This window comes from Actinacidiphila sp. bgisy145, from assembly GCF_057708125.1.
On sequence record NZ_JBYIRL010000020.1, the window covers coordinates 1 to 56391 of the forward strand.

The 56391-nt window shown below is 74.6% G+C and carries 50 protein-coding genes and 1 tRNA gene; 17 read left to right on the forward strand and 34 right to left on the reverse strand.

What is annotated here, in order from left to right:
• Nucleotides 1–88: 88 nt before the first annotated feature.
• Entirely contained in the window at nt 89–577 is a 489-nt protein-coding gene (locus tag AC3ERT_RS19035; RefSeq protein ID WP_335978566.1) for an ATP-binding protein, read from the reverse strand.
• Nucleotides 578–911: 334 nt separating this feature from the next.
• On the opposite strand from AC3ERT_RS19035, the gene AC3ERT_RS19040 reads away from it, so the two are divergent.
• Nucleotides 912–1679, forward strand: a complete 768-nt coding sequence (locus AC3ERT_RS19040; protein ID WP_435137265.1) for an enoyl-CoA hydratase/isomerase family protein — start codon at nt 912–914, stop codon at nt 1677–1679.
• A 213-nt stretch (nt 1680–1892) separates the two neighbouring features.
• On the opposite strand, the gene AC3ERT_RS19045 is transcribed toward AC3ERT_RS19040, so the two are convergent.
• Nucleotides 1893–2780 (reverse strand): DMT family transporter, encoded by an 888-nt coding sequence (locus tag AC3ERT_RS19045; RefSeq protein WP_335978569.1) that lies wholly within the window; start codon nt 2778–2780, stop codon nt 1893–1895.
• Nucleotides 2781–2886: 106 nt separating this feature from the next.
• A complete protein-coding gene (locus AC3ERT_RS19050; RefSeq protein WP_435137261.1) occupies nt 2887–3702 on the reverse strand; it encodes a TrmB family transcriptional regulator in 816 nt (271 codons plus the stop codon).
• Nucleotides 3703–4094: 392 nt separating this feature from the next.
• Between AC3ERT_RS19050 and AC3ERT_RS19055 the strand changes: the two genes are divergently transcribed.
• Nucleotides 4095–6143 (forward strand): putative Ig domain-containing protein, encoded by a 2049-nt coding sequence (locus tag AC3ERT_RS19055; RefSeq protein WP_435175573.1) that lies wholly within the window; start codon nt 4095–4097, stop codon nt 6141–6143.
• Nucleotides 6144–6257: 114 nt separating this feature from the next.
• Here the strand turns inward: AC3ERT_RS19055 and AC3ERT_RS19060 are convergent, their stop codons facing one another.
• Nucleotides 6258–7205, reverse strand: coding sequence for an AraC family transcriptional regulator (locus AC3ERT_RS19060; protein ID WP_435175575.1), 948 nt, complete (start codon nt 7203–7205; stop codon nt 6258–6260).
• Between the two features lie 107 nt (nt 7206–7312).
• Here AC3ERT_RS19060 and AC3ERT_RS19065 point away from each other — a divergent pair, with 107 nt between their 5' ends.
• A complete protein-coding gene (locus AC3ERT_RS19065; protein ID WP_435175577.1) occupies nt 7313–8461 on the forward strand; it encodes an aldo/keto reductase in 1149 nt (382 codons plus the stop codon).
• A 49-nt stretch (nt 8462–8510) separates the two neighbouring features.
• Here AC3ERT_RS19065 and AC3ERT_RS19070 read toward each other — a convergent pair whose 3' ends face one another.
• Together AC3ERT_RS19070 and AC3ERT_RS19075 are read right to left on the reverse strand one after the other, a co-directional pair.
• Nucleotides 8511–10148, reverse strand: coding sequence for an ABC-F family ATP-binding cassette domain-containing protein (locus AC3ERT_RS19070; protein WP_335978576.1), 1638 nt, complete (start codon nt 10146–10148; stop codon nt 8511–8513).
• A 13-nt stretch (nt 10149–10161) separates the two neighbouring features.
• Entirely contained in the window at nt 10162–10920 is a 759-nt protein-coding gene (locus AC3ERT_RS19075; protein WP_435175579.1) for an HAD family hydrolase, read from the reverse strand.
• Nucleotides 10921–11356: 436 nt separating this feature from the next.
• Between AC3ERT_RS19075 and AC3ERT_RS19080 the strand changes: the two genes are divergently transcribed.
• The 6 genes from AC3ERT_RS19080 to AC3ERT_RS19105 all read left to right on the forward strand — a co-directional run bounded on the left by AC3ERT_RS19080 (nt 11357) and on the right by AC3ERT_RS19105 (nt 18721).
• The gene (locus AC3ERT_RS19080) at nt 11357–12166 is read left to right on the forward strand and encodes a TIGR03084 family metal-binding protein (protein ID WP_435175581.1); all 810 of its coding nucleotides are present in this window, start codon (nt 11357–11359) and stop codon (nt 12164–12166) included.
• On the forward strand, nt 12163–13758 hold the full coding sequence (locus AC3ERT_RS19085) for an acyl-CoA carboxylase subunit beta (RefSeq protein ID WP_435175583.1): 1596 nt from the start codon (nt 12163–12165) through the stop codon (nt 13756–13758). Before AC3ERT_RS19080 ends, AC3ERT_RS19085 begins: the two co-directional genes overlap by 4 nt.
• Before the next feature lie 180 nt (nt 13759–13938).
• The gene (locus AC3ERT_RS19090; protein WP_435175695.1) at nt 13939–15948 is read left to right on the forward strand and encodes an acetyl/propionyl/methylcrotonyl-CoA carboxylase subunit alpha; all 2010 of its coding nucleotides are present in this window, start codon (nt 13939–13941) and stop codon (nt 15946–15948) included.
• 71 nt (nt 15949–16019) lie between these two features.
• Nucleotides 16020–17213: an acyl-CoA dehydrogenase family protein gene (locus tag AC3ERT_RS19095; RefSeq protein WP_435175585.1), complete on the forward strand. Its 1194-nt coding sequence runs from the start codon at nt 16020–16022 to the stop codon at nt 17211–17213.
• A 147-nt stretch (nt 17214–17360) separates the two neighbouring features.
• Nucleotides 17361–18104 (forward strand): enoyl-CoA hydratase family protein, encoded by a 744-nt coding sequence (locus AC3ERT_RS19100; RefSeq protein ID WP_335978581.1) that lies wholly within the window; start codon nt 17361–17363, stop codon nt 18102–18104.
• Nucleotides 18092–18721, forward strand: coding sequence for a TetR/AcrR family transcriptional regulator (locus AC3ERT_RS19105; RefSeq protein WP_435175587.1), 630 nt, complete (start codon nt 18092–18094; stop codon nt 18719–18721). The genes AC3ERT_RS19100 and AC3ERT_RS19105 overlap by 13 nt, the downstream gene beginning before the upstream one ends.
• A gap of 53 nt (nt 18722–18774) precedes the next feature.
• Here the strand turns inward: AC3ERT_RS19105 and AC3ERT_RS19110 are convergent, their stop codons facing one another.
• Together AC3ERT_RS19110 and AC3ERT_RS19115 are read right to left on the reverse strand one after the other, a co-directional pair.
• Nucleotides 18775–19374, reverse strand: a complete 600-nt coding sequence (locus AC3ERT_RS19110) for a DUF1349 domain-containing protein (protein ID WP_435175589.1) — start codon at nt 19372–19374, stop codon at nt 18775–18777.
• A complete protein-coding gene (locus tag AC3ERT_RS19115) occupies nt 19346–20305 on the reverse strand; it encodes a GNAT family N-acetyltransferase (RefSeq protein WP_435175591.1) in 960 nt (319 codons plus the stop codon). Before AC3ERT_RS19115 ends, AC3ERT_RS19110 begins: the two co-directional genes overlap by 29 nt.
• Before the next feature lie 214 nt (nt 20306–20519).
• On the opposite strand from AC3ERT_RS19115, the gene AC3ERT_RS19120 reads away from it, so the two are divergent.
• The gene (locus tag AC3ERT_RS19120) at nt 20520–20828 is read left to right on the forward strand and encodes a DUF6343 family protein (protein WP_435175593.1); all 309 of its coding nucleotides are present in this window, start codon (nt 20520–20522) and stop codon (nt 20826–20828) included.
• Between the two features lie 72 nt (nt 20829–20900).
• Here AC3ERT_RS19120 and AC3ERT_RS19125 read toward each other — a convergent pair.
• Nucleotides 20901–20974: transfer RNA gene (locus AC3ERT_RS19125), tRNA-Met, on the reverse strand.
• Nucleotides 20975–21284: 310 nt separating this feature from the next.
• Between AC3ERT_RS19125 and AC3ERT_RS19130 the strand changes: the two genes are divergently transcribed.
• Both AC3ERT_RS19130 and AC3ERT_RS19135 read left to right on the forward strand, forming a co-directional pair.
• Nucleotides 21285–21587 (forward strand): hypothetical protein, encoded by a 303-nt coding sequence (locus tag AC3ERT_RS19130; protein WP_335978589.1) that lies wholly within the window; start codon nt 21285–21287, stop codon nt 21585–21587.
• Nucleotides 21588–21756: 169 nt separating this feature from the next.
• Nucleotides 21757–24207, forward strand: coding sequence for a hypothetical protein (locus AC3ERT_RS19135; protein WP_435175595.1), 2451 nt, complete (start codon nt 21757–21759; stop codon nt 24205–24207).
• A 63-nt stretch (nt 24208–24270) separates the two neighbouring features.
• Here AC3ERT_RS19135 and AC3ERT_RS19140 read toward each other — a convergent pair whose 3' ends face one another.
• The 6 genes from AC3ERT_RS19140 to AC3ERT_RS19165 form a co-directional block, all read right to left on the reverse strand.
• Entirely contained in the window at nt 24271–25956 is a 1686-nt protein-coding gene (locus AC3ERT_RS19140) for a hypothetical protein (RefSeq protein ID WP_435175597.1), read from the reverse strand.
• A gap of 187 nt (nt 25957–26143) precedes the next feature.
• Complete coding sequence (locus tag AC3ERT_RS19145) at nt 26144–27394, reverse strand: MFS transporter (protein ID WP_435175599.1); 1251 nt, start codon at nt 27392–27394, stop codon at nt 26144–26146.
• Nucleotides 27395–27399: 5 nt separating this feature from the next.
• The gene (locus AC3ERT_RS19150; RefSeq protein WP_435175601.1) at nt 27400–27996 is read right to left on the reverse strand and encodes a GNAT family N-acetyltransferase; all 597 of its coding nucleotides are present in this window, start codon (nt 27994–27996) and stop codon (nt 27400–27402) included.
• Nucleotides 27993–29264, reverse strand: coding sequence for a type III PLP-dependent enzyme (locus tag AC3ERT_RS19155; protein ID WP_435137280.1), 1272 nt, complete (start codon nt 29262–29264; stop codon nt 27993–27995). The genes AC3ERT_RS19150 and AC3ERT_RS19155 overlap by 4 nt, the downstream gene beginning before the upstream one ends.
• A gap of 8 nt (nt 29265–29272) precedes the next feature.
• Entirely contained in the window at nt 29273–30646 is a 1374-nt protein-coding gene (locus AC3ERT_RS19160) for a DUF6271 family protein (RefSeq protein ID WP_435175603.1), read from the reverse strand.
• A gap of 2 nt (nt 30647–30648) precedes the next feature.
• On the reverse strand, nt 30649–31782 hold the full coding sequence (locus tag AC3ERT_RS19165; RefSeq protein ID WP_435175605.1) for a phytanoyl-CoA dioxygenase family protein: 1134 nt from the start codon (nt 31780–31782) through the stop codon (nt 30649–30651).
• 444 nt (nt 31783–32226) lie between these two features.
• Between AC3ERT_RS19165 and AC3ERT_RS19170 the strand changes: the two genes are divergently transcribed.
• On the forward strand, nt 32227–33744 hold the full coding sequence (locus AC3ERT_RS19170; protein ID WP_435175697.1) for a glycoside hydrolase family 3 protein: 1518 nt from the start codon (nt 32227–32229) through the stop codon (nt 33742–33744).
• A 243-nt stretch (nt 33745–33987) separates the two neighbouring features.
• On the opposite strand, the gene AC3ERT_RS19175 is transcribed toward AC3ERT_RS19170, so the two are convergent.
• Entirely contained in the window at nt 33988–34305 is a 318-nt protein-coding gene (locus AC3ERT_RS19175; protein WP_335978601.1) for a hypothetical protein, read from the reverse strand.
• A gap of 70 nt (nt 34306–34375) precedes the next feature.
• Between AC3ERT_RS19175 and AC3ERT_RS19180 the strand changes: the two genes are divergently transcribed.
• Nucleotides 34376–35326 (forward strand): LysR family transcriptional regulator, encoded by a 951-nt coding sequence (locus tag AC3ERT_RS19180; protein WP_435175607.1) that lies wholly within the window; start codon nt 34376–34378, stop codon nt 35324–35326.
• 338 nt (nt 35327–35664) lie between these two features.
• On the forward strand, nt 35665–36573 hold the full coding sequence (locus AC3ERT_RS19185) for a calcium-binding protein (protein WP_435175609.1): 909 nt from the start codon (nt 35665–35667) through the stop codon (nt 36571–36573).
• 91 nt (nt 36574–36664) lie between these two features.
• Here the strand turns inward: AC3ERT_RS19185 and AC3ERT_RS19190 are convergent, their stop codons facing one another.
• The 10 genes from AC3ERT_RS19190 to AC3ERT_RS19235 all read right to left on the reverse strand — a co-directional run bounded on the left by AC3ERT_RS19190 (nt 36665) and on the right by AC3ERT_RS19235 (nt 48472).
• Complete coding sequence (locus AC3ERT_RS19190) at nt 36665–37774, reverse strand: LLM class flavin-dependent oxidoreductase (RefSeq protein WP_435175611.1); 1110 nt, start codon at nt 37772–37774, stop codon at nt 36665–36667.
• A gap of 135 nt (nt 37775–37909) precedes the next feature.
• Nucleotides 37910–39685, reverse strand: coding sequence for an FAD-dependent monooxygenase (locus AC3ERT_RS19195; RefSeq protein ID WP_435175613.1), 1776 nt, complete (start codon nt 39683–39685; stop codon nt 37910–37912).
• 9 nt (nt 39686–39694) lie between these two features.
• Nucleotides 39695–41035 carry an NtaA/DmoA family FMN-dependent monooxygenase gene (locus tag AC3ERT_RS19200; protein ID WP_335978611.1) on the reverse strand — a complete coding sequence of 447 codons (1341 nt, stop codon included), beginning with the start codon at nt 41033–41035 and terminating at the stop codon, nt 39695–39697.
• Between the two features lie 102 nt (nt 41036–41137).
• A complete protein-coding gene (locus tag AC3ERT_RS19205) occupies nt 41138–42028 on the reverse strand; it encodes an ABC transporter ATP-binding protein (RefSeq protein WP_435175615.1) in 891 nt (296 codons plus the stop codon).
• Complete coding sequence (locus AC3ERT_RS19210; protein ID WP_435175617.1) at nt 42025–43032, reverse strand: ABC transporter ATP-binding protein; 1008 nt, start codon at nt 43030–43032, stop codon at nt 42025–42027. Before AC3ERT_RS19210 ends, AC3ERT_RS19205 begins: the two co-directional genes overlap by 4 nt.
• Nucleotides 43029–43919, reverse strand: coding sequence for an ABC transporter permease (locus AC3ERT_RS19215; RefSeq protein WP_335978617.1), 891 nt, complete (start codon nt 43917–43919; stop codon nt 43029–43031). Before AC3ERT_RS19215 ends, AC3ERT_RS19210 begins: the two co-directional genes overlap by 4 nt.
• 3 nt (nt 43920–43922) lie before the next feature.
• The gene (locus AC3ERT_RS19220) at nt 43923–44957 is read right to left on the reverse strand and encodes an ABC transporter permease (RefSeq protein ID WP_335978619.1); all 1035 of its coding nucleotides are present in this window, start codon (nt 44955–44957) and stop codon (nt 43923–43925) included.
• 31 nt (nt 44958–44988) lie between these two features.
• Nucleotides 44989–46551, reverse strand: a complete 1563-nt coding sequence (locus AC3ERT_RS19225) for an ABC transporter substrate-binding protein (RefSeq protein ID WP_335978828.1) — start codon at nt 46549–46551, stop codon at nt 44989–44991.
• A gap of 461 nt (nt 46552–47012) precedes the next feature.
• Nucleotides 47013–47987, reverse strand: a complete 975-nt coding sequence (locus AC3ERT_RS19230) for a DsbA family oxidoreductase (RefSeq protein WP_435175699.1) — start codon at nt 47985–47987, stop codon at nt 47013–47015.
• 50 nt (nt 47988–48037) lie between these two features.
• Nucleotides 48038–48472: an RrF2 family transcriptional regulator gene (locus AC3ERT_RS19235; RefSeq protein ID WP_335978621.1), complete on the reverse strand. Its 435-nt coding sequence runs from the start codon at nt 48470–48472 to the stop codon at nt 48038–48040.
• Between the two features lie 135 nt (nt 48473–48607).
• Here AC3ERT_RS19235 and AC3ERT_RS19240 point away from each other — a divergent pair, with 135 nt between their 5' ends.
• Both AC3ERT_RS19240 and AC3ERT_RS19245 read left to right on the forward strand, forming a co-directional pair.
• Nucleotides 48608–49129: a cupin domain-containing protein gene (locus AC3ERT_RS19240; RefSeq protein ID WP_335978623.1), complete on the forward strand. Its 522-nt coding sequence runs from the start codon at nt 48608–48610 to the stop codon at nt 49127–49129.
• Complete coding sequence (locus tag AC3ERT_RS19245; protein WP_435175620.1) at nt 49126–49650, forward strand: flavin reductase family protein; 525 nt, start codon at nt 49126–49128, stop codon at nt 49648–49650. The genes AC3ERT_RS19240 and AC3ERT_RS19245 overlap by 4 nt, the downstream gene beginning before the upstream one ends.
• A 9-nt stretch (nt 49651–49659) precedes the next feature.
• Here AC3ERT_RS19245 and rpsR read toward each other — a convergent pair whose 3' ends face one another.
• From rpsR to AC3ERT_RS19285, 8 genes are all read right to left on the reverse strand, one after another.
• On the reverse strand, nt 49660–49905 hold the full coding sequence (gene rpsR, locus AC3ERT_RS19250; RefSeq protein ID WP_435135709.1) for a 30S ribosomal protein S18: 246 nt from the start codon (nt 49903–49905) through the stop codon (nt 49660–49662).
• Between the two features lie 101 nt (nt 49906–50006).
• Nucleotides 50007–51161 (reverse strand): CobW family GTP-binding protein, encoded by a 1155-nt coding sequence (locus AC3ERT_RS19255; RefSeq protein WP_435175622.1) that lies wholly within the window; start codon nt 51159–51161, stop codon nt 50007–50009.
• The gene (rpmF, locus tag AC3ERT_RS19260; RefSeq protein ID WP_335978631.1) at nt 51161–51361 is read right to left on the reverse strand and encodes a 50S ribosomal protein L32; all 201 of its coding nucleotides are present in this window, start codon (nt 51359–51361) and stop codon (nt 51161–51163) included. Before rpmF ends, AC3ERT_RS19255 begins: the two co-directional genes overlap by 1 nt.
• 66 nt (nt 51362–51427) lie before the next feature.
• Complete coding sequence (locus tag AC3ERT_RS19265; protein ID WP_335978633.1) at nt 51428–51898, reverse strand: Fur family transcriptional regulator; 471 nt, start codon at nt 51896–51898, stop codon at nt 51428–51430.
• Between the two features lie 52 nt (nt 51899–51950).
• The gene (locus AC3ERT_RS19270) at nt 51951–52838 is read right to left on the reverse strand and encodes a metal ABC transporter permease (protein ID WP_335978635.1); all 888 of its coding nucleotides are present in this window, start codon (nt 52836–52838) and stop codon (nt 51951–51953) included.
• Nucleotides 52835–53812 (reverse strand): metal ABC transporter permease, encoded by a 978-nt coding sequence (locus AC3ERT_RS19275; RefSeq protein WP_435175625.1) that lies wholly within the window; start codon nt 53810–53812, stop codon nt 52835–52837. Before AC3ERT_RS19275 ends, AC3ERT_RS19270 begins: the two co-directional genes overlap by 4 nt.
• On the reverse strand, nt 53799–54791 hold the full coding sequence (locus tag AC3ERT_RS19280) for a metal ABC transporter ATP-binding protein (protein ID WP_435175627.1): 993 nt from the start codon (nt 54789–54791) through the stop codon (nt 53799–53801). The genes AC3ERT_RS19275 and AC3ERT_RS19280 overlap by 14 nt, the downstream gene beginning before the upstream one ends.
• Nucleotides 54792–54793: 2 nt before the next feature.
• On the reverse strand, nt 54794–55786 hold the full coding sequence (locus AC3ERT_RS19285; RefSeq protein ID WP_435175629.1) for a metal ABC transporter solute-binding protein, Zn/Mn family: 993 nt from the start codon (nt 55784–55786) through the stop codon (nt 54794–54796).
• Nucleotides 55787–56391 lie beyond the last annotated feature (605 nt).

Consider the following 56391-nt stretch of genomic DNA (forward strand, 5'->3'; position numbering starts at 1 on the left):
GGAGGGGCGCGGCTGGGATTCCCCGGCCGCGCCCTTGCCGTACCGTTCCTGCACCGCCCGGCCTGCGGCCCTGCGGCTGCCGTGGCGGTCAGTACCGGGGCGCGCGCAGCGGGAGCGCGGCCCAGACCACCTTCCCGCCGGTCGGCGTCTTGGCGATGTCGCAGGAGCCGCCCGCCTCGTCGGTGATCGTCTTGACCAGCACCAGGCCGCGCCCGCCGGTGCGCCCGTGGTCGGCCTCCAGCGCCTTCGGCCGGTACGGGTGGTTGTCCTCCACCGCGATCCTGATCCACTCCGGCCCCACCGCGAGCTCCACCGCGAACTCCGCGGAGAGCACCGCGGCGTGCTTGACCGCGTTGGTGACCAGCTCGGAGACGATCAGCAGCAGGCCGAAGAGCATGTCGTCGTCGATGGGGACGCCCTGTTCCCGCACCAGCGCGCGTACGCCGTGCCGCACCTCCGGCACCGAGGCGTCGACCGTGGGGGCGGTGAACCGCCAGACCCCCTCGTACGGCCGGGGCACCGGCACCGGAGCAGGGATCGGGGCCTGACCGAGCGGGACACTCCCGCGGACCTCCATGACCGCACCCACCATCGCTTTCGCGTGACCTCGTCCGACAGGGCCTGCCGACATGCCCGCCGCGCGCGCCGGGGAAAACGGGCGCACCGGGGGGACCGGGAGAATCGACCTCACCCGTCGAGTGTCCGCGCCCTTGCGACCCGCACATGCGGGAGACCGCAAATCCGCGACTTTGCGCGTTTCCCGACCGGGTCGGACCGGCGGGGATCGCCGGGGGCGCCCCTTCCGACCGCCGGGTGCGTGGTTGGGGCGGTCGAGGCCGGGGCGACACGCGTGGTTAGGATCGACCGGCTGCACCTGGTCGGTGCATGTGCACCGATCGAAGGAGCGAATGATGTCCCGGTTCGGCCCCGGCCTGCTGGTGAGCACCGAGGACGGCGTCGCCACCGTCGCGATCAGCAACCCCGCCCGGCGCAACGCCATGACGCTCGGCATGTGGCTGGCGCTGCCCCGGGTGCTGGCCGGGCTCGCCGCCGACCCCGGCGTACGGGTGCTGGTGCTCACCGGCGAGGGCGAGGCGTTCAGCGCGGGCGCCGACATCGGCGAGCTGACCGACGCCGAGGGGCGGCAGGCGGTGCAGGAGGCCGCGCTCACCGCCGAGGAGGCCCTCGCCGCCTTCCCGAAGCCCACGGTGGCCGCGGTCCGCGGCTTCTGCGTCGGCGGCGGCTGCCAGCTGGCGGTCGCCTGCGACCTGCGGTTCGCCGCGCGGGGGGCGCGCTTCGGGGTGACGCCGGCCCGGCTCGGCATCGTCTACGCCGCCTCCTCCACCCGGCGCCTGGTCGCCGTCGCCGGTCCCGCCACCGCGAAGTACCTGCTGTTCTCCGCCGAGCTGATCGACGACGAGCGGGCGCTGCGCACCGGCCTGGTCGACGAGGTGCTGCCCGACGCCGACCACCTCGACGCCCGCGTCCGCGCCTTCGCCGCCACCCTGACCACCCGCTCCCGGCTCACCCAGACCGCGGCCAAGGAGTTCGCCGCCGGCCCGCCCACCCCCGAACGCGCCGCCTACTGGGCCCACCAGGCCGCCACCACCCCCGACACCGACGAGGGCGCCACCGCCTTCCTCACCGGCCGCACCCCCACCTTCACCTGGACCCCCTGACCGAACGGCACCCCAGGGGCGCGTGGCGCAAACCACAACGCACCCCCCAGCCAACCGCCCACCGCCAGGGCCACCCCAGGGGCGCGGGGAACTGCGCGCCCAGCCGACACCACCGGTGAGCCCGAATACCGGCCCGAGCCCCGTACGGCGCGACCGCGCCACCAACCGGCCCGCCGCCGGAAACCCGGCGCGCGGGGGCGGGCGGGCGGCCCGCTACGCGACCCGCGTTGCGCCTCGGCGCTCGCGTCGCTGCGGCCCCTGCGGCATCGCCGGGTGCCGCCCGAGCAGCAGCACCCCGACGACCACCGCCGCCAGCCCGGCCGCCTGGAAGGCGAGCGCCAGCGGCGTGACCCGGATCTGGTCCCCGAGGAACCCGATCCCGCACGCGATCCCGGCCAGCGGCTGCGCCGCGGTGAGCGCGGGCAGCGACATCCGCAGCGGCGCCGCCTCGAACGCGGACTGGACCAGCAGTATCCCGGTGATCCCGATGACGAGCACACCGTAGGGCTGCCAGCTCACCAGGAGCTGCGCGACCCCGTCGTCCTCCGCGATGGACCCGCAGATCCGGGTGAGCGCGTCCTGCAACCCGTAGATCAGCCCGGCGGCGAGCGCGAGGAAGGTGGCCTCCGAGGACGGCTGCAACCCCTTGGCGTAGAGGGTGACCAGCACCGCCAGCCCGGCCACGATCCCGAAGACCAGCCAGTGCCGCAGCGCGCTCGCGACGTGCCCGCCGCCGTGCGGCTGCCCGGCGACGATGAAGGCGGTCACCCCGAGGGCGAGCAGCGCCACCCCGCCCCAGCCGCTCCACCCCAGGGGCTGCCGGGTCAGCCAGCGCGACAGCGCCATCGCGAAGAGCAGGTTGGTCGCGGTGAGCGGCTCGACGAGCGAGACCTCGCCATGGGTGAGCGCGACGGCGCTGAGCACCTGCCCGGCGACCATGAAGCCGACGCCCATCAGCCAGTCGGGCATCCGGATCAGGTCGAGCAGCAGCCGGAAGGTCAGGATGTCCGACCGCGGGGCACGGGCGGCCGCGCGCTGCTGCAACACGAATCCCAGACCCAGGCAGCAGGCGGCACCCACGCCCAGCAGGAACACGGCCACGCCGTCACTGTAGCTCCCGGACCTGGGCGCGTCCGGCGTTGGCGCCCGGCCGCCGGGTGCGTGGCGCCGCGCGGGGCGGTCGGGCGGGGCGGTCGGACGGGGTCGGTCAGTCCGGGTCGGTCGCCGCGGACCGCGCGCTCTCCCACACCGTGAGAAAGGCCATCCGCAGGCACGCGGCGAGCGCGGGGTGCTCGATGTAGAGCGCGGTGGTCGCGTCGGTGCCGGCCACCGGGTCGGGCATGTCGCACAGCACCAGCGACGCGTCGGCCACCACCAGCTTCAGCGGCAGCTCGGCCGCGAACCGGCTCTCCTCGCCCGCGGCGCCGAACCTCCGCACGTTCTCCAGCACTTCGCGGTCGTCCAGCGCTTCGTTGGTGTAGATCGCCCGGACCGTGCCGCCGGAGCGGCGCATCCGCCGTACGACCTTGATGCCGGTGGCGTTGGTCGGGGAGGAGACGAACGGCGGCTTGCAGAAGCTCAGCAGCTCGTGCCGGGCCTGCGCCTGGATGTCGGCGAACGCCTCCGCGATGGACTTCGGGTCGCGCAGGATCTCCACGTAGTCCATCGGCACCGTCTGGGTGCGCCCCTCGGTCCACACCGGCAGCAGCGCTGAGGTGAGCGCGGAGGACATCCGGTCCAGCCGTTCCAGCGTCTCGCGCTGGTGGGCCATCAGCCGGGCGACGGCGAGTTCGGGCGCGACCGCGGAGAAGGTGGCGACCCGGCCGGGCCTGGTGGTCGCCAGCCGCCGCCTGACCAGCGCGTCGAGCACGTCGTAGACCCGCTGCCGGGGCACGTCGGCCTCGCGGGCGACCTCCGCGGCGGTGTAGGACTCGCGGCGGACCAGGGCGAGGTAGACGCGGGCCTCGTAGCGCGCCAGCCCCAGCGCGACCAGGTCGCCGACCGGTCCGTCCTCCGTCTCCATGGGTCCCGACCGTATACGCCAAAGATCGTCCCGCGGAAGCGATCCGGTGGCTCCGGGTGCCGGTCCCGTGGCACCCCGGGGTCAAGTCAAGAGCAATCCTTTACCAACACCCGGTAGTTCCTTGACGATAGTCCTCACTACCTTCATCTGGTCACCACTCAACGGGGTGTCAGTGAACGCGAGTTGACACATGCTCCATGTGTTCCACGAGTTCTACACGCGTCACTCGCCCCACCCAGGGCCCTCGGGCCGCCGGAGTTCCACGCACCCCCCGCACCTCCGCCCCACCAGTGAACGTGCGCCACGTTGAAGTCGAGGCGACGCCGCGGCGTTCGTTGTCATGCTCTTGACATATCCGCCCTGGCCGCCCTCGTCCGCCCGATACACCCCCCATGGAGGGCAGTTCCTTGCAGCTCAGTACCGGCCCGTTCAGACGGGCCTTCCGGCGCACGGCCGTCGCGGCCCTCGCCGCGGGCGCGCTCGTGACCGGCGGCATGTACGCCGCCACCGCCGCCACCGCGGCGCCCGCCACCACCACGGCCGCCGCCGCGAACAGCAACGGCACCGCCGCCACCGGCCCCTCCGCGGGCAAGGACGTCCAGCACCTGTGCGCGTCGCCGGCCGACGGCCAGATGTCGTGCATGGGGCTGGCCCGTACCGACGTCGCGCACCACCTCGGCATCACGCCGAACGCCACCCCGTCCGGCTACGGCCCCACCGACCTGGCCAGCGCCTACGCGCTGCCGAGCGGCGGCTCCGGCCAGACCGTGGCGATCGTCGACGCCTACGACGACCCCAACGCCGAGGCGGACCTCGCCACCTACCGCTCGCAGTACGGGCTGGCGTCGTGCACCACGGCCAACGGCTGCTTCAAGAAGGTCAACCAGAGCGGCAGCACCACCTCGCTGCCGACCGCCGACTCCGGCTGGGCCGGCGAGATTTCGCTCGACCTCGACATGGTCAGCGCGGTCTGCCCGCAGTGCAACATCCTGCTCGTCGAGGCGACCAGCGCGAGCATGACCAACCTGGGCACCGCCGTGAACACCGCGGTGTCGCTGGGCGCGAAGTACGTCTCCAACAGCTACGGCGGCAGCGAGTCCTCCTCGGACACGTCGTACGACACCTCGTACTTCAACCACCCCGGCGTCGCGATCACCGTCAGCTCCGGTGACGAGGGCTACGGCGCGGAGTACCCGGCGGCGTCGAAGTACGTCACCGCCGTCGGCGGCACCGCGCTCAGCCGCGCCAGCGGCACCACCCGCGGCTGGAGCGAGACGGTCTGGAACACCTCCAGCAGCGAGGGCACCGGCTCCGGCTGCTCGTCCTACGACGCCAAGCCCACCTGGCAGACCGACACCGGCTGCTCCAAGCGCACCATCGCCGACGTCTCCGCGGTCGCCGACCCGGCCACCGGCCTGGCCGTCTACGACTCCTACGGCGCCAGCGGCTGGCAGGTCTACGGCGGCACCAGCGCCTCGTCGCCGATCATCGCCTCGGTCTACGCGCTGGCCGGCACCCCGGCCTCCGGCACCACCCCGGCGTCCTACCCCTACGCCCACACCAGCTCGCTCAACGACGTGACCAGCGGCTCCAACGGCAGCTGCAGCGGCAGCTACCTGTGCACCGCGGGCACCGGCTACGACGGCCCGACCGGCCTCGGCACGCCCAAGGGCACGGCCGCCTTCACCAACGGCACCTCCACCGGCGGCAACACCGTGACGGTCACCAACCCGGGCAGCCAGAGCACCAAGACCGGCACCGCGGTGAGCCTCCAGATCAGCGGCAGCGACTCCGCCTCCGGCCAGACCCTCAGCTACAGCGCGTCCGGCCTGCCGGCCGGCCTGTCGATCAGCTCCTCCGGCCTGATCTCGGGCACCCCGACCACCGCGGGCACCTCGTCCGTGACGGTCACCGCCACCGACGGCACCGGCGCCACCGGCTCGACCTCCTTCACCTGGACGGTCAGCACCTCCGGCGGCGGCACCGGCTGCACCGCCACGCAGCTCCTGACCAACCCGGGCTTCGAGTCCGGTGCCACCGGGTGGACCGCGTCCTCCGGCGTCATCGACAGCAGCTCCGACGCCCCGGCGCACAGCGGCTCGTACAAGGCGTGGTTCGACGGCTACGGCTCCACCCACACCGACACGCTCTCCCAGTCGGTGACCATCCCGTCGACCTGCACCAGCGCGAGCCTGAGCTTCTACGTCTACATCAGCACCGACGAGAGCGGCTCGACCGCCTACGACAAGTTCACCGTCGCGGCCGGTTCCACCACCCTCGCCACGTACTCCAACGTCAACGCCTCCAGCGGCTACGTGCTGAAGACGATCGACGTGTCCTCGCAGATCGGCAAGACCTTCACGCTGAAGTTCACCGGCGCCGAGGACTCCTCGCTCGCCACGTCCTTCCTGCTGGACGACACGGCGGTCAACGTCAGCTGACCGTCTGAACCCACCGCGGTCCGCCGCACCGTAGACCACGTGGTCCGGGTCGCCTGCGAGGCGACCCGGACCACGTGACCATGTCCGGGGCCGTCCGGGGCCGTCCGGTGCCCGTCAGGTGCCGGTGCGGGGCGGGACGGGCGCGGCCATGCGGGCGCGCAGCCGGACCGCGTCACGCGCGGGCGGCAGGCCGTAGCGGCGGCGGTACTCGCGGCTGAACTGGGTGGCGCTGGCGTAGCCGACCGCCTCGGCGACCATGGCCGCGGTGGCGTCGCCGGACACCAGACGGCGGCGGGCCTCCTGGAGCCGCAGGTCCTTCTGGAAGCGCAGCGGCCCCATGCCGGTGGCCGCCTTGAAGTGCCGGTGCAGCGTGGCGGGGCTCATGTGCGCGACGGCGGCGACCGCCTCCACGGTGAGCGGTTCGCGGAAGTGCGCGCTGATCCACGCGGCAGCCGCGCGCACCCTGGCGGCGGCGGTGCCGGCCGTGGCCAGCCGGCGCAGCATCGGGCCGAGCGGGCTGCCGAGCAGCCGGTAGAGGATCTCCGCCTCGACCCTGGGGGCGAGCGCGCGGATGTCGCCGGGGGTGTCCAGCAGTCGCACCCAGCGGGTGACCGCGTCCACGACCTGCGGGGTCATCGGCGCGGAGACCTGCCCCTCGAAGGCGGCGGGCACCGGCGGGGGCGGCGGCCCGCCGGCGCCGTCCAGTTCCAGCAGCAGGTCCGCGAGCACGCCGCCGTCCAGCCGCATCACCGCGGCGCGGTACGGGAGGCGTTCGAAGACGACCGTGGCCGGCAGCACCAGGGCGTTGAGGAACATCTCGCCGCGCCGGGTGCGCCAGCTGCGCTCGCCGGCGGCGGAGTGCTTGGCGCCTTCGGCGATGAAGCAGATCATCGGCTCGTAGAGCAGGTCCGCCGGGGGTACGGGCTCGTCGAGGGCGACGAGGGTCAGGCGCGGCACCTGCGTGTCGCCCCCGCTGCCGACGCCGTCCGGACTGCCGCCACTGCCTGCGCTGCCGTAGCCGCATGCGCTGTGGCGGGCGATCGCCGCCGCGAGTTGGTCCATGCCGGGCTCCTGCGCCGTCGTACGAGCGCCCCTGCTTGAGAGGATCAGGCAAGAATATGCGATCAGTGCCCCATGCGGCGCAGCGGGTGTCTTCCTAGCGTGGAGGTATGGCACACAGCGACAAGGCCGGCACGGGCGACGTGCGCGGCCAGGACCAGATGAACGGCACGGGCAACCCGGCGGGCTCCCCCGGCTCCCCCGGCTCCCCCGGCAACTCCGACAGCTCCGACAGCTCCGGCAGCTCCGGCAGCTCCGGCAGCGGACGGCTGCCTCAGCGCCGGCTCGGCACGCAGGGCCTTCAGGTCGGCGCGATCGGGCTCGGCACCATGGGCATGACGATGGCGTACGGCCCGGGCGGCGACGAGGCGGACGGCGCCGCGACCATCCGCCGGGCGTGGGAGCTCGGCGTCACCCTCTTCGACACCGCCGAGCTGTACAACACCGGCGACGGCTCCAACGAGCGCCTGCTCGGCGACGCGGTGCGGGACTTCCGCGACGAGGTGGTGCTCGCCACCAAGTTCGGCTTCGACCTCAGCGACCCGCAGCGGTACGGCACCGCGCTGGACAGCCGGCCCGAGCACATCCGCGAGGTCGCCGAGAACAGCCTGCGCCACCTCGGCACGGACCGCATCGACGTGCTCTACCAGCACCGGGTCGACCCGGACGTCCCCATCGAGGACGTGGCCGGCACGGTCGGCGAGCTGATCGCCGAAGGCAAGGTGCGCTTCCTCGGGCTCAGCGAGGCGGGCCCGGAGACCATCCGGCGCGCGCACGCGGAGCACCCGGTGTCGGTCCTCCAGACGGAGTACTCGCTCTTCGAGCGGGCCGTGGAGGCCGACGTACTGCCGGTGGTGCGCGAGCTGGGCATCGGCTTCGTGCCGTACTCGCCGCTGGGCCGCGGGTTCCTCACCAGCGCGTGGAAGCCGGCCGCGGACTACCCGGCGGACGACATGCGCAGCTGGGACGACCGCTGGCAGCCGGGCAACTACGAGCGCAACGCGGCCGCGGTCCGGGCGCTGGGCGCCCTCGCGGAGCGCAAGGGCGCCACGGTGACGCAACTCGCGCTGGCCTGGCTGCTGGCGCAGGGCCCGGACATCGTGCCGATCCCGGGCACCCGCAGCCCGCGCCGGGTGGCGGAGAACACCGCGGCGGCCGCGGTCGAGCTGACCGCGGCCGACCTGGCCGAGATCCGGCAGATCCTGCCGCACGGCGCGGCCGGTTCGCGCTACCCCGCGGCGGTGATGCCGAGTTGGTGACCCGCCCCGGTCTCCGCCCGCCGCTTGCGTCCGGTCGGCGGGCCGGGGGTCAGGCCTCCGTGACGCGGCCGCCGTCGACCTCGATCCGGCGGGTGGTGTGCACCGCCTCCAGCATGCGGCGGTCGTGGGTGACGAGCAGGAGCGTGCCCTCGTAGGAAGCGAGCGCGGACTCCAACTGCTCGATCGCGGGCAGGTCGAGGTGGTTGGTGGGCTCGTCGAGGACCAGGAGGTTCACGCCGCGGGCCTGGAGCAGGGCGAGGGCGGCGCGGGTGCGCTCGCCCGGGGAGAGCGTGGCGGCCGGGCGCAGCACGTGCGCGGCCTTGAGGCCGAACTTGGCGAGCAGGGTGCGGATCTCGGCGGGCTCGAGGTCGGGCGCGGGCACCCGGAAGGCGTCGAGCAGGGTGGCGTCGCCGCGGAAGAGCCCGCGGGCCTGGTCGATCTCGCCGACCACCACGCCCGGGCCGAGCGAGGCGTGGCCCTCGTCCAGCGGGAGCCGCCCGAGGAGGGCGGCGAGCAGGGTGGACTTGCCCGCGCCGTTGGCGCCGGTGATCGCCACCCGGTCCGCCCAGTCGATCTGGAGGTCGACCGGCCCGAAGGTGAAGTCGCCGCGCCGGACCCGGGCCTGCCGCAGGGTGGCGACCACGGCGCCGGAACGGGGCGCGGCGGCGATCTCCATCCGCAGCTCCCACTCCTTGCGGGGCTCCTCCACGACCTCCAGCCGCTCGATCATCCGGTCGGTCTGGCGGGCCTTGGCGGCCTGCTTCTCGCTGCCCTCGGTGCGCGCCTTGCGGGCGATCTTGTCGTTGTCGGGCTGCTTGCGGACGGCGTTGCGCAGGCCCTTGTCCATCCAGCCGCGCTGCATCCGGGCCCGGGCCTCCAGGCCCGCCTTCGTGTCGGCGTACTCGTCGTACTCCTCGCGGGCGTGGCGGCGGGCGGTCTCCCGCTCCTCCAGGTAGGCCGCGTAGCCGCCGCCGTAACTGGCCACCTGCTGCTGGGCGAGGTCGAGTTCGACGACGCGGTTGACGGTGCGGGCCAGGAACTCGCGGTCGTGGCTGACCAGGACGGTGCCGGCGCGCAGGCCGGTGACGAACTTCTCCAGGCGTTCCAGGCCGGCCAGGTCCAGGTCGTTGGTGGGCTCGTCGAGGAGGAAGACGTCGTAGCGGCTGAGCAGGAGCGAGGCGAGCCCGGCGCGGGCGGCCTGGCCGCCGGACAGCGCCCGCATCTGCGTGTCGAGGTCCACCCCGAGGCCGAGGGAGCCCGCGGCCTCCTCGGCCCGCTCGTCCAGGTCGGCGCCGCCGAGGTCCAGCCAGCGGTCCAGGCTCTCGGCGTAGGCGTCGTCGGCGCCGGGCGCCTCGTCCACCAGCGCCTGGGTGGCGGCATCCAGCGCGGCCTGCGCGGCCGCGACGCCGGTACGGCGGGCCAGGAACGCCCGTACGGTCTCGCCCTCCCTGCGGTCGGGTTCCTGCGGCAGGTACCCGATGTTCGCGGTGGCGGGCGAGCGCCGCACCGAGCCCTCCTCGGGGGTGCCGAGTCCGGCGAGCAGCCGCAGCAGCGTGGACTTGCCGGCGCCGTTGGCCCCCACCAGCCCCACCACGTCGCCTCCGGCGACCACCAGGTCGAGGCCGCTGAACAGTGCCCGGTCGCCGTGCCCGGCCGCGAGGTTCTTCGCTACAAGTGTCGCGCTCATCAGACCGCGGACTCTACCCGCTCCCCCGCCCCCGGATCGCGCCCTTTTCGCCCCTGCGGGGGTGCGGGTCGGCCGGCGCAGCGAGCGCGGCCAGCGCCGCCGGCAGGGCGTGCAGGGTGCGCAGGACGTGGACGCCGGAGGCGGGCCCGGCGGCGCCCGGCCGCTGCTCGCCGCGGCACAGCCAGTACGACCGCAGGCCCGCGTCGCGCGCGCCCAGCGCGTCCGCGGTGTAGTCGTCGCCGACGTACGCGACCTGCCCGGGCGGCAGGCCCAGGGCGGCGCAGGCGGCGTGGAAGATCCCGGCCGCGGGCTTGGCGGCGCCGTACTCGTCACAGCAGACGAACGCCCCGCGCAGGTAGGGCAGCAGGCCGACCGCGGCGAGCTTGTGGCGCTGGCCCTCGGCGCCCGCGTTCGAGACCACCCCGAGCCGGTAGTCCGCGGCGAGCCGCCGCAGCACCGGTTCGGCGTCCGCGAAGGCCGCCCCGGCCAGGTCCCGCCGCACCGCGTACCGGCCGAACCACGCCGAAGCCTCCTCGTCGGACAGCCCCGGCCGCCCCAGGAACCGCCGCACCCGCGCCCGCTGCTGCTCGGCGAACCCCACTTCCCCGGCCAGGAACCGCCCGTACTCCTCGGCCATCAGCTCCCGCCACCGCACCAGCGCCTCCCCCGCCGACCCCACCCCCGCCACCGGCTCCGCCCCGAGATGCGCCCGGAGCCCGGCGGCCTCGGCCTCCGCGTAGTCGAACAACGTCCCGTCCACATCGAACAGCACCCCCCGCACCCCCACGACCGCCCCTCCCCGGCCCCGTCCGCTGTCGGCGCCTGCCGCTGAGGGTGTCATGGCTCCTTCCGGATCTCCCGCAGACGCCGGCCAAGCGCGTGGCGTGCGCCCTGGACGCTGGAGGACGGGGCGCTGGAAGACGGGGACACCACTGCGACTGTGCCCGCCTCAGCCGATCTTGTAGTCGGCATGCGGGACCGCGCGCTGCCAAGCCGCGGCGAAGGCCTCCGCGCACAGCTGCACCGCTGTCCTGCTCCCGTTCGCCCGGCCGCCACACAGCCTTGCGCGAACTTGCACGGGGTGCGCGCGGCATCCCGCGGTCCGGGTCGAAAAACATGCATGCGTGCTTGAATGTTTTATGCGGGGCTGGCACGCTCGGGGGAGCTGTCACATGTCCGGTCCGGGGCGGGGTCTGCGAGGGGTGGCCGTGGTCGAAGTGCGGGCGGTACAGGCCGTGTTGGAGGACCTGCGGGCGGAGGGCGAGGCGCTGGACGCGCTGGTCGCGCCGCTCGGGGCGGAGGGGTGGGCGGCGGGGACGCCTGCTGCCGGGTGGACGGTGGCGCACCAGGTCGCGCACCTGGCGTGGACGGACGGGCGGGCGCTGCTTGCGGTGCGGGACCCGGACGGGTTCACCGCGGAACTCGGCGGCGACCTCGCGGAGTTGGCCGCGTCGGTGGACAAGGGCGCGGCGGCGGGCGCGGCCGAGCCGTACGCGCGGTTGCTGGCGCGCTGGCGGGCGGGCCGGGACGCGCTGCTGGAGGCGCTGGGCGCGGCGCCGCCGGGAGCGCGCTTTCCCTGGTACGGGCCGCCGATGAGCACCGCGTCGGTGGCGACGGGCCGGCTGATGGAGACCTGGGCGCACGGCGAGGACGTCGCCGACACGTTCGGGGTGCGGCGGGCGCCGACCGCGCGGCTGCGGCATGTGGCGCGGATCGCGGTGCGCGCGCGGGACTACGCCTTCGCGGTGCACGGGATGGCGCCGCCGGCGGAGGAGTTCCGGGTCGAACTGGCCGCGCCGGACGGCGGGTTGTGGACGTACGGGCCGCCGGACGCGGCGCAGCGGGTGACCGGCCCCGCCCTGGACTTCTGCCTGCTGGCGGTCCGGCGGCGGCACCGCGACGACACGGCGGTGCGCGCGCAGGGCCCGGACGCGGACCGGTGGCTGTCGGTGGCGCAGGCGTTCGCGGGGCCGCCCGGCGCGGGGCGGGCGCCGGCGGCGGACGGCGGTGCGGCATGAACGCGGTACGGGGCGCCGTGCAGGGCGCGGAGTACGACGAGCGGCGCGCGGCGATGCTGGAGCGGCTGGCGGAGGTCGAGGCCGCCCACCAGGAGGCGCTGGCCGGGGGCGGCCCGAAGTACGTCGAACGGCACCGGCGCCGTGGCAAGTTGACCGCGCGCGAGCGGATCGAGCTGCTGCTCGACCCGGACACGCCGTTCCTGGAGCTGTCGCCGCTGGCCGGCTGGGGCAGCGACTACACCACCGGCGCGTCGCTGGTGACCGGGATCGGCGTGGTCGAGGGCGTGGAGTGCCTGGTGAGCGCCAACGACCCGACCGTACGCGGCGGTTCGAGCAACCCGTGGACGCTGCGCAAGGCGCTGCGGGCCGACGAGATCGCGCTCGCCAACCGGCTCCCGCTGATCAGCCTGGTGGAGTCCGGCGGCGCGGACCTGCCCAGCCAGAAGGAGATCTTCATCCCCGGCGGCGCCCTCTTCCGCGACCTGACCCGGCTGTCGGCGGCCGGCATCCCCACCGTCGCGGTGGTGTTCGGCAACTCCACGGCCGGCGGGGCATACGTCCCGGGCATGTCCGACCACGTGATCATGGTCAAGGAGCGCGCGAAGGTGTTCCTCGGCGGGCCGCCGCTGGTGAAGATGGCGACCGGCGAGGAGAGCGACGACGAGTCGCTGGGCGGCGCCGACATGCACGCGCGGGTCTCCGGCCTCGCCGACTACTTCGCGTTGGACGAGCCGGACGCGCTGCGCACCGCCCGCCGGGTGGTCGCCCGCCTCAACTGGCGCAAGCAGGGCCCCGATCCGCAACCGGACCCGTGCCCGCCGCTGTTCGACGAGGAGGAGCTGCTCGGCATCGTGCCGGGCGACCTGCGCACCCCGTTCGACCCGCGCGAGGTGATCGCCCGGGTGGTGGACGGCTCGGACTTCGACGAGTTCAAGCCGCTGTACGGGCCGAGCCTGGCGACCGGTTGGGCGCGGGTGCACGGCTACCCGGTCGGCATCCTCGCCAACGCCCAGGGCGTGCTGTTCAGCGCGGAGTCCCAGAAGGCCGCGCAGTTCATCCAGTTGGCCAACCAGCGGGACATCCCGCTGCTGTTCCTGCACAACACCACCGGCTACATGGTCGGCCGCGCGTACGAGGAGGGCGGCATCATCAAGCACGGCGCGATGATGATCAACGCCGTCTCGAACTCCCGGGTGCCGCACATCTCGGTGCTGATGGGCGCGAGTTACGGCGCCGGCCACTACGGCATGTGCGGCCGCGCCTACGACCCGCGCTTCCTCTTCTCCTGGCCCAGCGCGAAGTCCGCGGTGATGGGGCCCGCGCAGCTCGCCGGGGTGCTGTCGATCGTCGCCCGCCAGTCCGCCGCCGCGAAGGGCCGGCCGTACGACGAGGAGGCCGACGCGGCGCTGCGGGCCATGGTCGAGCAGCAGATCGAGGCCGAGTCGCTGCCGATGTTCCTGTCCGGGCGGCTGTACGACGACGGCGTGATCGACCCGCGGGACACCCGCACCGTGCTGGCCCTGTGCCTGTCCGCCATCCACAACGCCCCGGTCGAGGGCGCGCGGGGCGGCTTCGGCGTCTTCCGGATGTGAGAGGTGAGCGATGTCGAAGGTGCTCAACGGCGTCAGGATCGTGGGGAGTTGAACCCGGTGACCGAACAGGCCGCACACCCGGCCGAAGGCAGGCACGTCCACCCGGCCGAACCCGAGCCCGTCCACCCGGCCGGAGGCGGACCCGTCCACCCGGCCGAGCGGGCGCCCGTCCGCACCGTCCTGGTGGCCAACCGCGGGGAGATCGCCCGCCGGGTGCTGCGCACCTGCCGCACCCTGGGCATCGGCACCGTGGCGGTGCACTCCGACCCGGACGCGGGCGCCGCCCACGTACGGGAGGCGGACCGCGCGGTGCGGCTGCCGGGCGACGCGGCCGCGGACACCTACCTGCGCGGGGAGGCGGTGGTCGCCGCGGCGCTGGCGGCGGGCGCGGACGCGGTGCACCCGGGGTACGGATTCCTGTCCGAGAGCGCGCCGTTCGCGGCGGCCGTGCAGGAGGCGGGGCTGACCTGGATCGGCCCGGCGCCGCGGGCCGTGGCCGCGATGGGCTCCAAGACGCGGGCGAAGGAGCTGATGGCGGCGGCCGGGGTGCCACTGTTCGCCGCGCTCGACCCGGCCCGGGTCGGCCCGGCCGACCTGCCGGTGCTGGTGAAGGCCGCCGCGGGCGGAGGCGGCCGCGGTATGCGGGTCGTCCGTGAACCCGCCGCGCTCGAAGACGAGTTGGCGGCGGCCCGGGCGGAGGCCGCGGCGGCCTTCGGCGACGGCGAGGTGTTCGTCGAGCCGTACGCGGAAGGCGCGCGGCACATCGAGGCGCAGGTGCTGGCCGACGCGCACGGCACCGTGTGGGTGCTGGGTGAGCGCGACTGCTCGGTGCAGCGGCGGCACCAGAAGGTGGTCGAGGAGACCCCGGCGCCCGGCCTGCCCGCGACCGTACGCACCGCCCTGCACGACGCCGCCGCCCGGGCGGCCCGCGCGATCGGCTACGAGGGCGCGGGCACCGTGGAGTTCCTGGTCGGCGCGGACGGCCGGCCGTACTTCCTGGAGATGAACACCCGCCTCCAGGTGGAGCACCCGGTCACCGAGTGCGTCTTCGGCGTGGACCTGGTGGCGTGGCAGATCAGGATCGCCGAGGGCGCCGCGCTGCCGCCCGAGCCGCCGGCGCCGCGCGGCCACGCGGTCGAGGCGCGGCTGTACGCGGAGGACCCGGCGCGCGGCTGGCAGCCGCAGACCGGCGCGGTCCACCGGCTCGAACTGCCGGGCGTGGACGCGCGGTTCGCGCTCCCGCCGGGCCGGGAGACGGGTCTGCGGCTGGACTCGGGGGTGACCGCGGGCGACACCGTCGGGGTGCACTACGACCCGATGCTCGCGAAGGCCGTCGCCTGGGCGCCGACCCGCGCCGAGGCGGTCCGCCGCCTCGCCCGCGCCCTGCACGAGGCCCGCCTCCACGGCCCGCCCACCAACCGGCGGCTCCTGGTGGCGGTCCTGCGCCATCCCGACTTCGCCGCTGTACGGTTCGACACCGGCTGGCTGGAGCGGGAGTTGACCGCACTGACCGCAGCCGCGGACAGCGACGGCGGCAAGGAGGGTGAGGTGGAGCGGACGGCCGCGCTGGCCGCCGCGCTCGCCGACGCGGCCGCACGCACCGCCGCCCCTGCTCCCCCGGCCCGCGCGGCACCGGTCGCCGCCCGGCTCGGCAGCTGGCGCAACCTCCCGTCGCAGCCCCAGCTCAAGCGCTACCGCGCCGTGCCCTCCGGCACCGAGTACGAGGTCCGCTACCTCCTGACCCGCGACGGCCTGCGGGCCGAGGGCCACGACGGCGTCGTGGTGGTGTCCGCCGCACCGGACCGGGTGGTGCTCGAAGTCGACGGCGTGCGGCGGACGTCGGAGGTGGCCCGCTACGGCGAGCAGGTGTTCGTCGACGGGCCGGACGGCGGCACCTCGCTGGTCGCGCTGCCGCGCTTCCCCGACCCGGCCGAGCAGGTCGCGCCCGGCTCGCTGCGGGCGCCGATGCCCGGCACCGTGGTCCGGCTGGGCCGGTTCGCGCCGGGCGACCGGGTGGCCCGCGGCGAACCGCTGCTGTGGCTGGAGGCGATGAAGATGGAGCACGTGGTCACCGCGCCCGCGGCGGGCACCCTCACCGAACTCACCGCCGTGGTGGGCCGCCAGGTCGAACCGGGCGCCGTACTGGCCGTCGTCACGGCGGACGCCGACACCCCGTCCCAGGAGACGTGACCCCCAGGTCCGCCGGACCCCCGCACCGCGCACACCGGACGCACCGCCAACGCAACGGGAGGAAGAGCGACATGGGCGACACCGAAGCGACCACCTTCGACCGGGCACTGCTGGAGAGCGAGGAACGGCGCGCGCTGCGCACCGCCGTCGGCGCGCTCGGCCGCCGCTACGGACGGACCTACTTCACCGACACCGTCCGCGCCGGCCGGCAGCCGGACGAGCTGTGGCGGGAGGCCGGCGCGCTCGGCTACCTCGGGGTGAACCTGCCCGAGGAGTACGGCGGCGGCGGCCAGGGACTGGCTGAACTCGCGATCGTGCTGGAGGAGTTGGGCGCCGCCGGAAGCCCGCTGCTGCTGCTCGTGGTCTCGCCCGCGATCTGCGGCACCGTGATCGCCCGGTTCGGCACCCGGGCGCAGAAGGAGCGCTGGCTGCCCGGCCTGGCCGACGGCTCGCGGCGGATGGCGTTCGCCATCACCGAGCCGGACGCCGGCTCCAACTCCCACCGCATCTCCACCACCGCGCGCCGCGACCCGGACACCGGCGGATGGCTGCTGTCCGGCCGCAAGGTGTTCATCTCCGGGGTGGACATCGCCGACGCGACGCTGGTCGTCGGCCGCACCGCGGACGCCCGCACCGGGAAGCTCAAGCCCTGCCTGTTCATCGTCGAACGCGGCACCCCCGGCTTCGAGTTCCGGCAGATCGACATGGAGGTCGCCGCTCCCGAGAAGCAGTTCCAGCTCTTCCTGGACGACGTGACGCTGCCCGCCGACGCCCTGGTCGGCGACGAGGACGCCGGGCTGCTCCAGCTCTTCGCCGGGCTCAACCCCGAACGCGTGTTGACCGCCGCCTTCTCCATCGGGATGGGCCGCTACGCCCTGTCCCAGGCGGTGGAGTACGCCCGCACCCGGCAGGTCTGGCAGGCCCCGATCGGCGCACACCAGGCGATCGCGCACCCCCTCGCGCAGGCCCACATCGAGCTGGAACTCGCCCGGTTGATGATGCAGAAGGCCGCGCACCTGTACGACGCCGGCGACGACATGGGCGCCGGCGAGGCCGCCAACATGGCGAAGTACGCCGCCGCGGAGGCCGGGGCGAAGGCCGTCGACCAGGCCGTGCACACCCTCGGCGGGAACGGGCTGACGGCCGAGTACGGGCTCGCGACGCTGCTCACCGCCTCCCGGGTGGGCCGCATCGCGCCGGTCAGCCGCGAGATGATCCTGAACTTCGTCTCGCACCACACGCTCGGCCTGCCCAAGTCGTACTGACCCCGGGCCCGTAGCGCCGCGATCGGACCCGTGGCGCCGGAACCGCAGGCGTATCCGCGGTCGTACCCGCAGTCGTCGCCGCCGGAACCGTAGCCGTACCCGCCGGAACCGTAGCCGTACCCCCTCCCGACCGACAGGAGTCCGCACGTGGCCGCAACCGCGCCGCTGGTCCACCGGCACCTCGACCGGGGCATCGCCGTCGTCACCCTCGACTCGCCGCACAACCGCAACGCCCTGTCCGCCGACCTGCTCGACGGGCTGGCGGCGGAGTTCGAGCAGGCCGGTGCGGACGGCGCGGTCCGCGCGGTGCTGCTCACCCACACCGGCACCACCTTCTGCTCCGGCGCCGACCTCGCCGACCGCCGGGCCCGGCAGGGACCGGCCCGACTGGCCGCGCTGATGCGGCAGATGGCGGCCCTGCCCAAGCCGGTGGTGGCGCGGGTGCGCGGGCATGTGCGGGCCGGCGGGCTGGGTCTGCTGGCCGCGTGCGACATCTCCGTGGCGACCGGCGCCGCCGACTTCGCCTTCACCGAGTCCCGGCTCGGCCTGGCCCCCGCGGTCGCCTCGATCCCGGTGCTGGCCGCGGCCGACCGGCGCGCCATGGCCCGCTACTTCCTGACCGGCGAGCGCTTCGGCACCGCGGAGGCGATCAGGACCGGGCTGGTCACCGCGCGGGACGAGGAACTGGAGGGTATCCTCGCCGGGTTGCGGGCCGCCGCTCCGCAGGGCCTCTCCGCGACCAAGGAGTTGACCGCGGCGGCGCTGCTGGCGGCGCTCGCCGCCGGCACCGACGCGATGGCCGACCTCAGCGGCCGGCTCTTCGCGTCCGCCGACGCCGCCGAGGGCATGCGCGCCTTCCTCGAACGACGGGACCCGCCATGGGCGTTGTGACCGACCCGGCAGCCGCCGACCGCGAACCCAAGCAGGACCGGGCGCGCGCCACCCGGCAGCGCATCCTGGCCGCCGCCGTCGCGTGCCTGGCCGAACGCGGCTGGTCCGGCAGCACCGTGGCCGTGGTGTGCGCGCGGGCCGGGGTGACCCGCGGCGCCGCCCAGCACCACTTCCGCACCCGCGAGGAGCTGTTCACCGCGGCCATCGCGCACATGGCCGAGGAGTGGCTCGCCGCCGTCCGCGAACGCGCCCGCGCCCTGCCCGGGCATGGCCAGGACCGTACGTACGCGGTGGTGGACATGCTCGTCGACGTGCACACCGGGCCGCTGTTCCGTGCCGCCCTGCACCTGTGGGTGGCCGCCACCGACGAGCCGGCGCTGCGGCCCCGGGTCGCCGCACTGGAGGCCCGCATCGGGCGGGAGGCGCACCGGCTGGCGGTGGAGTTCCTGGCGGCCGACGAGTCGGTGCCGGGCGTACGCGAGACCGTGCAGGGCACCTTGGACATGGCGCGCGGCCTGGGCCTGGCGAACCTGCTCAGCGACGACTCGGCGCGCCGGGCCGGGATCGTCCAGCAGTGGTCGCGCACCCTGGACACGGTGCTGCGGCCCGGGCCCTGAGGCCGCGTACGGCGGCGATCCCGCACGCACGTACCTCGCCCGCGCGCCTCGCGTCAGTGCAGGGACGTGTCCGCCGGGCCGGTGGCCAGCCGGGTGAACCGTACGGTCAGCCCGTCCCGTTCGGGGCTGCAGCAGAACAGGCCGGCGCTCGCCTCGGCCGCCGGGTCGAGGTAGGACAGCCGCACCATCCGCCAGGGTTCGGCCGCACGGCGGGCCCGTACGGTGACCGCGTCGCCGGAGCGGCTGACCCGGATCGTCACCTCGTGGCCCGCCCACTCGGGCACCGGCGCGAGCGACCAGTCGGAGGTGCCGTGGGTGACGACCGCGCCGAGTTGGGGGTGGCCGTCCGACACCTCGACGCCCGCCTTGATCCAGGTCGAGGCGTCCACCCGCACCAGGGCGCCGGCCTGGTCGTACAACTCGGTGAAGTCGGCCCGGAAGCCGACCTCGACGGCGGTGCCGGGCGGGAAGCCGGTGAGCAGGGCGTGGCCGTCGTCGCGGACGAAGCCGTAGCTCGTGGTGCGCCAGAAGTCGCTGCCCGCGCGGGCGGTGACCAGCAGGTCGGTGCCGTCGGTGGCCGTGTCCTGCGGCGGGTTGAGCCACTGTGCCTGCGACCAGGGCAGGTCACGCGGGGCGTCCTGGGGAGAGGTCACGTATGTACCGCCGTTCCGATCCTATGAGTTGGTACCCGAGCCAGATGTTGACCGCGAGCATGGGCGCGTTGCCGTCGTCGTTGGTGGTGCTGGCCTCGCGGTAGCCCTTCGCTCGGGCCAGGTGCAGGGAGTGCGCCTTGGCGGCCTTGGCCAGGCCGCGGCCGCGGAAGGCACGCCGGATTCCGGTGCCGCCGGAGGCGTAGTGCCGCTCGCCGTCGGTCTGCGCGATGACCAGCCCGGCGACCTCGCCGTCCACCACGGCGACCGTGGTCAGGTCGGCGTCGAAGTCGGGGCGGTCCCAGTTCAGGGTGCGCCAGTCGGTGTAGCTGAGGTGGTCGGCGGCCACGTCGCCCGGCTCGTCGCGGAAGCACTCCACGTCCGTGCGCCACAGCGGCCGCGGGTCGCGCTCCCAGGCGACCGCGGGCAGCAGCAGCACGCCGCGCGGCAGCCGCGGGCGGGTCGGCAGCGGGCTGCGCGGGCCCAGGTCGAGCCGCATGAAGCGCGCCTCGCGGCCGGGCCGGTAGCCGTGCGCGGTCGCGAAGTTCTCGGACCCGGGCTCGGGGTGCGCCCACGCGTAGCAGGTGGTCGCGCCGACCGCGTCGAGGTGCGTCTCGGCGGCGGCCAGCAGCGCCCGGCCGGCGCCGCGCCCGCGGTCGGCGGCGGCGACGTTGATGTTCACGAAGGCCGCGCCCGCGTCCTTGGCGTCGGCGAACAGCCCGGTCCGCGCGCAGCCGGCGATCCGCCCGTCCAGCAGCGCCACCAGCAGCCGGCAGTGCTGCCGTGCGGGCATGGCCACCGCCTGCGCGTGCACGCTGCGCGGGGTGGCGACCTGCTGGGGCTCCTCGGCGCGCAACAGCGCGCACACCGCCTCGGCATCCGCGGGTTCATACGCCCTGACGGTCACGGCACCGCGGTCCCTCGTCGCCACCATGCTGCCGCACCTTACGCGCCGACCCGGCCGGCCGGTGCGGGTTTTCCGGCGGGGGCCCGATGGGTGGACCCTGGAAGGGAAGGGGTGGAGCGCTCTTCGAGGAGGCGGGCACATGTCCAGAACCTCCGCTTCACGGAACTCCGGGACCCCGGGGGCGTCCGGCGGCCCGGGGACGACCGGGGGGCCGGGAACGACCGGGGGCCCGCGGAACTCCGTGCCCCCGGGGTTGTTCGGGAACACCAGGACCGGATACGAGCCGACGAAGGCGCGCAGCGCGCTGCGGCTGCGGCTGGCGCTGGCGCTGCTCGGCCTGGTCTGGGGCGTCGGGGCCGCGGTGGGGTTCGCGTTCGCGGGCCAGCCGGGCTGGGCGGGGGTGTGCGCGTTCGTCGCGCTGATCGCGGTGGCGGACGTCCTCGTCGTCGTGCACCGGATACGGCAGGGCTCCCGCTACCAGCCGGGCCGCGACGTGCCGCCCGGTCCGCCGGTCGGGACCCGGCGGCGCACCGGAGACGGGGACGGGTAGGCCGCGCAGGCCGCGTCGGCCATGTCGGCATGCGCGAAGGGCCCGGCACACTGTGCCGGGCCCTTCGTTTCGTAGCGGGGACAGGATTTGAACCTGCGACCTCTGGGTTATGAGCCCAGCGAGCTACCGAGCTGCTCCACCCCGCGTCGGTGAACACCACTTTACGGGGTGGATGCCCGCTCGCCAAATCCATTCCCCCGGCGGCGCTGCCGCGGGGGGCGGCAGCCGCTTCGCGCACGGTGCGCACAGTGGGCGGCGCGGTCCGTGGCCGGGTGGGTCCGCAGGCGCGTGGCAGGCGGGTGGCCAGGGGTGTGACCAGGGCGGATACGGGTTGTCCACAGGTTTCCACCGGGCCGCCGACGGGGTGGAGGGGCCGAGGGTTAGTCTCGGGGAGTCGAGATCAAGGGGGGTCCGCGGCGCGGGTCGCGGGCGTGGCGCGGGGCGAAGGAGGACGTGATGGCCGGGGTGAACGCGGGTGCCGTGGCGGCAGCCGGACTGATCGGGGGCTATGGAGTGGCCCGCTGGACCAGGCGGCGCGAGCTGGGCGGCGCGGCGCTGGCCGCAGCCGGTGTGGTGGCGGCGCGCGAGTGGCGGCGCAGCAGCGGGGCCACGCAGGCGGCGGTCCTGACGGGGGCCTATGTGGTGGCGTTCGCGGGGTCGCACCCGCTGGCGAAGAAGGTCGGCGCCTGGCCGGCGGTGTTCGCGGTGGCCGGCGGTATAGCCGCGGCCTCCTGGGCGGTCGCGGGCCGCAACCGGTAAGCCGGGAAAGGGCGCTCGGCCCGGGGCCTTGTCCCGCCCGCGTGCGTGGCGCGTCCTGCGCGGCGCTCGATCTCGCCGGCTCGGCCGTCTGGAGGTGGGCGGCGCCGACACCGTACGGTGACGGGGTACGGGCAGTCGGTCACGACTGGGCGAGCCGAGGGGGCTGGGCGTGTTGGAGCCGGAGATCGCGTCGTTGCTGACGAATCTCGCCGGGGAGGTGCTCAGCGACGCCTGGTCCGCGGTGAAGCCGCGACTGGCCGCGTTGCTCCGGCTGCGGGGCGGCGACGGTGACGCGCGGGTGCTCGGCGACCTGGAGGACGCCCGGGCGGCGAGCGCGGCCGGTTCGCCGGCCGAGGCGCGGGACCGGGTGGAGGCGGCCCTGCGCGAGACGCTCGGCACGCTCGCCGCCGAGCAGACGTCGCTGGCCGCCGAGGTGCGGGAGTTGCTCGCGGCCACGCGCGACGCCCGGGCCCGCCGGCTCCCCCGGATTCCGGTGTCCGCCGTGTCGGACTTCGAGAACCACGAGGCGGAACTGCGGGGCATGGACGCCGCGTGGGAGGCGGGCCGCGGTGCGGCGGGGCCGACGCTGCTGTTCCTGTACGGGCCGCGCGGCATCGGGCTCACCACGCTGGCCCGGCAGTGGCTGCTCCGGCACCGGGACACCTTCGGCGCGGGTCCGCAGTTGTCCGCGGTGCTGGCCCGGGACGCCGACGGGGCGCCGCCGGACCCGGCCGCGGTGCTCGACACGTGGTTCCGGCTGCTGCACGTGCCGGTGGAGGAGGTGCCGTCGGAACTGGCGGCGAAGGTGGCGAAGTTCCAGCAGCTCACCGCCGAGGGCCCGGTGTTCGTGCTGCTGGAGGATGTCGCGCTGGCGTCGCTGGCCCGCCACCTGCTGCCCGGTTCGCCGCTGGGCGTGGTGGTGGTGACCGGCAGGGAGCTGATGCGCAGCCTCGTGTCGGACCTGCACGCGGCGGCGTTCAAGGTCGGGCCGCTGCTGCCCGAGTACAGCCGGCGGCTGCTGATCAGCTCCGGCCGGCTCGCCCCGTACGCGACGTCGCACGAGGCGGAGATCGACAAGGCGGTCAGCGTCTGCGAGGGCAACCCGCTGCTGGTGCGGATCGCCGGGGCGCAGATGCGCTTCGACCAGCCGTACGGCATCGGCGAGTTCGCCACGGCGCTGTCGGACCGCCGCCCGGGGATCAGGTTGGGAGCCTTCGACGTGGACGAGCGCAGCGGCGCGGAGATCTTCGACGCCGGGTACCGGGAGCTGTGCCGCCGGCACCCGGAGGCGGCGGAGGTGTACCGGTACCTGGGGCTGCACCCGACGGCGGAGTTCGACGAGGACGTGGTGGCGGCGATGGCGCCGGACCTCGGTGGCCGCACCCGGGCGAAGGCGCTGCGCACCCTGCGGGACTCCAGCCTGGTCGAACGGGTCGACGGCGGGATGTACCGGGTGATCAGCGGGCTGGTGCACGCGCACGCGGCCGAGCGGGCGCGGGCGGACCTGCCGGCGGCCGAGCGGGAGGCGGCGCGGCGGCGCTGCGTCGGGTACTACGTGGACCTGGCGGAGCGGACCGACGCCGGGCTGTCGCCGCGCTACCGGCACGACCCGCCGGGCGCCTACGCACGGTACGAGCCGCTGGCGGCGGAGGCGCAGGACGTCCTGGTGGAGGCGCTGACCCGGCGCCGGGAGGTCCTGCGGGCCGCGGTGCGGGCCGCCTACGAGGCCGGGGCGCGCGACCCGTGGTTCTATGACGCGACGTGCCGGCTGGCGCAGGGCCTGTGGACGTTCTATCTGCGCTGCGGGTTCCACTCGGACTGGATCGAGGTGTACGACCTGGGGTGCCGGGCGGCGCTGGAGTCGCTGGAGCGCGGCGACCTGCTGATGCTGGCCCGGATGCAGTACGGCCTGGGGTTCGCGCACCTCGACCGGTCGGGTCCCGGTGATCCGGAGGCGGCCCGCGGCGCGTTCGAGCAGGCGCTGGAGCTGGTCGGCCCGGCGCTGGCGCGCCCGGAGACGCCGGCGCGGGAGGCCGAGGGATGGCGGCGCACCTGGTCCAGCGTGCTGGAGGGCCTGGGGAAGCTGGAGGACGGGCTCGGCCGCCCGGAACAGGCGCTCGCGCGGTTCGACGCGGCGGTGGCGGCGCTGGAGGGCGTGGACCACCCGCGCGGCCGGGCGCTGATCGCGCTGCACCGCGGGCCGGTGCTGGGGCGGCTGGGTCGGTATGCCGACGCGGAGGCGGTGCTGGTGACGGCCCGTCAGGAGTTCCTGGCGCCGCCGCGGCCGGACCGGTTCAACGCGGCCAAGGCGAGCGCGCGGATGGCCGAGGTGCTGGTGGCGGCGGGGCGGACCGACGAGGCGCTGGCGGCGTTCGCCACGGCGGTGGCGGGCCTGGGCGGTCCCCGGCACGGCTACCAGCGCGCGGGCGTGCTGCTCTCCCGGGGCGATCTGCTGCACGCCCGGGGCGAGGCGGGGCGGGCCCGCGGGGACTGGGCGGAGGCGGCGGAGCTGTTCCGCGCGGCCAACAGCGCCCGGGTCGCCGAGGCGGAACAGCGCCTGGCCGACCACCCGGACCCGGGGCGGAGCCGGGGAGAGGGCGAGGGGCCGGACGGCGTCTGACGCATCACGGGTGCCGCGGGCCGGGAGCCTCGCGGGGCGTACGGCCGGGACGCGCGGCGCGGTTCAGAGCACGGTGAGGGTGAGGAGCGCGGGTGGCGCGTCCGCGCCGATGGTGACGGGCACCTGCGCGGGTGGGCGGGTGCCGCACAGCGCCCGGTCGAAGACGACCGAGGCCGCCAGGGCCGCGCAGGCCCACCAGGGGCGCGGCCCGGACCAGGTCGCGCGCACCCGGGCGCCGCTGCGGGTCAGCAGCGCCACGCATCCCCCGTCGGGTTCTTCCGTGGCGACCAGCGCGCACCCCGGGAAGCGGGCGGCGGCCTGCGCCGCGGCGGCCGCGCGGCGCGCGGGCACGACCAGGACGTCGGCGGCGCGGGGCCAGCGCGTGTCGGGGTCGTCGATGTCGGCCACGAGGTGCGCGTCGGCGAGGTGGGCTTCCTGGCTGGGGCGTTGGAGGGCGGCGTGGTAGCGGCGGACGACGGCGGGGGTGCCGTCGGGGGGCACGGTGACGTACATGGGCGGCAGGACGGGTGAGTGGCGTGGTGCGAGGTGCCCGGCCGCCCCTTCGCCGGTGGGGACGGGCACGGCACGGGTGGTGGCCGGTGCGGCCGGTTCGGGCAGCCCGAGCCGCTCGTAGAACAGGGCGCGCAGCAGGGCGGCGGCCTGCCCCGGGCGGGAGGTGACCAGGGAGCGCAGGTAGGGCAGTTCGCGGTCGGCGGCCTGGCGGCGGGCGGCGTCCTCCAGTTGGGCCGGCAGCGGGCGGTGCGGGGAGAGCCTGGGCACCGCCCGGGCGAGCCGCGCCATGGGCGAGCCGGGCGCGCTGCGGCTGTCGGCGAAGGCGCCGAGGACGGTGGGCAGGCCGAGGGACACGCCGTACTGCGTGACCGATCCGCCGTCGCCGCACAGCGCGTCCGCGGCGACCAGCGCGGCCTTCCACGTCTGCGTGTCGGGGCGCGGCAGCAGCAGCCCGCAGGTGAGCAGCGGGGCGAGCCAGGAGTGCAGTTGCCACGCGCCGTGGCCGTAGTAGGCGTTGGGGTGGATCGCGGCGAGCACGCGGTACTCGTCGGCCGGCAGCTCCGCCAGGGCCCGGCGCAGCGTGTCGTGTTCCGGGTCGTCGGCGTCCAGCAGCGCGTCCCTGCCCCAGGTGGAGGAGACCACGAGGAGCTTCTGGCCGGGCCGGACGCCCAGCGCGTGCCGGTAGTCGGGCCTGAAGGGGGCGCTCGCGGCCAGTTCGTCGAAGCAGGGGTCGCCGGCCACCCGGCTGAGCGGCAGCGCCTCGGGGCAGCCCGCGGCGAGCCGGGCGCGCTGCTCGTCGTGGGACAGCACGATCGCGGACGGCACCACGCGGCCGTCGTGCATCAGCCACTCCCGGGTGAGGCCGAACGCCTCGCTGCCGCCGCCGAGGAGTTTGTTGTAGCCGGCGCCGTGCGGGGTGCCGATCAGGGGGGCGTGGAGGTGGTAGAGGTCGCCGCCGCGGCTGGTGGCGATGGCCAGGTCGAACTTCCGCCGCTTGGCCTCCTCCCAGCCCACCAGGAGCGCACCGCGGTCCTGGAGCAGTTCGAGGGTGCCGCCGTCCAGCGCCGAGGAGCCGGGGCAGGTGAAGACGGTCTCGACCCGCCGGTCACCGTCGAAGAGGGCGAGCAGGTCGAGCAGGCGGGTCGCCGAGGTGACGTTGTGCGCGACGGCGAGGACGGTGCGCTCGGCGCGCACGGTCCGCCAGTTCTCGTGGTCGTCGGCCAGCGGCAGCGGCACCCGTCGACCCGGACCCTGCACCGCGCTCGCCCCCTGCCCTCTCTCGCTTCCCCGCCCGCGTACCGGACCGCCGGCAGCGCGATCAGGCTAGCGCGACGAGCCGCACCGCCGTGAAAGGTCGGGCCGCCGGAGCGGGCGGGAACGGGCGTACGGCGGCGAACCGCCGTGCCCGTACGGTGGCCGCCGCTCAGGCGGAGCCGGCCGGTACGCCCGCCTCGGCGACGGTCTCCGGCTCGGCCGCGACCGGGGTCCAGCGGATGCGGGTGGCGCACACGGACACCAGCATCGCGGTCGCCGCGACCACGCCGAGCGCCCAGACCAGCCCGCTGGCGTTGGCGATGAAGCCGATCAGCGGCGGCCCGGCGAGCAGCCCGGTGGTCCCCATGGTGGCCACCACGGTGAGCGCGTCCGAGCCGTTCTTCGCGGCGGCGACGTACACGCAGGGGGTGACCGACGCGATGCCCAGGCCCACGCACGCGAAGCCGATCAGCGCGGGCGCCACTCCCCCGCTGAGCAGCGCCAGCGCGAGGCCGACGGCCGCGAGCGCGCTACCGCCTCGGACGATGGGGCCGTCGCCCCAGCGGCTGCGCCAGGAGTCGGCGAAGACCCGGGCGAGCACCATCATCACCGACACGACCGCGATCCCCATGGGCGCCAGTTCGGCCGACGCCTTGGCGACGTCCTTCATGTACAGGGCGGACCAGTCGTTCATGGCGCCCTCGGTCACCGTGCCGAACACCATCGCGGCGCCCAGCCACAGCGTCACGCGCGAGGGCAGGGTCCACCGCCGTCCGCGCGGGCGCGCCCCCGGTTCCCCGTTCTCCCCCGGCTCCCCCTGCTCGCCCGGCTCCGTCTTCTCCGCCGGCTGCTGGTCCCGGGTGAGCAGGCCCTCCCGGGCGAGGCCGAGCAGCAGCAGGATCAGCGCGGCGGCGACCGCGAAGTGGACGACCAGCGTGGACGTCAGGGAGTTCATCGCCGACGCCAGCAGCGCCGCGACGAGCGAGCCGCCGCTGAAGACGGCGTGCAGCCGCGCCATCGCGTTGCGCTCGTGGACGGCCTCGAGCGCCGCGCCCTGCGCGTTCATCGACACGTTCAGCGCGCCGACCAGGGCGCCGTCGCAGAGCATGACCAGCAGCGCCACCGGGTAGTCCGGCAGCGCCGACATCGCCAGGAGCAGCAGTGCCAGGCACGCGGCGGAGCCGAGCGCGAGGGTGCGCGAGCCCAGCCGCCGCATCAGCACGGCCACCACCGGGAAGGTCGCCACCGCGCCGATGCCGGTGGCCATCAGCAGCAGGCCCACCTCGGCGGCGGTCAGGTCCAGGTGCGACTTGATCGCGGGCAGCCGCGCCGCCCAGGTCGCGTACTGGAAGCCCAGCGAGAAGAACAGTGCGGCCGTGGCCGTCTGGCCGCGGCGGAACGGATCGTGAACGCGCAGCATCGGGCTCATCCCACTTCGTCTCGGGCCGGTGTCCGGTGCGGCAGCGGCATCGTCATGTACACGGCGTCCGGGCCGTAGCCGTGGACGTCCACCGCGCCGGGGCGGGCGGTGAAGCCGTTGGCGGACCAGAAGGTGTGGCTGCCGGCGACCGCGATCAGCGAGATCCGGTCGTAGCCCTGGGCGGGGGCGGCCGCGGTGAGCCGGCCGAGCAGCCGCCGGCCGAGGCCGCGGCCGCGGGCGTGCTCGGCGATCACCATGTCGTGCAAGTGCAGGTGGCGCGAGGCGTGCGCGGCGCTCTCGCGGTCGGCGAGGCCCGGGTAGGCGCCCTCCGGGTAGGGCAGTGCCAGCAGGTAGCCGGCCAGCCGCGGCCCCGGTCCGCCCGGCTGCCGCGGCCCGCCCGACGGACCCCGCTGCCCCGGCCCGCCCGCCGCCCACTCCAGGGCGAAGCACGTGTCCGGGGAGACCCGCGCCTTGGACTCCAGCGCCGCCCGCCCCTCGGACAGGCCCGCGGCCGCGTACGTGCCGGCCTCCAGGTCCACGATCGCGTCCCAGTCCCCCGGGGCGATCCGCCGGACCCGCACGCCGGCCGCGTCGCCGCTCATCCGCCGCCCGTCCCTGCACCCGGCTCCGCCCCTGCCCCCGCACCCGGCCCTGCCGCCGGCTCCACACCCGCACCTCGCACCGCGCCTTCCGCCGGGCGCCCGTCCTCCGCCCGCCGTACGCACGTCCACGGCAGCGGGCCGAAGCCGTTGAAGCCCTGCGTCATGTAGCTGACCGCGTAGGCGCCGCTGGACAGCACCCACACCGGGTCGCCCGACGCGATCCCCGCGGGTACCTGGACCGGCCGGTGGCCGCCCGGGTACGCGTCGTCGCTGTCGCAGGTGGGACCCGCGACGGTCGCCTGGACGTACGGGCCGCCTCGCCTGCCGGGGAAGACCAGCCGGTACTGCAGCGCGTCCATCTCGTACAGGCCGTTGAACTTCCCGCAGCTCAGGTAGAGCCAGTGGTGCGGCTCGCCCGCCGCGGTGTGCCGCAGCGACATCCGCACCACGTGCGCCCGGACCGCGCCGTGGTCTGCCACGAGGTAGCGGCCGGGCTCGACCACGAACTCCAGCGGGCCGCCCACGTCCCGGCAGCGCTGCATGCCCTCCCGGATCACCGCGAACATCTTGTCCAGCGGCGGGTCGAGCACCTCGCCGCGCTCGTCGAGGTAGCCCAGCGCGGGCAGGCCGCCGCCGATGTCGATGTACCGCAGCCGTATCCCGTTCCCGGCCAGCTCGGCGATGACCTCGGTGAGTTGGTCGAACGCCCGGCGCCACGCCCCGGCGGTCATCTGCTGGGACCCGACGTGCACGGACAGCCCGGCCGGCACCAGGCCCGCGGCGCGGGCCTGCTCCAGCACGGCCACCGCGTCGCGCGCCGAGCAGCCGAACTTCCGGCTCAGCCCCCACAGCGCGCCGCCGCCGTCGGTCGCCAGCCGGCAGAAGACCCGGGCGCCCGGCGCGTGCCGGGCGAGCGCGGCGACGTCCTGCGGGCTGTCGGTCGCGAAGTCCCGGATGCCGAGCCGGTGGGCCCGCGCGATGTCCGGGTCGGACTTGATCGTGTTGCCGTAGTGGATGCGTTCCGGGGGCACGCCCGCGCGCAGCGCCTGCTCGATCTCCGGCACGCTCGCGGCGTCCACCCCGCTGCCCTTGCGGGCCAGGCAGTCCAGCACCTCGTCCACCGGGCACGCCTTGAGGGCGAACCGCACGGCGACGCCGGGCAGTTCGGCCAGCAGGGACGCGTAGCGGTCCTCGATGCCGCTCAGGTCGAAGACGATCCGGTCCTCGTCGGCCGCCGCCAGTGCGGCGAGCAGCGTCTCGTCGTAGATCACCGACGTCAGTCCGGCTGCCGCTGGAGCAGGGCCGGTCCGGTGGTTCTCGCGCCGCGCACCAGCGCCGGCCAGACCTCGGTGAGCACCGCGAACTCCTCGATGTCGCGCCTGGCCTCGTCGAGCAGCCGGGCCCGGCCGGCGGCCAGCACGTCCGCGAACTCCGCGTACCTGCCGCCGAGCCGGCGGTAGGCGCGGTCCAGCACCTCGAGCCGCCGGACGTTCTCGGTCTGGTCCAGCCGGCTGCTCTCCCACAGCAGTTCGACGACCGCCTCGGTCCTGACCTGGTGCCGGTCGTCGAGGAGTGCCTCGCCGGCCCGCTCCATCCGGTCGTAGACGAAGTTCAGGTAGAGCATCGACAGGAAGAACTTCGCGAACCGGGTCTGGTAGGCGGTGAACCCGGGGCCGGTCCGGCGCTCGGGGGTGTAGAAGTTGACGATGTTCCGGTTGTGCAGCACACCGGGCAGCGTCGCGTCGTGCACCAGGTGGATGAGGAAGTAGTCGCTGCCGATGGTGTCGGTCGCCGGGAGCAGCGGCACCGCCTCCTGCACGCCGTGGAAGGCGATGTTGCACATGTCCACGCGCATGGGATCGACATGGGTGAGCAGCGAGTGGTCGGCGGTGAACTGCTCGGTGCCCGCGCCCCGGAAGGAGTCGTCGGCGAACTCCGCCTTCTGCTCCGCGCTCCAGTCGAAGGGCGCCCACAGGCCGACGACTTCGCGGTAGGCGTCGGCGTCGATCGCGCGCATCTCCGCGATGTCCACGGACATCTCGCCGACGAAGGAGGCACCCACCATCGACACCGGCTTGCCGGCGTGCCGCGGGTCGAGGTCCGCGGTGGTGACGGAGCCGGCCGCGTCGGCGGCGCTCCGGCCGAGGGTGAGCAGTTCGTGGTGGATCGGGTACGCCGTCAGCGACCGCCCGCCGTCCGCGCCGGGCTCGGTGATCGCCCCGTGCGGCCCGGCCGTTCCGGCGACGACCTGGTACCTGCTGTCGGAGTCCCGCCGGTGCACCGAGGTGCAGCCGAGCGCCGCCGCGACGAGGAACGCGCGGTTGGTGCAGGCGCCGTAGGACAGCGCCGCCGGGAGCATCAGGTCGAGCAGCACCTCGGGCTTGTCCGCGTCCGAGGCGGCGATCACCTCCCGCAGGAACTCCCGCTGCTCCGCCTCCCCGAGGTGGTGGGTGACGACACCGGCCGTCGCGGGCAGCGCGCGGACGGCTGCCGCGTGCTGCCCGAACTCCCTCGGCCCGCAGGAGTCGAGGACCAGCACATGCACTTCGACGTCGAAGTGGGTGACGGCGTACACCGCTTCGTCATGCAGTGCGGAGATCGCCGGCAGGCAGGATCTGTTGGTGGGCAGCGCAAGGCAGATTCGGCGCATCGCTACTCTCCGGACTCCCCGGCCGCCACCGCGGCGGCGTGGTCGGCCCGGTCCTCGGCGCCACCGGTCGCACCATTGGTCGCGGCACCGGCCACGGCACCGGCCACGTCACCAGCCGCGGTGCCCTTCGGGTGCCAGGACCGCAGCCCGAGCAGCTTCTCGCCCAGCTCGGTGAGTTCGGCCGGGCCGTAGCGCAGCGACTCGTGCTTGTCGGCGTCGCCGACGAGCGTCGCGTTCCACTCCGGCGTGCTGAGGGTGCGCCAGGACTCGATTCGGGAGCGGCGCAGCTCCTCGTGGCTCTCCAGTGCGGGCATCATCGACAGGTACTGCGCGGCGCGGACGCCGTCGGCCGAGGTGTTGGGCGCCACGCCGTGCGCCAGCGCGCCGTTCCAGATCAGCAGGTCGCCGGCGCGCAGCTCCGGCCGGATGACCGGGTACTGGTCGGTGTCGATGTCGGGCCGGATCGGGTCGCGGTCCTCCGGCTGCGTCGTCTTCCATTGGTCGAACCTGTGGAAGAGCTCCGGGCAGCACTGGAAGCCGCCCTGGTCGGGCCCGGTGTCGGCGAGCGCGATGATGCCCTGCACGCGCTGCGGCAGCACCTCGAGGGTGCTGTCGATGTCCCAGTGCAGCCGGATGTCGAAGCCGCGCTCGGTGGGCGCGATGAGCGCGCGGTCGCGGTTCTTGATGTTCGGCGGGTTGAGGTTGAGCCGGTCCAGGGTGACCCACAGCTCCTCGCAGTCCCAGACGTCCACGAACGCGTCGTAGACCCGCTGCGCCTGGCGGCTGTTCCAGATCAGCTGGTGCTGGTAGGCCTCGACGAAGCCGTAGATGTGCAGCTCACGGTCGAGGTCGGAGCGGAACTCCCGCTCCTCGTACCAGGTCTCGGGCCGCTTCGGGTCCAGGCCCTGGAAGTCCCAGGCGAAGTCGAGCAGTTCCTGCGCGGCGGCCGCGGGGATCGCCTGCTCGACCACCACGTAGCCGTACTTCTGCCAGAAGGCGAAGTCCTCGTCGGACAGCACGCGCAGCTTCTGCGTCTTGCGGATGTCGCGCAGCGGCACGGCGACGCTGTAGATCTCGCCGTCCGAGCTGTAGTACGGGTTCTCCGATGATGCCCGGAACGGGCTCTGAGGCGCCATCAAAACAGTCGCTCCAAGGGTGGAAGTTCCTGAGCGGTCCGCCGCGCGATGGGGGGTGCACACGTGGGCCTTTCGACTGTGCGGGTCCAGCGGGACAGGGCAGCACGGATGCCGGGATGGGCCGGTGCTTCGCCAGTCGACCCGCGCATCCGTCGTCACTTGTGCAACGGGTGCCGCTCGCTGAACTCGCGCTCTCCTAAGTTGGACTAGACCAACTGGAGCTGTCAACCGGCCGCTTGGTGAATATCCGCGCCCCACCTCGCACTTTGGTCGCGTTCCGCGATCACCCCCGCACCCGAAGTGAGGACGGGCGGCGCACGGCCATCTCCTTGACACCCCCGAACGGCTGAGCCAGTATCCGTTGGTCTGTACCAATCACCCGCCGGATGCGGTCGGTGCGTCGGCCCCACGCGAAAGGCCCCGTTGATGCCCGCCAGCAAGTTGGTGTCCACCAGCAAGCAGAGCAACGAGTTGCGAGCGCTCGCGCTCTCCGTCCTCCAGCCGGGGTTCGTCGGCACGGAGGCGCCCGACTGGGTGCTGCGGGCCATCGCTGACGGCCTGTCGTCGGTCGTGCTCTTCTCCCGCAACATCGCCTCGCCCGAGCAGGTCGCCCGGCTGACCGCCCAACTGCGCGCCGCGAACCCGTCGTTGATCATCGCGATCGACGAGGAGGCCGGCGACGTCACCCGGATCGAGTCCGCCACCGGCTCCACCCGGCCGGGCAGCTTCGCCCTCGGTGCCGTCGACGACACGGAGCTGACCGAGGCCGTCTCCCGGGACCTCGCCCGCGAACTGCACGCCGCCGGGGTGACCTTGGACTACGCGCCCAGCGTGGACGTCAACTCCAACCCGGACAACCCGATCATCGGCGTCCGGTCCTTCGGCGTCGAGCCCGACCGGGTGGCCCGGCACGCCGCCGCCTGGGTGCGCGGCCTCCAGTCCGGCGGGGTGGCCGCGTGCGCCAAGCACTTCCCCGGCCACGGCGACGTCGCGGTCGACTCCCACCACGGCCTGCCGAGCTACGAAGCGGACCTGGACACCATCGCCGCCCAGGCGCTGCCGCCCTTCCGCGCCGCGATCGACGCGGGCGTGCGCGCGGTCATGAGCGGCCACCTGCTGGTGCCCGCGTACGATCCGCACGTCCCGGCGACCCTCAGCCGGCGCATCCTGGAAGACCTGCTGCGCAAGGAGCTCGGCTTCGACGGCCTGATCGTCACCGACGCGATCGAGATGGGCGCGGTCACCGACCGGTACGGCATCGACGGCGCGACCGTACGCGCGATCGCCGCCGGGGCCGACGCCATCTGCGTGGGCGGCGAGCACGCCGGCGAGGACACCTTCGAACTGCTCGCCGGCGCGCTCGCCGACGCGGTCCGCACCGGCGCCCTGGCCGCCGACCGGCTCGCCGAAGCCTCCGGCCGGGTACGGGATTTCGCCGACTGGTCGAGCGGGCTGTCCCGGTCCGTGCCGGTCGACCCGGTCAGCCGCGACATCGGCTACGCCGCCGCCCGCCGCGCCGTCCGGGTCGCCGGCCCGGCGCAGGGCGCGCTGCCGCTGCCCGCCGCGCCGCACGTGGTGGAGCTGGTGCCGGCCACCAACCTCGCGATCGGCAAGGAGACCCCCTGGGGCGTCGCCGTGCCGCTGCGCGAACGGCTGCCCGGAACCACCTTCGTCCGGGTCCACCCGCAGCAGCTCGCCGACCGGCCCGAGGTCCTCGACGAGCACGCCCTCGCCCCCGCCGTCGGCCGCCCGCTGGTCGTCGTCGTCCGGGACGCCGCGCGCAACAAGTGGATGGGCCGGGCGCTGGCGGACCTCACCGCCGCGCGCCCGGACGCCGTCGTCGTCGAGATGGGGCTGCCGGACGACTCCGGCGCGGGCGCGGTCCGGGTCTTCACCCACGGCGCCACCGCGGCGTCCGGCGTGGCGGCGGCCGAAGTGCTCGCCGGGGTCCCGACCCGGTAGGAACCGGCGCCCGTACGGGCCCGGGCCGCACCGCGCCTCCCCGCGTCCCGGCCCGGACCCGTACGACGCCGGGCCGTAGGACGCCGGGCCGTACGGCTCCCCGCCCGTACGAACCCCGCGCCCCGCGATGCTCCCGGACCGGCAGGACCCCGGCCCGGGCGGACACCGCGGGGGCCGCGACGCCGATCGCGCCACGGCCCCCGCGGCCTGCCGTCCCCGCCTGCCGAGGACGGCCGCCCGCCGTCAGTCCAGCGGCTCGTGGTTGGCCCAGACGACCCGGTACGGGTAGCGCGCCTGCCAGCGCCCGATCAGGTCCTCCAGCCCCGGCGCCTGGAAGGCGGCGTTGAGCGCTTCGACGTCGGCGAGCTCGAACCGCACGATCGCGGTGGCCGCGAAGACCGGACTGTGGTCGTCGGCGGGTACGCGGATGTTGTGCCGGGCCGCGAAACCCTTCAGCTGCCCGGAGGCACGCATCAGCTCTTCCATGTCCGCCAGGAACTGGTCCAGGTCGGCGTCGGGTACGGGGTCGTTGAACGAGACGATCATCGTGTGCTGGATCATGTGGTCCATCGAACTCCGGCCGGCGGCGGAAGTCCAAGATCGATCGGTTCTTCGGCGATAACCTGGAGGCATGGTCGAGCTGGAGACACGAGAACTCGAGTACGTCGTCGCGGTCGCCGAGGAACTGCACTTCGGCCGGGCCGCGGCCCGCCTGTCCATCGCGCAGCCGGCGCTGTCGAAGGCGGTCCGGCGGGTCGAGGCGCGGCTCGGCGTGCAGTTGCTGGTCCGCTCCAGCCGTCACGTGGCGCTGACCCCGGCGGGCGAGGCACTGCTGCGGCACGGCCGCCACGCGCTCACCGCGGTCGGCGCCGCGGCCGAGGCCGCCCGCCGGGCGGGCGACGCCCGCACCCGGCTGCGGCTGGTGATCAAGCCCGGCGGCGACGCCAACCTGCTCTCCGGCATCCTCGCCGGGTACGCCGAGCAGCCCGACGCGCGCCGGGTGGAGGTCGTGTTCGGCGGCGCCACCGACCGCGCCGACCACGTACGCGACGGCCGGGCGGACCTGGCCCTGCTGTACGCGCCGTTCGACGACCTGACCGGGCTCGCCAGCGAGACGCTGTACGTGGAGGGGCGGGTCGCGCTGCTGCCCCGCGGCCACCGGCTGGCCGGGCGCGCCGAGGTGCGGGGGGCCGACCTCGCGGGCGAGCCGCTGCCGCGCTGGAAGGGGGTGCCGTGGCCGGCGGTGCCCGGCGAACCCGACCGCTCCGCCGCCGGGCCGGAGATCGCGGATGTGCCGCAGCTGGTCCAGATGATCCTGCTCGGCCGGACCATCGCGGTGCTGCCGCGCTCGCTCGTCGGCCCGGTCTACCCGGGGCTGGTGTGCGTGCCGGTGGTCGACGCGCCCCCGAGCCGGCTCGTCGTCGCCTGGTCGCAGCTCGACCAGCGGCCGCTGGTCGCGTCGTTCGTCGCCGCCGCGGTCGCCGAGGGCCGCCGCCGCCAGGCGGCGGAGGTCGCGGACACGGCGAACACCGCCAACACGACGGCCCCGACGGCCACCACGGCTCCCCACGACGACGCGTAACAGTGACCGAAAGTCACCACGCCGCCGGATAAGCTGAGTTGCCCGCGCGCGCCTTTCCCCGCACCCCGCCCCCGCCGAACCCGTCCGCCGATCCCCCATGTCCACACCCGAATTCATCCGCACAGCCCGCCGCCGCCGATGAATTCCCGCCCAATTACGCCTTAACACAATACGCCGCCCGGTAAATGCCCCGCACAACACCCCAGTTCACCGGGTCTCCGCAGCCCCGCGCACCGCACCCGGCGCCGCATTCACGAGCAGGCCGCATACAACCAACCGCGAACTCGGTGAGTCACAAGCACCCGTAAGCCACCGATACCCACCAGTGAGGTTGTGCGATGTCCTCCCCTTTCTCCGGCCGCCGGGCGCTGCGTACCGCGTCGGCGCTGACGCTCACACTCGGTAGCGGCCTGGCCGCCACGTTCCTCGCCGCCGGGCCGGCGAGCGCGGCGGCGCCGGCCACCGCCGCCTTCAGCCCGTCCGACCACGCGATCGACTACACGGCCGCCGCGGGCCAGGTCAACAAGGTGACGATCACCGCCACCCAGGCCGCGGGCTCCACCGAGATCACCTACGTGATCGACGACGACGTCACGATCACCGCGGGCGACGGCTGCACGTATCCCAGCGGCACCGACCACACCAAGGTCTCCTGCACCGTCACCACCCTGGACAGCCAGGACCCGTACGCGGCCCTGAACGTCGACCTCGGCGACGAGGACGACACCGCCGCGTACGACAACACCACCGGCCAGACGTACTACTTCGCCGGGATCGACCTGGGCGCGGGCAAGGACACCTACACCGAGACCGGCTCGGTGCAGGGCAACGACATCGACGGCGGCACCGGCGACGACCAGCTCACCGCCGGCAGGTACTCGGTGGTGCGCGGCGACGACGGCAACGACGTCATCCACACCTCCGCGGACGCCATCGCGCAGGGCAACAACGGCAACGACACGATCTACGCCGACGGCAGCGGCACCTCCGCCGACGGCGGCGCGGGCAACGACTACCTGTACGGCGGCGACGGGCGCCAGGACCTGTACGGGGGCGACGACAACGACCACCTCTACGGCGGGAAGGGCGACGACTACCTGTACGGCGGCAAGGGCGACGACGTCCTCTACGGCAACAGCGGCGCCGACACCCTGTACGGGAACAGCGGCGACGACCAGCTCTACGGCGGCCCCGACACGGACTTCCTGTCCGGCGGCCCGGGCACGAACATCGTCCACCAGGACTGACGCACCGCCACCCGTACGGGGGCGCCGGCCGGCCGCGGTCGGCCGGCGCCCCCGCGCCGCGGGTCGGCGCAGCAGGTCGCGGCCCGCCGGTTCAGGACGCGGCGGGGCGCCAGCCCAGGGCGGGGCCGAGGCGGGTGGCGATGTCGGTGAGGATCTGGACGTAGTCGGCGTGCTCGAAGGTGAAGGGCAGCGCGAAGGCGACCTCGTCGACCTCGCGGAAGCCGGCGTGCGCGTGCAGCGCCTCGGCGATCTCGCCGGACCCGCCGACCAGGTCGGGCGCGAACAGCAGCCGCCCGGGCCCCTGCGGGGTGGCGGTGCGCGGCAGCCGCTTGCGGGCGAACTCCTCGTACCTGGCGCGCTGTTCGGGGGTCGCGCTGTCGGTGGGGATGACCACGAGTCCCTGGGAGACCCGGGCCCGGTCGCCTGCCGGGTGGTGGGCGCGGAACGCGCGGATCTGCGCCTGCTGGAGCGCGGCGAACCGGGCGGTGGCCGCGGCCGCGCCGCCGTCGGGCTCCGCGGCCGCGTCCGGTTGCGCGGCCGTGCCGGTGCCGGTCCCGGATGCGTCCGCCTGCGGCTCCTCGGCCTTGATGACGCTGCTGGTCAGGAAGTTGATGCCCTGCTCACCGGCCCAGCGGGCCGACCGCAGACTGGCGCCGCCGTACCACATCCGCTCGGCGAGCCCGGCGGAGTGCGGCTGGACGCGCGGCGAGAACACCTCGAAGCCCTCGGTCGCGGCGGTCGCTGTCGCCGGTTCGCCGCGGACGAAGGACAGCAGCCGCCGCACCCGCTCGTACCCGAAGTCCTCGGCGTCGGCGGTGTCCGGGTAGAGGGCGTCCTTGACCTGGTCGTACCGGGCGGGCGGCCCGACGCTGACCCCCGGGTTGAGCCGGCCGCCGGACAGCAGGTCCACAGTGGCCAGGTCCTCCGCCAGGCGCAGCGGGTTCTCCCAGCCGAGCGGGATCACCGCGGTGCCCAACTCGATCCGGCGGGTGCGCTGCGAGGCCGCGGCGAGCACCGCCACCGGCGAGGAGATGCCGTACTGGAGGTGCCGGTGGCGCACCCAGGCGCTGTCGAAGCCCAGCTGCTCGCCCAACTCGATGATGCGGAGCGTCGTTTCGTGGCCGGCGCGCGGGTCGGCCTCGTCGAAGAGCCCGATCGTCAGGAAGCCCAGCTTCCGCAGCGGCTGCGATGCAGGTGGCACGTGGTTTCTCCCAGGGTGCGGCGGCAGGTCGATTCTCGCAGAGCCCGCCGCTCCCTCCCGCGCGGCGCGGACGGTCGGGGGAGCCCTTTGCGGGGGCGGGCCCGCAGCGGTCGGTACGGGTCCGCCCCCGCGCGGCTAACCGCCCGCGCCCAGTACCCGGTCCAGGACCGCGGCCGCGCCGCCGGCCGGCAGGCGCGCACCGCGCCAGGCGACGTGCTGGTCCGGGCGGACCAGCACGTTCGCCGTGCCGTACAGCGCGCGGGCGGCCGGGTCGGTGAGGTGGACCACCGTGAACGGCAGGGCCCGCGCCGCCCCCTGTGCGGCGAAGTCCCGCTCGACGGCGCGGTCCTCGGTGAGGACCAGCAGGGCGAAGGAGGTGCCGATCCGGTCGTGGAGGGTGCCGCCGTAGGGGTCCACGATCCCGTCGGGCGCCCGGTGGCCGGGGCCCGGGTCGTCGGTGTAGACGTCCGGGCGCCAGGCGGGTTCGGTGGCGAGCTGGTCCGGCTCGTACCAGACGACGGCCGAGTCGTCGTACCGCTCGTCGAAGGTGACGCCGTCCGCGCCGGTCCGCTCCCGGCGCAGGCGGGCGCCGATCTCGGCGCGGCGGGCGGTGGCCGCGGGGCCGAGGTCGGCGTCGTCGGGGATGCCGCCGGCGCGGATGTCGGCCAGGGTGGCCTGGGCCCTGCGGGCCCGCTCCAGCGCGTGGTCGGCGACGCGCTGGTTGTGGCGGCGGCGCTCCTGGTCGTAGGAGTCGAGCAGTTCGGGCGGCGCCTGGCCGCCGAGGACGGCGGCGAGCTTCCAGCCGAGGTTCACCACGTCGCCGATGCCTTCGCCGAGGTTGCCGCCCGGGGTGCGCACATGGGCGGCGTCGCCCACGAGCAGCACCCGGCCGGCGCGGAAGGTCCGGGCGATCCGGGTGGCGTGGTAGAAGGTCGTGGCCGACACCAGTTCCAGCTCCGCGTCGAAGCCGAAGGCGGCCCGGGCGGTGGCCAGCAACTCGTCCTCGGTGGGTTCGTGGTGCAGCGGGTACGGCCCCGCGTACACCCGCCACTCGCGGGTGCTCACGGCGGCGAGGAAGCCGGACGCGTGCGGGTTGAAGACGATGTTGGTGCCGCTGGGCGCGGGGCCGACCCGGTCGGTGATGTCGCCGGTGCGCACGATCAGCCGCAGCCGCTTCTCGGTGGCGTGCTCCCCCTCGCGCTCGATGCCGGCCAGGGTGCGGGTGGTGCTGCGGCCGCCGTCGGCGGCCAGCACGTAGCGGGCCCGGATCACCCGCTGTTCGCCGGTGCCGGAGCCGGTGCCGGTGCCCGTGCCCGTGCCGGTGACCTCAGCGTCCACCCCGTCCGCGTCCTGCCGCAGCGCCCGCAGCTCCCACCCGCCGGCCACGCTCACCCCGCGCTCGCGGAGGTGCTCGAGGAAGACGTGTTGGAGGACGGTCTGCGGGCGGCGCAGCGCCTCGTCCGCTGAGGGGCCCGCAGGGCGGGTGCCGGGCGTAGCGCGGAACTGGGGGCGGGGCACCGGCACCAGTTCGTGGCCGGCCAGCGAGGTGACCAGCCGGATGCCCTGGTTCCACTCCGGCGGGAAGGTCCACGCGTCGCGGACCCGTTGCAGCAGCCCCCAGCGGCGCAGGTGTTCGACCACGCGCGGGGTGTGGCCCATCGCACCGGCCCGGACCAGCGTGGCGGTGCGGGCCCGCTCGACGACGGCCACCCGCACCCCGCGGGAGGTCAGTTCGACCGCCGCGGCCAGGCCGGTCGGGCCGCCGCCGACGATCAGCACGTCGACGGCGGCGGGGGGTGTGGCGACCGGGAAGCGGACGGTGTGCACGTCGCGCCCGCCGGTCGGGGACAACAGCTCTTCGGCGGCGGCTGGGGACGCGGAGGTGGCGGTGGCGGTGGACGTGGCAGTCATCGGCCGGCCTCAGTCGTTCACGAGCTGGCGCTCGCGCGTGTAGCGGTTGGCCGGGATCGGCAGGCCGAGGTTGCCGCGCAGGGTGTCCGCCTCGTACTCGGTGCGGAACAGCCCGCGCTGCTGGAGGATCGGCACCACGCCGTCCACGAAGGCGGCGAGTTCGGCCTCGGTGCGGAAGGCGAGGTTGATGCCGTCGAAGGTGCCCGCGTGGAACCACTCCTCGATGCTGTCGGCGACGCCCTGCGGGGTCCCGACGAACGGCGAGCGGCGGAACTCCCGGATGGAGTTGGCTACTTGACGTAGCGTCAGGTTCTGTTCGGCAGCCCGCGCGATGATGCCGGCCGCGCCGGTGCGGCCACCGCGCTCGGCCAGGTGCGCGACGTCCGGGAAGGGGGCGTCCAGGTCGTGCACGCTGAAGTCGTACGCCCCGAAGGAGCGGCCGAGCAGCGCGAGGTTGCGGTCGAAGTCGTCGTCCTCCTCGAAGATCTCCCGCTCGCGGCGCCGGGCGGCCTCCTCCGTGCCGGCCACGATCGGGCTGCCGTGGATGAAGATCTTGATGTGCTCCGGGTCGCGGCCGTAGGCGGCGGTGCGCTGCTTGATGTCGGCGTAGTACTCCTTGGCCTGCTCGAGGCCGCCGCCGGGCGCGTAGATGCCCTCGGCGACCTGTGCGGCCAGGTCACGGCCCTCCGGCGAGACCCCGGCCTGGAAGATCACCGGCTGGCCCTGCGGGGAGCGCGAGAGGTTGAGCGGTCCGGCCACCCGCAGGTGCTCGCCGACGTGGTCGAGCGCGTGCAGCTTGTCCGGGTCGAGGAAGACGTTGCCCTCGACGTCGGCGGGGAAGGCGTCGTCCTCGTAGGAGTCCCATAGCCCGCGGGCGACCTGCACGAACTCCAGCGCGCGGCCGTAGCGGGTGGCGTAGTCGAGGTGCTCCTCCAGGCCGAAGTTCCGCGAGGCGCCGGTGTCGAAGCTGGTCACCACGTTCCACCCGGCGCGGCCGCCGCTGATGTGGTCGAGCGAGGCGAAGCGGCGGGCGAGGTTGAAGGGCGAGTTGTACGTCGAGCTGGCGGTGCCCACCAGGCCGACGTGCCGGGTGTGGGTGGCGACCGCGGACAGCAGGGTCAGCGGCTCCAGCCGGTTGAGGTAGTGCGCCGGGTAGGTGGCGTTGATGAACTGGCTGTCCACGATGAACAGGGCGTCGAACAGGGCGTGTTCGGCGGCCTGCGCCTGCCGGATGTAGTAGTTGATGTCGATGCTGGCGTTCTTCGCGACGCTCGGGTCCTTCCACAGGCCGTGCTGGCCGGGGCCGCCGACGCCGTAGGGGTGCAGGGCGAGGTGGATCTTGCGGGGCATGGCTCTCTCCGTGGGTCGGCGCCGCCCGGAGGCCGGGTGCGGCGGTTCGTCGGGGGTGCGACGGGGCTCGTCGAGGTGCGGCGTGGGCCGTTACGGCAGCGGTCAGGCGTTCAGCAGGGCGCGCAGCGCGTCGCGTTCGGCCCGGTCGGCGGGGGCGGTGTGCAGGGTGGGCGCGGAGCTGACCAGCAACCGCGTGTAGGGGTGCTGTGGAGTGTCGATGACCTCGCGGGCGGGGCCGTCCTCCACCAGTTCGCCGCGGTAGAGCACGGCGATGCGGTCGGCGATCCCGGCGACGGAGCCGAGGTCGTGGGAGATCAGCACGATGGCCACACCGGAGGCGCGCAGTTCCTTGAGGATCTCCAGCACCTGGACCCGGTTGGCGGAGTCCAGGGCGCTCACCGGCTCGTCGAGGATGACCAGTTCGGGCCCGGTGACCAGGGCCCGGGCGACCGCGACGCGCTGGCGCTGGCCGCCGGACAGCTCGCCGGGCAGCCGGTCGAGCAGCTCCTCGTCCAGCCGGACCCGGGTGAGGAAGGCGCACGCCCGCGTCGCCGCCTCGGCGCGCGGGACGCCGCGAAGCAGCAGCGGCTCGGTGAGCGAGTCGGCGACGGTCAGGTCCGGGTCGAGGCTGCGCAGCGGGTCCTGGAAGACGTACTGCACCACGCCGCGGCGGCGCAGCGCCCGCCACTTCGCGGCGCCGTACCCGGTGACGTCCTCGCCGCCCACGGTGATGCTGCCCGCCGAGGTGCGGACCAGGCCGAGGACGGCGCGGGCGAGGGTGGACTTGCCGGAGCCGGTCTCGCCGATGACGCCCACGGTCTCGCCGGCCGCGACGCTCAGCGACACTCCGCTCAGGGCGCGCCGCCGCCGGCGGCGGTGGCCGTAGTGGACGTCGAGCCCTTCGACGGCGAGCACGGGGCCGCGCGGGGCGGGGGTGGCGGCGGCATCGGCGTCGGCGGGGGTGCCTGCGGGGGTGGCTGCGGCGGGCGTCATGACGTCTCCTCGGGGTCCGCCGGTTCGGTGGCGGCGGGGGCCGGCTCCCCGGCCGCCGCGGAACGGAACCGGTCGAGTCCGTACTGCTCGTGCTCGGCGACGAGCAGCCGGGTGTAGGGGTGCCGCGGGTGGTGCAGCACCTGGCGGGTCGGGCCGTGCTCGACGACCTCGCCCTGCCGCATGACCAGCACCTCGTCGCACATCTGGGCCACCACGGCCAGGTCGTGGGAGACCACGACCAGCGCCAGGCCGGTGCTTTCGCGCAGGTCGGTCAGGAGGTCGAGGATCTCGGCCTGCACGGTGACGTCGAGCGCGGTGGTGGCCTCGTCGGCGATGAGCACGCGCGGGCCGGCCGCGATCGCCGCCGCGATCAGGACGCGCTGGAGCATCCCGCCGGACAGCTCGTAGGTGTACTGGCCGTAGACGAGTCCGGGGTCGCGCAGGTGGACCGCACGCAGCAGTTCCAGGGCGCGCTGCCGGGCCGGGCGGCGCCCCAGGCCCTTCTTGGCCCGCAGCACCTCGGCGATCTGCGGGCCCACCTTGATCGACGGGTTGAGGTAGGAGGCCGGGTCCTGGAAGACGGCGCTGATGGTGGCGCCGCGCAGCGCAGTCCACTGCGGGGCGGTGAGTGCGGCGGTGTCGGTGCCGGCGATCTCGACCGAGCCGCCGGAGATCTCGAAGTGCGGGGGCAGGATGCCGAGCGCGGCACGGCAGGTGAGGGTCTTGCCGCTGCCGGACTCCCCCACCACGCCCACGGCCTTGCCGGGGGTGAGGGTGAAGCTGACGCCGTGCACGATCTCGCGGTCGCCGGCCCGGTCGGTGATGTGCAGGTCGGTGACCTTCAGCACGGCCGCCGTCTCAGCCGTCTCCGCGGTGTTCGCGGTGTCCGCGGCGTCCGCCGTCTCCGCGGTGCGGCCGGCGTCGTCCGCGGGGTCGGCCCCGGTCCTGGGGCCGGGCCCGGCCACCTCCGCGGGCGCGGCCGGGTTCTTCGACGGTGCCGTCATGAGGTGCCTCCGGCCGGTGCGGTTGCGGTCCGGTCGCGCCGCCCGGCGCGGACCTTGCGGTGGTTGACCAGGGCGCGGCCCGCCTCGCCGGAGACGTCGCGGATCGCGTCGGCGAGCAGGTTGCTCGCCCAGACGGTGGCCATGATCAGCAGCGCGGGGGCCAGCGGCGCCCACGGCTGGTAGCTGAGGTAGCCGAGGTCGGAGGCGAGCAGCCCGCCCCAGGTGGGCTTGGGCGGCTGCACCCCGATGCCGAGGAAGGTGAGGCTGGAGACGATGACGAAGCCGACGCCGATGGTCTGGGCGAGCGCGACCGCGATCGGCGGGAGCACCTTGGTCCACACGTGGCGGCGGACCACCCAGCCCACGGAGGCACCGGAGATGAGCGCCGCCTCCACGTACGGGGAGCGGGCGACGGTCAGCGTGGCGGCGCGCGCGACGCGGTAGAACAGCGGGGAGACCAGCACCCCGGTGACCAGCATGGCCTGGGTGATGCCGTTGCCGAGCAGGGCGATCACCGCGACGGCGAAGAGCAGGAACGGCAGCGCCACCAGCGTGTCGACCACGCGCAGCGTGACCCATTCGAAGACCCGGCCGAGGTAGACCGACAGGATGCCGGGGACCACCCCGACCACCAGGGCGGTGCCGGCCACTTCGAGGGAGCCGAGCACGCTGACCCGGGAGCCGTCGAGCAGCCGGCTGAGCACGTCCCGGCCGAGGTAGTCGGTGCCCAGCCAGTGGGCGCCGGAGGCGGGCGCGAGGGTGTGGGCGCTGGTGGCGAGCGGCGGGTGCGGGGCCAGCAGCGGGCCGAAGGCGGCCAGCAGGGCGATCAGGGTGAGGATCGCGAGGGCGATCCGGCCGGTCGGCAGCGACAGTACGCGGCGGAACATCGCTCACACCCCCCGCTGGGACGCCGGCGTCACACGGGCCAGCACCAGGTTGACGATCAGGTTGAAGACGACGACGAGGACGATCGACACCACCAGGACGCCCTGCACGGCGGGCACGTCGCCGGACTGGGCCGAGTCGTTGGCGAACCGCCCGAAGCCCTGGAGGCCGAAGACCCACTCGGTGACCACGGAGGCGCCGACCAGCGCGGGGAACTTCAGCCCGAGGGTGGCCAGCGCGGGCCCGAGGCCGTTGCGCAGCACATGGCGGAAGAAGATCCGCCGGGGGCTGAGCCCGCGCACCATCGCGCCGATGACGTAGTTCTCCCGGTAGGCGGCGATGAGGCTGGTGCGCAACTGCCGGGCCACGTCGGCGACCACGTCGAAGCTCAGGGCGATCGCGGGCAGCGTGATGTGCTCCAGCCACGGGGTCAGGCCCTGCGCGGCGGGCACGTAGCCGGCCGCGGGGAACAGGTGCAGCCCGACCGCGAAGACCTCCACCAGCACGATGCCGACCACGAACGCGGGCATCACCGAGATGAGGGTGACGAAACCGGTGATCGCGCGGTCGATCCAGGTGGTGTGGCGCAGTGCGGCGGCGGTGCCGAGCAGGAAGCCGGCGCAGACGCCGATGACCAGCGCGAAGGTCGCCACCGACAGGCTCACGCCCAGGCCGAGGCCGATGAGGGTGGAGATGTCGGCGCCGTTGGTCCAGCTGGTGCCGAGTTGGCCGTGCAGCACACCGCTGAACCAGTGCCCGTACTGCACCAGGAAGGGCCGGTCCAGGCCCCATTGGGCCTCGACCCGGTGGATCGCCTCGGGGGTCGCGTCCTCGCCCAGCTGGATGCGGGCCGGGCTGAGCCCGCTCAGCGAGCGCAGCGCGAACGTCACGAACGTCGCGACCAGGAAGACCGGTACGAAGATCGCGGCGGACCGGGCGACGGTGGCCAGGACCCGGACCAGCGCGTGGCGGGTCCTGGCCGCGGCCGCCGAGGCGGGGGCGGGGGCGGCTGGCGCCGCCGTGGTCGTTGTCGTCGTCATGGGGTGGCCCCCTCTCTGTGCGGGGTGGGCGTCAGTTGCCGATGGTCACGCCGGTCCAGTCGATGTGGCCGGGGTTCTTGGGCAGGTTGGAGACCGACTTGCTCTTGGCGAAGAGGTTCGGCGCGGAGTAGGTGAAGACCAGCGCCTCGCTCTTCAGCCCGGCGCGGGTGGCGGCCTGGAGGACCTGTGCGTAGTCGGGTGCGTCGATGCTGGTCTGCCGGACCTTGGCCACGGCCGCCTCGAACCCGGCCGGCTCGTAGGGGGTGCTGAGGTTCAGCGGGCCGTTCGGGCCGAAGTGCGCGGTGAGCGTCTGGAGCGCGGAGTCGCGGCCGGTGGTGCCGTACAGGGAGAAGGTGAGGTCCTTGGCGAAGAAGGGCGTGGCCCAGTTCTTGTCCACCTTGATGGTGACGGTGATGCCGACCTTGGCCAGTTGGGACTGGACGATCTCGGCCTGCGGGTCGGCGGCGGGGATGTCCAGGGTCAGCTTGATCGCGCCGGGCTTGTAGCCCGCCTCGGCGAGCAGTTGCCTGGACTTCGCCGGGTCGTAGGGGTAGAGGTCGGCGGACTTCGGGTCGTAGGCGACGTAGCCCTTGGGGAAGGGCTGGTCGGTGGCGGAGCCGTAGCCGAAGGTCAGCTTGTCGACGAACTCCTGCCGGTTGACGGCGTAGCGGACCGCGTCGACGACCTTGGAGTTCGTGAACGGCGCCTTGTTGATGTTCAGGCTGATGTTCTCGGCGTTGAAGCCGGGCTGCACGAACACGTCCAGGCCGGCCTTCTTGGCGGCGTCGGCCTGGCTGGCCTCGATGTCGGCGAAGTTGTAGACGCCGGTCTGGAGGCCGGAGACGACGGTGGCCGCGTCCGGCGCGGAGGTCAGCTCCACGTTGTCGATGTGGATGTCCTTCGCGTCCCAGTAGTCGGGGTTCTTCTTCAGCAGCACCTTGGTGCCGGGCACCAGTTGGGTGACGGTGAACGGCCCCGCGCCGACCGGGCTCTGGTCCAGCTTCCCCGGGTTCGCCGCGGCCTTGGGGCTGGCGACCTGGAGGACGCGCTCGCCGAGCAGTTGCGGGATCTGGTAGTCGACCTGGGTGAGGTGGACGACGACGTCGAGCCCGTCGGCGTCCACGGATCTGATGGACGTCAGGTCGCCGAACAGGGCGGAGTTCTTCTGCGTCTTGGCCCGCTCGATGGCGTCCTTGACGGCGGTCGCGTCCAGCGCGGTGCCGTCGCTGAACTTGAGGTTCGGCCGCAGGTGGAAGGTGACCTGGTCGCCCTTGGCGTTGTACTGCCAGCTCTTGGCGAGGTCGGGCACGGCCTTGCCGGTGTCGTCGGTGCGGGTCAAGGAGGCGTAGACGAGGGCGAGTTCGCGGAACTGGGCGCCGCTGCCGCTGACCACCGGGTCCCAGTGGCTCGGGAAGGAGGACGAGGCCCACTTCAGCGTGCCGGCGCCGCCCGCGGACGCGGACTGGCCGCCGCAGGCGGTGAGCGAGAGGCCCGCGGTGGTGACAAGCACGGCGGACAGCGCGGTGAGCCGGGTGCGGCCGGGGCGGCGGCTCGGGCCGGCCGGGGTACGGCGAAGCGCGATACGTATGGACATCTCGTACTTTCTGTCGACGCACTCCAGCCCGGTCTGGGCAGGCGGGAGCGGCAGGGCGGAGGGCGGGTCGGCGCGGGCACGCCGGTACGGCACGGGCACGCCGGTACGGCGCGGGGCATCGGTCGGCCGGGCCGCGCACCGCCGACTCCGCTTGCCCCAGAGGGAATCCGGAGGAATCCGGGATTCCCGGGGGCTGCCGGGAGGGTCGGTCAGGGCGCGGGTCGCACGAGGGCGGGCCGGGCGGGGAAGGGCGTCAAGGGCGCGGAGCGGCGGCGGTGCCGCTGGGCGGCGTGAAGGAGGGGCCGGTGCCGCGGGGGGCGGTCAGGCGCCGGTGGACGGTCGGTGACCGGTGGTCAGCGACAGAGGGCGCTGCACGTGCGCCGCAGGTCCACGTAGCGGCACACCACACCAGGGTGCGTCGAAAGCATGCTGCACATCTTGTGGGGTACGGCGAGCGGCTGTCAATGGACACCTTTTGATGTCTCATTCGGCGGACCGGGCGGAACCGGCGGACCGGCCGTCCCGGGTGCGGCCGGGTGCTGCGCCGCCTCGGCCGGGTGCAGCCACAGCGGGCCGTTGCCGGTCGGCACCCGCACCGCGCCCGGCGGCGGCCAGGACCCCTCGGCCAGCAGCAGCCGCTCGGGGTCGGTCAGGCTGCGGTAGCGCTCCAGCGCCGCCGCGGCGGGCAGGCGCGCCGCGCCGGCCAGCAGGCCCGGGCGCACGGCGTCGAAGGCCGCGGCGTACTCCTCGTACGACCGCCAGCCGGGCACGGCTCGGTGGCCGGCCGGCGCCCGCAGCAGCAGCGTCGGCAGGGCGTAGCGGTGGCCGCCGTCGGCGGTCTCCTTGGCCCGGCCGGGGTGGGGCGAGCCGGTCTGCCCGGCCAGCACCTCCGGCACCGGGCGCCGGGCCTCCTCGCGGTCCGCGCGCACCTGCCGCAGCACCTGCGGCGAGGCGGCGTCGGCCGCCAGCCGGCGCGGGTCGAGGCCGGGCACCCCGCGCGCCGCGGCCAGCGCGAGCGGCAGGGTGTCGGCCGGCTCGCCGAGCACGAACACCGTCTCGCGCAGCCGCCGCAGCACCGCCTCGCCCACCTCCGCGCCCTGGCGCGCGGCCGCCTCGGCCACCAGCGAGGCCGGCCACGAACTGGCCGCCACCCGGCTGAGCCGGGCCGCGCACGGTGCCCCGGTGTGCTCGGTCACGCCCGCGACGTAGCGCGTGTACCAGGCCGTCTCGGCGGCGGGGTCGGGCGGCGGGTCGTCGTCGTGGTCGAACATCACCGCGTACACCCGCCGCCACCGCACCCGCCCCGCCGACTCGGCCCGCAGCCGCCGCAGCACCGGCTCGGCGCCCCACGACCACGGGCACAGCGGGTCGGTGTACTCCACGACCTCGACACCGGCCACGACACCGGCCTCAGCACCCGCCTCGGCACCGGCCACGCCACCCGCGCCCGGGGCCCCGCCGGTGCGCACCGCCGCCCGCGGGGGCGTCACGCCGCGCGCTTCCCGTCCGGCCGCCCGCCCTTCGCCGAGGCCAGCAGCGTGTGGACGGTGACGCCGCCGAGCACCGCGGCGGCCTCGGCCTCGACCTGCCGCCAGACCGCGGTGAGCCCGGCCGCGGGGCCGGGGTAGGCCAGGCCCGCCAGCGGCTCCCCGCGCAGGGTGATCAGCTCGCCGTCGACGGCGCGCACGACGTCCAGGAGCGTGATCTCCTCCGCGGCCCGGCCCAGCCAGTAGCCGCCCTCGCAGCCGCGCTGGCTGCGCACCAGCCCGGCTCTTCGCAACTCGGCCACCACGGACTTCAGGAACCGGAACGGGATCTCCTGTGCCGAGGCGATGGCCTCGCAACTGAGCGGGCGCGCGGGCTCGCTGGCGAGTTCCAGGAGGGCGCGCGTGGCGTAGTCCGCCTTCGCGGAGATATGCATGTCCTCATCATGCCCGATCCCCCCGCGCTACGGGTCTCCCCGCCGTGTCCCGACCATTGCGGGAACATTGCCGCAGGTGAAGCGTAATGGACACCTCTTGACATCCTTTTCGGCGGCCGCCTAGCGTCCGGAGCCATGAGTACGCCGCCGACCCAGCCCGGTGAAGGTTTCCACCCCCATCTGCCCGACGCCCCGGCCGCATCCCCGACCTCGCCGCTGCGGGCCCGCCTGCACCACGTCCGCGCCGGCGAACTCGACGGCGACACCGCGCAGACCGGCGGGATGCGCCGGTTCGCCGCGATCAGCGGGAAGACGGTCGGCTCGGAGAAGCTGTGGATGGGCCAGACGCACGTGGCGCCGTCGACCGCCTCCTCCGACCACCACCACGGCGCCTCGGAGACCGCGATCCACGTGGTCAGCGGGCACCCGGAGTTCGTCTTCGTCGACGACTCCGGCGACACGCCGCAGGAGGTGCGGCTGCGCACCTCGCCGGGCGACTACATCTTCGTGCCGCCCTACGTGCCGCACCGGGAGGAGAACCCGGACCCCGACGACGAGGCCGTGGTCGTCATCGCGCGCAGCACCCAGGAGGCGATCGTGGTCAACCTCCCCCGGCTGTACGCGCTGGGCTCGGCACCGCGGGAGGAGCCCTCGTGACCAGTACCGAGTCCCGCCCGGACGTCGAGCAGGAGCTGAAGTCCGCGTTCCGGGAGGCCATGGCCGGGGTGTGCACACCCGTCGCGGTGGTCACCGCCATGGCGGGCCCCGCGCCGTACGGCACCACCGTCAGCGCCTTCACCTCGCTGTCGATGGACCCGCCGATGGTGCTGGTCTCCCTGGACCGGTCCTCCGACCTGCTGGCGGTGATCGACGGCAGCCGCCGGTTCGGCCTCAACATCCTGGGGGCGCAGCAGCCGGAGCTGGCTGTGAACTTCGCCCGCAAGGGCGGCCCGGCCAAGTTCGGCGGGGTCGAGTGGCAGGTGGGCGGGCAGGTGCCGCGGCTGCCCGGCGCGACCGGCTTCCTGGCGTGCGAGGTGGCCGACCTGGTCGCCGGCGGCGACCACGTCGTGGTCTTCGGCCGGGTGCTCAGCGCGGACACCGCGCCGGCCCGGCCCCTGACCTACCACGCCCGGGCCTTCGGCACCCACACCGCGCTGGACGCCAACGCCCCGGCCTGACACCGCGGGTCAGCGCACGGAGGTGGAGTACGGCAGCAGCGCCATCTCCCGCGCGTTCTTGATCGCGCGGGCCAGCAGGCGCTGCTGCTGCGCGCTGACCCGGGTCACCCGGCGGCTGCGGATCTTGCCGCGGTCGGAGATGAACTTCCGCAGCAGGTCGGTGTCCTTGTAGTCGATGTACGTGATCTTCGCCGCGTCCAGCGGGTTGACGCGCGGCTTCAGCGGCTTGCGGGGATCGGCGGAACGGCGGGCCATGAGGGCACTCCTCGGTGCGGGCGGGGGATACGGACTGCGGGACGGATACGGGCGCCAAGGCCCAGGGGGCGCAGGGGCGTTGGGGTGCGGGAGACCGGGTCTCAGGAGACCGGGTCGAGCAACTCGTCGAAGGCGGCCGGGAAGCTGCGCCACCCGTCGGGTCCGGCGGCGTACTCCGCGTCGGTCAGCAGGCAGGACTCCAGCACCCGCGCCAGCCCGTCCCGGTCCAGCGCGGGCGAGGTGAAGACCAGGTGCTGGCAGCGGTCGCCGTGCTCGGGGTCCCAGTCGAGCGTGGCGGCGGCGCGCCGCATCGCGGGCACCATCTCCCAGGCGGCCCCGGGCAGCGCGGCCAGCCACGGCCCGGCGTTCTCCACCACCAGCGCGCCGCCCGCCGCCTCCCACGACAGCAGGGTGTCGGGCCGGTCGGCGAGCCAGAACCGGCCCCGGCTGCGGGCGGCGGCGCAGACCAGGTCCTCCAGCGCGGTGTACAGGCGCCCGGGGTGGAAGGGCCGGCGCCGCCGCCACACCAGGGTGCCCACCCCGGCCTCGTCCGCCTGCTGGGGCAGCCGCGAGCAGGCCGGGTGCTGGGCCGCGGCGGCGGCCTCGACGTCGAACCCGGCGAACGCCGCCCGGGCCAGCTCGGTCGAGCGGTCGGAGACCTGCCGTGCGGTGGGGTGCAGTTGGGACAGCAGCGCGCGGTCCTCGTCGGTCGCCTCGGCGTCCTGCGCGACGACCAGCACGGGCGCGTACTCCAGTTGCCGCGCCCAGGTGTCGCCGACGGTGCGGCGGTCCTCCCGGGCCGCGGCGAGGCCGGCCTCCTCCAGGTCGTCACCGTTGGCGAGGCAGGGCAGCACCAGGCCGGGGTCGACCGCCGTCATGACGCTGCCGAGCTCCAGGAACCGCCCGCCCTGCCCGGCGATGACCTCGGCCATCCCCTGCGGCTCGACGGAGTCCCACAGCTCGACCACCGCGAGCCGGGTCAGGCCGTCCCCGGCCAGCCGCTCCAGTTCCGGGACGAGGTCGGCGCGCAGCGCGCAGCACGCGCAGTCGTTGACGAGCGGGGTCTCGCCTTCCGAGAGCAGGCCGTCGGCGTCGCGGACGGTGCGCCGCACCGTGCCGTCGGCCGCCGAGGACAGGTCGTGGTGGAGCGCGACGCTGCCGGGCACCATCGTCAGCAGGTTCCCGACCGCCGTCCGGCGCGCCTGCGCGTGCATCCCGGCGACGATGACGACGGGGAGCTTCCCGCGCGGGTCCATCAACGCCCCCCGTGGACCCGGCCGAGGCCGGCGCGGGCCGGGTCGAGCAGCCCGCGCTCGTACGCCGCGACCAGGCGCTGCGGGACCAGGTGGGTGGCGCCGTCCACGGTGACGGCCACCAGCCGGGGCGCGCTCGCCTTCCACTGGGCGCGCCGGTGCCGGGTGTTGCTGCGCGACATCTTCCGTTTGGGTACGGCCATGGCTGGCTCCTCCGGTGGGTCGGGATGACAAGCTCGACGCTATATGAAAACGACTTCCATTACCAATCAGTGGCCGGGTGGCTCCGCCCGCCGCCCGGCGCCGCCACGGCAGTCCGCGCACACGCCGGTCAGCTCCACGGTGTGCTCCACCTCGGCGAAGCCCGACTCCTCGGCGACGGTCCGCGCCCAGCTCTCGACCACGGACGCCTCGACCGGGCTGCTGGCCCCGCAGGTACGGCAGATCAGGTAGTGCCGGTGCTCCCGGCTCGGGCGGTGCCGGAACAGCCGCTCGCCCCCGGCGTCGCGCACCACGTCCACCACACCGGCGTCGCCCAGCGCGGCCAGCGTGCGGTAGACGGTGCTCAGGCCGACCGGCACGCCCGCCGCGACCACCGCGGCGTGCAGGCTCTGCGCGCTGACGAAGCCGTCGCCGTCGACCAACGCCCGCAGCAGGGCCCTGCGTTGCTGGGTGCGGCGCCCCGGCACCCGGTCGTCGTCGCGCCGCGGCGGCTGCCCGCCCGCGGAGGTGCTGTGCACGGTTGGCCCCCTGGGGTGCGTGCTCGGGTTCGTACGGGACCGGCGCCGGGACTCAGGCGCGGCGCAGTCCGGCGCCCGGGGCCGCGAGGCCCGGACCGCGGCGCCGCCGCCGGCCGCCGACGGCGAAGGCGGCCGCGTACACCGCGGCGGCCAGCGCCACGATCGCGAAGCTCGGCGGCATCTTCGGCACCGCGTAGCTCAGGGACAGCCCGCCCCACATCTCGGCGACCGCGAGCACCGTGGACAGGGCGAACGCCCGGGCCGGGCGGTCGGTGAGCCGCTGGGCGGTGCCCGCGGGCGCCGCGAGCAGGCCGAGCAGCAGCAGCGACCCGACCGCCTGGCTCGCCTCGGCCGCGGTCACGCCGATCAGCGCCAGGAAGCCGTAGCCGAGCAGGCCCACCGGCACGCCCCGCGCCGCCGCGACCGCCTCGTCCACGGACGCGAACAGCAGCGGCCGGAAGACGGCGAGCACCACCGCGCACACCCCGGCGGCCACCGCGGCGGCGGTACCGGCCTGGCCCGCCGACATCCCGAAGATCGAGCCGAAGAGCACCCGCACCCCGGCGCCGGCGTTGTCCGCGCCGCCGGAGGTGCTGTACATGGTGAGGAAGAAGGTGCCCAGGCCCGTGATCCAGGCGAAGACGTTGCCGATGGCGACGTCGTCCGCGCGGCCGGAGCGGGCGAGGGTGCCGAGCAGCACCGCGACCGCGATGGTCGCCGCGTACAGGCCCAGCCGCAGGTCCACGCCCGCGGCGAGCGCGGCGAGCGACCCGGCGAACGCCATGTGGCTGAGCGCGTCGCCGGTGAAGACCTGCGCGCGCAGCACCAGGAAGTAGCCGACCATGCCGGACGCGGCGGCGACGGCCCCGCCGGCGAGGACCGCGTGCAGGAAGAAGGGGTGCCCGAGCGCGCCGGGCCAGCCGAGGGCGAGGGTGTTCACAGCAGGCTCCCCGAGGTCCAGACGGCCGCGGCCTCGGCCGGTACGGCGCCCGGGCCCGCACGGTCCGGCGCGCGTCCGGCGCGTTCGCGCAGCAGCCGCGCGCCCCAACTGGCCGCATAGGCGGCGAAGGCGAAGCTGGTCACCCAGAATCCGATCGGGTAGGGCGAGTAGTAGGCGACCGTCAGGCTGGTCCAGGTCACCACGAGCGCGATCAGCACGGAGCCGGCGAGGCCGCGCACCGGGCGGGCGGTCAGGTTCTGGGCGGTGGCCGCGGGCATCACCAGCAGCGCGAACACCAGCAGCGCGCCGGTGATCTGGCTGGTCGCCGCCGTGGCCGCCCCCAGCACGACCAGGAACACCGCCGACAGCAGCCGCACCGGCACCCCGCGGGCGGCGGCGACCGCCGGGTCCACGGACGCGAACAGCAGCGGCCGACCGACAGCGGCCAGCACCAGCAGCACCACCGCGCCCACGACCGCCAGCACCCGCACCTGGCCGGTCGTGATCCCCAGGAAGCTCCCGAACAGCAGGGCGTCCACCCCGCCGAGGAAGCCCTTGTAGAGGGCGATGAAGAGGAAGCCGGCGCCCAGCAGGAACGCCTGGACCGTGCCGGTCACCGCCGCCTCCTCGCCGCCGCCGGCGCCCGTCCCCCCGCCGGAGCCCGCGCCGCCGCCCCCGGCCCGCGGGATCGCGGCGATCACCAGGGCCGCGCCGACGCAGAACGTGAAGTAGCCGTAGACCGCGCCCACCCCGACCAGGGTCGCGCCGGCCGCGCCGGGGAACGCCACCGCCGACAGCGTGTGCCCGGCGAAGCTCTGCCGCCGCAGCACCATGAACCAGCCGATCGCCCCGGCCAGCACCGCCACGATCGCGCCGGCCCGGAAGGCGTTGACCATGAAGGGGTACGCCCACATCTGCTGGACGTCGGCCACCGGGTTCCACGACCAGCCGGCCGCGCCGTCAGCGAGTCCCACGGCCGGCCCCCTCCCCCGCCGGCGGGTGCCGGTCGGTGTGCACCGCGGGTGCCTCGGGCTGGCCGACCACGACCAGCCGCCCGTCGGAGGTCCGCAGCACCTCGATCGGCGTGCGGTACAGCTGGCTCAGCGTCCGCGAGGTGATCACCTCCGCCGGGGTCCCGGCCACCGCCCCGCCCTCGGCGAGGTACACCACCCGGTCCAGGTGCGCGAGGATCGGGTTCGCGTCGTGCGCGACCATCACCACGCTGACCTGCTCCTCCCGGCAGATCCGCCCGATCAGCGCGGCCACCGCGGCCTGGTTGGGCAGGTCGAGGCTGTCCAGTGGCTCGTCCAGCAGCAGCAGGCGGGGCCGCCGGACCAGTGCCTGGGCGATCAGCAGCCGCTGCTGCTCGCCGCCCGAGCACTGGCCGATCGGCCGGTGCGCGTAGGCGCTCGCGCCGACCGTCTCCACCACTTCGGCGATCCGCTCCCGGGCCGCCCGCGCCGACCCGGGCCGTCCCAGCCCCCAGCGGTCGCCGTCCCAGCCCAGCCGGACGACGTCCACGCCGCGGATGCGCAGCCCGGGGTCGAAACTGCGCCGCTGCGGCAGGTAGCCCACCTGCTGCGCGCGCCGGCCCGGCGGCCGCCCGAGCACGCTGATGCTGCCCGCGGCGGTCGGGACCAGGCCGAGTATCGCCTTGACCAGGGTCGACTTGCCGACCCCGTTCGGGCCGAGTACGGCGACGAACTCCCCCGGCGCGATGTCGAGTTCGACGTGCGACCACAGGGTGCGGCCGCCGACCCGCACGGCCGCGTCGCGCAGCGAGACCACCGCGGGCCCGGCCGCGGGGTCCCGCGGCCGGGTACTCTCCGGCGCGGCCGGGGGCGCGGCTTGCGGCGCGGCTTGCGGCTCGGCGGTTTCCGGGGCGGCGGCTTCCTCGCGCGCCGCGGGCACTTGCGGCCGTACGGCCTCGCGCAGTCTGGTGAGCGGATGCATCCCTACTTGCCCGTCGCCTCGGCCAGCGCCTGCTGGATGCCCTTGAGCTCGGTCACCTGCCACTGCTGGAACGACGCCCCGGCCGGGGTGAGGGTCTCGGTGACCGTGGCGACCGGAATGCCCTTCGCCTTGGCGGCCTTGACCTGGGCCTGCACGTCGGGCGTGGCGTTCTGGCTGTTGTAGACGTAGAGCTTGATCTGCCGGGTGGCGATCTGGTGGTCGATGGTGGTCTTGTCCTGCGCGGTGGGGTCGGCGCCCTCGCTGATCGCGCTGAGGAACGAGTACGGCGTGAGCATCTTCAGGCCGAGGCCGTCGGCGAGCGGGCTGACAATCGACTCGGACGCGCCGATCGGGGTGCCGGCGTACTTCGCCTTGATGTCGGCGATCAGCGTGTTGTACTCCCCGAGGGTCTTGGTCTCGAAGGTGGTCTTCTGGGCGTCGAAGTACGCCGCGTCGGCCGGGTCGGCCTTCTTGTAGTCGGCGGTGATCTGCTCGATCACCTTGTGCACGTCGTCCGGGGAGTACCAGCGGTGCGGGTTGCCGCCCTCCTTCACGCCGACCAGGTCGCCGACGGTGAGCACGGTGCGCTGCGCGGAGGGGTTCGACGCCAGGAGCTTCGAGGCCCAGGAGTCGTAGCCGATGCCGTTGACGATCACGTACGACGCGGAGGCGACGGTCCGCGCGTTCGCCGCGGTCGGCTCGTAGTCGTGCGGGTCGGTGTCGGGGTTGGTGATGATGCTGGTCACCTTCACGTGGCTGCCGCCGATCTGCTCGGCGATGCTGCCCCAGAAGTTCTCCGCCGCCACCACCTGGATGACCTTGCCGCTGCTCTTGGCGCTGCCCGAACTGCCCGCGGAGGCGCCGGCCTTGCCGTCGTCGCTCGGGGAACTGGTGGAGCAGGCGCTGGTCGCGACCAGCGCGGCGACGGCTATCCCGCCCGCGGCGAGCAGGTGGCGGCGGCGGGGCGCCGCGCTGCGGTTGTCGGGGCTGGCCATGGGTTCTCCTCGGGCAGTGGTGGCGGCAACGCGGCACGTCCGGCCGCGACCCCCTCACCGTAATTGAAAACGACTCCCAATCCCACTTTCCGCTACGCGAGATGAAAATCATTACAGAATCTTGACCTTTGAGTCGGCTGTGCACGGTCCGGGGCCGGCGGGACCCGCGTCCCCGCAGGTCACCTGCGGTGGGCGGGGGACCGGGCCGCTCGGGCCGCGGCCGCACCCGGCCCCCGCGGCGGCCTCCGGCGGGCCCTGCGGGCGGCTGCGCCGGGCTTAGCCGCCCGATGCGGTGGACATGCTGCAACCGCACCAGCCCGCAACGACCGAACCGGACCGACCAGTCCGCAACCGACAGACCGCCACCGCCGATCCGGCCCGACACCGGCTTGCGACGCGCAGCCCGCAACGACCGGAACACGATCCCCGGACCGCGAACCACAGACCGCAACCACCAGACCGGCCCGACACCGGCCTGCGAGCCGCAACCCGCAACGACCGAACCGCGACCACCGGACCGCGAACCACAGCCCGCAACCACCAGACCAGCCCCACACCGGCCCGCAACCCGCAACCCGCAACCCGCAACCCGCAACCCGCAACCC

Excerpts from the sequence above, each read along its gene's own strand:
- AC3ERT_RS19035 (WP_335978566.1), bottom strand. The coding sequence starts at position 577 with ATGGAGGTCCGCGGGAGTGTCCCGCTCGGTCAGGCCCCGATCCCTGCT.
- AC3ERT_RS19040 (WP_435137265.1), top strand. The coding sequence starts at position 912 with ATGTCCCGGTTCGGCCCCGGCCTGCTGGTGAGCACCGAGGACGGCGTC.
- AC3ERT_RS19050 (WP_435137261.1), bottom strand. The coding sequence starts at position 3,702 with ATGGAGACGGAGGACGGACCGGTCGGCGACCTGGTCGCGCTGGGGCTG.
- AC3ERT_RS19055 (WP_435175573.1), top strand. The coding sequence starts at position 4,095 with ATGGAGGGCAGTTCCTTGCAGCTCAGTACCGGCCCGTTCAGACGGGCC.
- AC3ERT_RS19060 (WP_435175575.1), bottom strand. The coding sequence starts at position 7,205 with ATGGACCAACTCGCGGCGGCGATCGCCCGCCACAGCGCATGCGGCTAC.
- AC3ERT_RS19065 (WP_435175577.1), top strand. The coding sequence starts at position 7,313 with ATGGCACACAGCGACAAGGCCGGCACGGGCGACGTGCGCGGCCAGGAC.
- AC3ERT_RS19070 (WP_335978576.1), bottom strand. The coding sequence starts at position 10,148 with ATGAGCGCGACACTTGTAGCGAAGAACCTCGCGGCCGGGCACGGCGAC.
- AC3ERT_RS19085 (WP_435175583.1), top strand. The coding sequence starts at position 12,163 with ATGAACGCGGTACGGGGCGCCGTGCAGGGCGCGGAGTACGACGAGCGG.
- AC3ERT_RS19095 (WP_435175585.1), top strand. The coding sequence starts at position 16,020 with ATGGGCGACACCGAAGCGACCACCTTCGACCGGGCACTGCTGGAGAGC.
- AC3ERT_RS19105 (WP_435175587.1), top strand. The coding sequence starts at position 18,092 with ATGGGCGTTGTGACCGACCCGGCAGCCGCCGACCGCGAACCCAAGCAG.
- AC3ERT_RS19115 (WP_435175591.1), bottom strand. The coding sequence starts at position 20,305 with ATGGTGGCGACGAGGGACCGCGGTGCCGTGACCGTCAGGGCGTATGAA.
- AC3ERT_RS19130 (WP_335978589.1), top strand. The coding sequence starts at position 21,285 with ATGGCCGGGGTGAACGCGGGTGCCGTGGCGGCAGCCGGACTGATCGGG.
- AC3ERT_RS19145 (WP_435175599.1), bottom strand. The coding sequence starts at position 27,394 with ATGCTGCGCGTTCACGATCCGTTCCGCCGCGGCCAGACGGCCACGGCC.
- AC3ERT_RS19150 (WP_435175601.1), bottom strand. The coding sequence starts at position 27,996 with ATGAGCGGCGACGCGGCCGGCGTGCGGGTCCGGCGGATCGCCCCGGGG.
- AC3ERT_RS19160 (WP_435175603.1), bottom strand. The coding sequence starts at position 30,646 with ATGCGCCGAATCTGCCTTGCGCTGCCCACCAACAGATCCTGCCTGCCG.
- AC3ERT_RS19165 (WP_435175605.1), bottom strand. The coding sequence starts at position 31,782 with ATGGCGCCTCAGAGCCCGTTCCGGGCATCATCGGAGAACCCGTACTAC.
- AC3ERT_RS19175 (WP_335978601.1), bottom strand. The coding sequence starts at position 34,305 with ATGATCCAGCACACGATGATCGTCTCGTTCAACGACCCCGTACCCGAC.
- AC3ERT_RS19180 (WP_435175607.1), top strand. The coding sequence starts at position 34,376 with ATGGTCGAGCTGGAGACACGAGAACTCGAGTACGTCGTCGCGGTCGCC.
- AC3ERT_RS19185 (WP_435175609.1), top strand. The coding sequence starts at position 35,665 with ATGTCCTCCCCTTTCTCCGGCCGCCGGGCGCTGCGTACCGCGTCGGCG.
- AC3ERT_RS19195 (WP_435175613.1), bottom strand. The coding sequence starts at position 39,685 with ATGACTGCCACGTCCACCGCCACCGCCACCTCCGCGTCCCCAGCCGCC.
- AC3ERT_RS19200 (WP_335978611.1), bottom strand. The coding sequence starts at position 41,035 with ATGCCCCGCAAGATCCACCTCGCCCTGCACCCCTACGGCGTCGGCGGC.
- AC3ERT_RS19205 (WP_435175615.1), bottom strand. The coding sequence starts at position 42,028 with ATGACGCCCGCCGCAGCCACCCCCGCAGGCACCCCCGCCGACGCCGAT.
- AC3ERT_RS19210 (WP_435175617.1), bottom strand. The coding sequence starts at position 43,032 with ATGACGGCACCGTCGAAGAACCCGGCCGCGCCCGCGGAGGTGGCCGGG.
- AC3ERT_RS19215 (WP_335978617.1), bottom strand. The coding sequence starts at position 43,919 with ATGTTCCGCCGCGTACTGTCGCTGCCGACCGGCCGGATCGCCCTCGCG.
- AC3ERT_RS19220 (WP_335978619.1), bottom strand. The coding sequence starts at position 44,957 with ATGACGACGACAACGACCACGGCGGCGCCAGCCGCCCCCGCCCCCGCC.
- AC3ERT_RS19225 (WP_335978828.1), bottom strand. The coding sequence starts at position 46,551 with ATGTCCATACGTATCGCGCTTCGCCGTACCCCGGCCGGCCCGAGCCGC.
- AC3ERT_RS19235 (WP_335978621.1), bottom strand. The coding sequence starts at position 48,472 with ATGCATATCTCCGCGAAGGCGGACTACGCCACGCGCGCCCTCCTGGAA.
- AC3ERT_RS19240 (WP_335978623.1), top strand. The coding sequence starts at position 48,608 with ATGAGTACGCCGCCGACCCAGCCCGGTGAAGGTTTCCACCCCCATCTG.
- rpsR (WP_435135709.1), bottom strand. The coding sequence starts at position 49,905 with ATGGCCCGCCGTTCCGCCGATCCCCGCAAGCCGCTGAAGCCGCGCGTC.
- AC3ERT_RS19255 (WP_435175622.1), bottom strand. The coding sequence starts at position 51,161 with ATGGACCCGCGCGGGAAGCTCCCCGTCGTCATCGTCGCCGGGATGCAC.
- rpmF (WP_335978631.1), bottom strand. The coding sequence starts at position 51,361 with ATGGCCGTACCCAAACGGAAGATGTCGCGCAGCAACACCCGGCACCGG.
- AC3ERT_RS19280 (WP_435175627.1), bottom strand. The coding sequence starts at position 54,791 with ATGCATCCGCTCACCAGACTGCGCGAGGCCGTACGGCCGCAAGTGCCC.
- AC3ERT_RS19285 (WP_435175629.1), bottom strand. The coding sequence starts at position 55,786 with ATGGCCAGCCCCGACAACCGCAGCGCGGCGCCCCGCCGCCGCCACCTG.